The sequence below is a fragment of the Halococcus dombrowskii genome (genome assembly GCF_022870485.1).
GTDB classification, from domain to species: Archaea; Halobacteriota; Halobacteria; order Halobacteriales; family Halococcaceae; genus Halococcus; species Halococcus morrhuae.
On sequence record NZ_CP095005.1, the window covers coordinates 281384 to 335549 of the forward strand.

Sequence of the window (54166 nt, forward strand, 5' to 3'; positions counted from 1 at the left end):
CGACCGCGAGGAATACGCCCGCACCGACCATGTAGAGCGCGGTCCGCCCGCCGAAATACGACGTCACGGACTCGTTCTCGTAGACCGTGAGACCGACCGCCGAGACGAGGAGGATGCCGTTGGCGACCATCGCGACCACGCTCGACGGTGCGTTGTCCATCGCGAGCGACGCCAACGGGGTGAAGATGCTGTAGCCGACGAGCGCGATGAGCGCCCAGCCGAGATAGTGCATGTTCACTCGACTCGTGCGGGCCGTACATACCCTTTAGCTTCGGCGATCGTCAGTAGCGCGCGAACCCACCCGTGTCGAGCCAGTTGTGCGCGACCGTGATCGCGTGGTCGGCGTGGAGCCGTTCGGGACCCAAACGCACTCGTCGGTCGGCTCGCTCGGCCAGCAGCTCCGCCTCGCGCGCGGTGAAATTCCGATGATCCGAGAGCACGAACGCCGGATCTCCTGGTACGTCGCTCTCGACGACCGGTCCACCCGCTTCGTGGAGTTCGAGCAGCGTGCCATCGAGTTCGTCGAGCACGCCCGCGAGCCCGCGCCGCGAGATCGACACGCCGGGTGAGCTCTCGGCTGCCATATGGCCGATCGCGCCATCCTTTTCGTCAAGCGCCCCGCGCACGAGCGCCGCCGTCGAGCGCTCGTCGGGGTTGAGGTTTCTGAGTTCGGAACCCTCGAACCGGATTGTGAACTCGTCCTGGAGGACGAGCCAGACACGGGTGTCCTCGCGGATCGCATGGGAGAGACAGAACGCCGAGGTCACGCAGCGACAGAGCACGTCCAGTCGCCCAGCGCCCGTGAGATCGTCCAACGAGAGATCGGCGGTGAGCGGCACTTCGTGACCGAGAACGACGAACTGGCGCATGGCGCAACTCAGCGCTCGATCGGAATAGCGCCGTCGATCACCAGGTCAGCCCTTCGTAGGTCATCCCGTCCCGAGGGTCGACGATACGCCGGCCGTCGACGACGATCTGCTGCGCCATGTCGTCGAATGCTTCGTCGAGCACCGCGAACTCGTCCCAGTCGGTGACGACGAGCGCGCCGTGGGCATCGGCGAGCGCCGATTGCGCCGACTCGACGTACTCGACGGCGGGGAATTTCTCGGCCATCGCGTCGCTGGCGACCGGATCGTAAGCGGCCACGCTCGCCCCATGATCGAGCAGTTCGTCGATGACGAGCGTCGCGCGCGACCCGCGGATGTCGTCCGTTCCGGGTTTGAAGGCGAGCCCGAGCACGGCGATCCGTCGGTCCTCGACGTCCGTGTGCCGTTCGAGCAGATCGAGCATCCGCCGGGGTTGGCCGTCGTTGATCGCGACCACGCTGTCGAGCAGTTCCGGCTCGTAACCCGCCTCGCGGCCGGCTGCTCTGAGCGCGTCGGTGTCCTTCGGGAAACACGAACCGCCCCAGCCCACACCTGACCGGAGGAACTGCGAACCGATGCGCTCGTCGAGCCCGATGGCCTCCGCCACGTCGTAGGAATCGACGCCGAACTCCTTGCAGAGGTTGCCGAGCTCGTTGATGAGGCTGATCTTCCCCGCGAGGAAGACGTTGTTGGCGTATTTGACCATCATCGCCTCGCGGCGACCGGTCTCGACGATCGGAACCCCGTCGTTGTCGGCGACGAGCGGCTCGTACAGTTCGTCGAGACGATCGAGCGCCCGCTCATCCTCAGCGCCGAACACGAGCTTGTCGGGTCCCATGAAATCGGCGACTGCCGATCCCTGACTCTGGAACTCGGGGTTGACCGCGATGCCGAACTCCTCGCCCGCTTCCTTCCCCGAAACCTCTTCGAGCAGCGGTTCGAGCCGTTCCTCGACGGTGCCGGGGATCACCGTGCTCTTGACGACGACGAGGTGGTAGCCCTCCTTCTCGGCGAGAGCCTCGCCCACGTCGCGCGTGCCGGCTTCGAGCGCTCCGAGGTCGATGCTGCCGTCCTCGCGCGAGGGCGTCTGGAGTGCGAGAAAAGTGATGTCCGTCTCGCGGAGGGTAGCGTGATCGGTCGTCGCATGCAGTCGCTCGCCGGCGTGGGTTTCGACCAGCTCGGCGAGGCCCGGTTCGTGGATCGGCGTCTCGCCGTCATTGATCGTCTCGACGATCGCCGTGTCGATGTCGATGGCGGTCACTCGGTGGCCGAGATCGGCGAGACACGCCGCGACTGTGGTGCCGACGTAGCCGCTGCCGACGACGCTCACGTTCATGCATTGCGTTCCGCGGCGGTCGCTTTGAGGATTTGGATAGCGCCAGCAACAGGGTCGAGATGGACGAACTGCGGCTTTCGGTCCGTCGTGTCGCCCGTATCAGTCCCACACGGTCTCGTAGCCGGCATCGTGGATAACGCCGTCCGTCGTGAGGATCGCGTCCGTGTCCTGTGCTCGGTGGCTACTGACGATCAGGGCGTCGTGGATGCTGAACTCGTCCACCACCTGCGCGTACTCGACCAGTTCCGCGTCGTCGACCGGTGCGACGGCGACAGGGCCGTTCCCAACCAGTGCCCGTCGAGCGTCCTCCGGCGTTCCTGTCAGGGTGATGCCCCGGATGTCTTTGTCGCGGGAGACCGAGTACAACACTTCGGCGAGCGCCGTGCTCGGTGCCTGGATAACGGTTTTCGCGGCTTCGGCTTCGGTGAAAACCCGATCCGCCCCGCTCGGAAGCGCATCGACGAGATAGACGAGGAGGGCGACGGCGTCGGCGGTGTACGTCGGCATCAGACTTCCTCGTAGTTGCGATCCCGGCGGTCGCGGACGCGCTGTGCCAACTCGTCGGCGATCTCCGCACGCTTTCCCTCGGAGATATCGTCGGGCACGAGCATCCCGCGCCCGCTGGTGCGCGTACGCTTCTGCACGACGATGCCCTCATCGGTGTCGACCCAGACGACCTCGTCGCCGGGCTCCAGATCGTATTTTTCACGGAGTTCCTTCGGAATCGTCGCCTGTCCCTTCTCCGTGACGCGTGTGGATTCGCTCATACTCGGTAATACTTGCTGTAATACCTTAGTCCTGTGGGGAAGGAGTGGATGAACGCTGCAGCACACAGGAAGATGCGTCAGCGGAGATATCCACTATTGCCGTCTCGGCATCCGCCAGCAGCGATTGCTATCGTCGTTTGTGGTTTATCGTCGAGTGACGACAGATATTTGCGACGGCCCCCGCGTTGTAGGCCCATGAAAGCCGTCGTGCTGGCCGCCGGCGAGGGCACGCGCCTCCGGCCGCTGACCGAGGACAAGCCGAAGGGGATGGTCGAGATCGACGACAAACCCATCCTCACGCACTGTTTCGAGCAGCTGGCCGAACTCGGTGCGAGCGAGCTGCTCGTCGTCGTCGGCTACCAGAAGGAGGTCATCATCGAACACTACGGCGACGAGTTCGAGGGCATCCCGATCACCTACACTCACCAGCGCGAGCAGGCCGGGCTGGCCCACGCCCTCCTCACCGTCGAGGAGCATATCGACGACGACTTCATGCTCATCCTCGGCGACAACGTCTTCGAGGCGAACCTCACGGACGTCGTCGATCGCCAGCGCGAGGACCGCGCCGACGCCGCCTTCCTCGTCGAGGAGGTCCCGATGGAGGAAGCCGACAGATACGGCGTCTGTGACACCAACGACTACGGCGAAGTCACCGACGTGATCGAAAAGCCCGACGACCCGCCGACGAACCTCGTTCTCACGGGCTTCTACACGTTCACACCCGCGATCTTCCACGCCTGCCACCTCGTCCAGCCCTCCGCGCGCGGCGAGTACGAGCTCTCGGAGGCCGTCGATCTCCTCCTCCGGTCGGGACGGACGATCGACGCCGTACGCATGGATGGCTGGCGCATCGACGTCGGCTATCCCGAGGATCGCGACGAAGCCGAACGACGACTCCAGGACGCACGTGGCGCACTCGACAGCGAAGGAGAAAACGAGGCGAGCGCCGATGTCGCCGTCGATACCGAGTAGCTACTGTCGCAGCCGCTCTCTGACCGTGTCTTCGAGCGAGCGTTCGACGTGCCAGCCGAGCACGTCGTGCGTTCGCGTCGTGTCGACCGGGAACCGATCGACCAGCGTCTCGCTCGTGCGCGGGTTCTCGATCAGTTCGACGTCGGGATCGGCTCCACGCTCCTCGCCGGCGACGCGGGCGACGAGCTCGGCGATCTCCATCACGCTGGGGTCCTCGTCGCTCGCGAGCTCGTACTTTTCTATTCCTGTCTCGCCGGCGGCGAGCTGATCGACCATCCGCTCGGCGCTTCTGACGTAGGCACGGGCGACGTCCTCGACGTGGATGTAGTTTCGCGACTGCGTGCCCGGCTCGTGGACCGTGATCGTCTCGTCGGCGAGCGCACGGTCGAGGAAGAAATTTGTTACTGTACCCTTCGAGACACGCTCGCCGTCGATCTCGTGGTCGCCGTAGAGATTGGACTTCAAGAACAGGTGTGCCGGGAACGCTCCGTCGACGAGTTCCTCGATGGCACGCTCGTTCAGCAGCTTGCTCCGTCCGTACCAGTTGAGCGGGTCACGCGGATGATCGACGGTGATCGGGAACTCGACGGGATCGCCGATCGTCGCCATGCTGAACGGGAAGACCAGCCCCGTCCCCGTCTTTCGGCAGTACCACGCCACGTTCTCGGTGCCCTGCACGTTGACCTCGTAGGCGAGGTCCTTGCGGTTCTCGCAGTCGGGAACCCCCGAAAGGGCGGCGAGATGCATCACGATGTCCGCACCGTCGAGTGCGTGCTCCAGCCGATCACGGTTGCGGACGTCGACGTGTTCGACGGTCACGTCGCCGATCGACCGCACGTCGCCCAGATAGAAGTTGTCGAGCGCCGTCACGTGCCAGTCGGGATGGTCGTTGCGGAGGTGTTTGACGACACAGCTCCCGATGTAGCCCGCCGCGCCGGTCACGGCGATCGTCGGCGTCTCGTGGTCGGGGTTCATCCGCGGAACCTCCGGGCGAGATCGCGGACGCCCTCGCGGAGGCCGATCGCGGGTTCGAAGCCCGTCTCGGCCACGCGATCGAAGTTCACGTGATAGGAGGGGCCGGGATGTTCGTCTTCGAGGTATGTCACGTCCACAGTAGCAAGTTCCTCGCTAATGAGTGTAGCGACGTCGCTGATCCGGTAGTTCGCCTCGTTCGCGCCGACGTTGTAGACGGGCTCCGACCAGTCGTCGGGCGTGAGCGCCGCCTCGCGGTAGGCGCGGGCGGCGTCGCGGGCGTGGATGAACGGCCGCCAGTTCGAGCCGTCGCCGTACACCGTCAGGGGACGGTCCGTGAGCGCGCGGAAGACGAACTGGTTGACGACGAGGTTGAACCGGATGCCCGGTGCGTCGCCGTGGACGGTGCTCAGCCGGAGCGCCGTCCCGTCGAGCCCGTAGTCGTCGGCGTACTCGGCGAGGAGTTGCTCCGCTTCGTATTTGGTCTCGGCGTAGGGGTTGATCGGATCCGGCTCGATCCCCTCGTCGATGTCGGTGCTCGTCGCGCGCCCGTAGATGTTACACGAGGAGGCGAGAACGACGCGCTCGACGCCCATCTTTCGGGCGGCGGTGAGCACGTTGCGCGTCCCCTCCAGATTGGTCGCGTAAGTCTCATCGCGGCGGTCGTGCGTGCTGTCGGCACCGGTGATCGCCGCCAGATGAACGACGGCATCCACCCCGCGCATCGCGCTCTCGACGTCGCCGTACTCGCGGACGTCGCCCTGTCGGAACGCGATCGCTTCGACCGAGCCACGCAGGTTCCGTGGCGAACCCGAGGTGAGCGAGTCGAGCACGACCAGCCGATCCACGCGATCGTCGTCGGCCAACAGGGGCACCAGCGCGCTGCCGATGTAGCCACAGCCGCCCGTGACGAGCAGGTCGGTCACGATTCGAGCATGTCCGGCAGGAAGCGGTCCTCGTGGCTCTCGATCACCGAGCGCCGATCGTTCATCGCGCCGACGACCTCGTCGATGCCCGCCCGGAAATCGACCGACTGCCCGTCGATGAGATTGTCATACTTCTCGTGTCGGATCTCCATCTTGTGAGTCTCGTCCTCGTCGCGTGGGTTTTCGACGTGTTCGACGTCGACGTCGAGACCGTGTTCGTCACCGACCGCCGCGATCGTCTCGGCGATCTCGACGATGCTGATCGCGCGCGTGGTCTGGTTGTAGACGGTGTGGGCGGCGGGGCGCTCGGCGTGATCGACGAGCGCGAGCCGCGCGAGCCCCTCGACGGCGTCGTCCAGGCTCACGAACGGCTTTCGCTGCTCGCCCTTGCCGTACACCGTGAGCGGATAGCCCGCGACCGCCTGCGCCGCGAAACGGTGGGCGACGACGCCGAAGTAGTAGTCGAAGTCGAGGCGCGTCGCGAGACGCTCGTCCACGCGCGTCTCGTCGGTGCCCGCGCCGTAGACGATCGCCGTTCGCACGTCGCTCACAGGAATATCGAACTGGCTGTGGGCCAGCCGGAGGTTGGCCGCGTCGTGGCTCTTGGTGAGGTGATACCAGCTGCCGGCCATCGCGGGGAAGGGCACCTCGTCGCGCGCGCCCTCGTTTTCCATCGTCGCGCCGCCCTCCGGGATCGGGAACTCGGGCGCGCCGTAGACGCCCGTCGTGGTCGTCTCGATGAAGTGGGTGTCGGTGAGTCCGGCCTCCTGGAGCCCCCAGACGAGGTTGCGCGTCGCCTGAAGGTTGTTGTGCTGGGTCTCGTTGGCGCGCTCGCCGTTGATCTGCGAGTAGGGCGCGGAGGGCTGGGCGGCGGTGTGGACGATCGCGCGCGGTTCGTGCACCGCGAGCAGTCGGTCGACGAACGCCCGGTCCGTGAGGTCGCCCTCGATGAAGGAGAGGTTCATGTAACCCTGCTCCTCGGCGGCCGCCAACCGGTCGTCCATCGAGGCGACCGCCGTGGCGCTCGTCGCGCCGACCGAGGCGACCCACTCGCGGCGGGCGAAGTTGTCGACACAGAGCACGCGCTCGTCGGTGCGGTCGGCGATTCGCAGCGCGGTCGGCCAGCCGACGTAGCCGTCGGCCCCGGTGACGATGATCGACATTAGTTACTCGTTGTCCGAGTAACTCCCGAACAGTCAAAACGTTTGCCGTTCTCGACTGCTCGGAACACGATGCACGATAGTGTGCTCCAACGGCCGCTGCGCGCCGATGCAGCCGGTCAGTAAAGCCGGTGGCGCGGCTGATACGGTGGATGGACGAACGACGAAAGGGAGTTTGTGGCGGATCGGACAGTATTATTCGACGGTGACGCTCTTCGCGAGGTTGCGGGGTTTGTCGATCGAGCGGCCGAGCTGGTCGGCTGTGTGGTAGGCGAGCAGCTGGAGCTGGACGTTCGCGAGGACGGCGGCGGTCCGTGGCTGTGTCTCGGGGATGGTGAGGACGTGATCGGCGTAGCGCTCGATGTCCGACTGGCCGTCGGTGACGGCGATGACGGGCGCGTCGCGCGCCTCGACCTCCTTGACGTTGTTCACCGTCTTGCGCGCGAGCTCGCCGTCGCCCGTGGTGATGGCGATCACCGGCGAGTTGTCGGTCACCAGGGCCAACGGCCCGTGTTTGAGCTCGCCGGCGGCGAACCCTTCGGCGTGGCGGTAGGTGATTTCCTTGAGCTTGAGCGCGCCTTCGAGCGCCACCGGGTAGTTCAGCCCGCGACCGATGAAGAAGTAGGCGTCGGCGTCGTGATACGCCTCGGCGACGGATGCGGCCGTCGAGTCGTCGATGACCTCCTGCACAGTGCTGGGAAGGTCGCGCAGCGCGCCGATCGCCTCGCGATCGTGATCGTCGGTGGCCGCGAACGCGAAGAGGTTGAGCGCGGCCAGCTGGCTCGCGAACGTCTTCGAGGCCGCGACACCGATCTCGGGGCCGGCACGGATGTAGAGAGTGTGATCGCACTCGCGGGCGACGGTTGAGCCGACCACGTTGGTGAGCGCGAGCGTGCGCGCGCCGCGCTGGCGTGCCTCCCGGAGCGCACTCAGCGTGTCGGCGGTCTCGCCGCTCTGTGTGACGCCGACGACGAGCGCGTCGCCGATCGGCGGCGGCGAAGTGACGTACTCGCTGGCCAGAAACGCCTGTGCGGGGACGCCCGCCTCGCGGAACAGCTCCGCGCCGTACAGCGCCGCGTGATAGGAGGTGCCGCAGGCGACGAACTGCACGGTTGTGGGTCTGACGCCGGCGAGTTCGTCCAGTTCGACCTGGCCGCCGAGTTCGTCGACACGCCCGCGCAGACACTGCCGGAGCGCGCGCGGCTGCTCGTGGATCTCCTTCAGCATGAAGTGATCGTAGCCGCTCTTGCCCGTCTCCTCGGCGTCCCAGTTCACGGTGTGGATCGTCTTCTCGACCGGCTCGCCGTCGGCCGTCGAGACGTCCCAGCCGTCAGCGTCGATGCGTGCGAACTCACCGTCCTCTAGGTAGACGACGCGGTCGGTGAACTCCCTGAAGGCGGGCACGTCGCTCGCGAGATAGGTCGCGCCGTCGTCGATGCCGAGCACGAGCGGCGAGTCCTGGCGCGTACAGAACACCGAGTCGCCCCCAGCGAAGACGGCAGCGATGGCGTAGCTCCCCTCGACGCGCTCGATCGCCGCGCGGAAGGCCTCCTCGTGGCTCGCGCCGTCGGCGAGCGCCGATTCGATGAGATGGGGGACGACCTCGGTGTCGGTATCGCTCGTGAACTCGTGGCCCGCGGCGGTGAGTTCGTCCTTGACAGTTTGGAAGTTCTCGATGATGCCGTTGTGGATGACCGCGACCTCGCCCTCACAGTCGGCGTGCGGGTGGGAGTTGCGGTCGCTCGGCGGGCCGTGCGTGCTCCAGCGGGTGTGGCCGATGCCGACGGGGCCGGACGGGGCGTCGTCGTCGACCGCGCGTTCGAGGTTCGCGAGTTCGCCCTCGTGTTTTTCGATCTCGACGGCGCTGTTGGCGAGCGCGACGCCTGCCGAGTCGTAGCCCCGGTATTCGAGCTTCGAGAGCCCGTGCATCAGCACGTCGAGGGTCTCGTCCGGCCGGCCGACGCAGCCGACGATCCCACACATCAGTCGAGCACCTCCGCGCCCGCGGGGATCTCACCGCGTGCCCGCACGCCGACGTGCAGCCGTGCGCCCGGCCCGACCAGCGTTCCCGGTTCGAGCGTGACTCCACCGTCGGCGTCGACCCGGTCGGCGACGACCGCCCCGAGCGAGCGGTCCTCGTGAACGTGCGTGCCGATCCGGACGTCGGTCTGCCCGCCGGGCACGAGGGTGCCCGGTCCGAGCGTCACGTCCTGACCGGCAACGCAGTCCAGAATCGTGCTCCCTGGCCCGACGCGTGTGTCGCCGTCGAGCACGCTGCGCGTGACGGTCGCGTTCGCCTCGACGGTGACGTTGCGCCCGATCGCGACGTCCGGCCCGACGACCGCGCCGGGGCCGACCTCGCAGTCCGGCCCCACCACGACGGGTGCCTGGAGCGTCGCCGACTCGTGGACGAGCGACGTGTCGTCGACCCAGACGCCCTGTTCGAGCGCGGGTTCGTCGACGCGACCGCGCGCGAGGATCTCCTGGGTCACGGTCAGGAGATCCCACGGGTAGGTGGCGTGCGGCGAAAGGCCATCGACGCGCACCCCGCGGACGTCCTCACCCTCGTCGATGAGGCGCGCGAGCGTGTCGGGCAGCTGAAGCTCGCCGTCGCGGCGCTCGGTCGCCTCGATCGCGTCGAAGATCCCCGTTCGAAAGGCGTAGACGCCGGCGTTGATCAGGCGGAAGTCGTCGGATTCGGGCTTCTCGACGATCTCGTCGATGCGACCCTCGTGGAGGGCGACAGCGCCGTAGCGGCGCACGTCGCGATGTTCGAGCACGCCGAGCGCGGCGGGCGCGTCGGGATAGGCCTCGAACTCGGCGACGACGTCGGCCACCAGTCCGGAGTCGAACACGCGGTCACCGTTGACGAGCAGGAAGGGTTCGTCGACCGACGAACGTGCAGCGAGCAGTGCGTGCCCGCTGCCGAGCTGTTTGTCCTGTATCACGTAGTCGAGCGGCGTGTCGCGGTAGGTCGGCCCGAAGTGTTCCTGGACGCGGTCGCGCTTGTAGCCGATGACCACGGTGATCCGCTCGATCCCGGCGTCGATCAGCGCGTCGAAGACGTAGCCGAGGATCGGCCGGTTCGCCGCTGGTAGCATCGGTTTGGGGCGGTTGTACGTCAGCGGGCGGAGGCGGTTGCCCTCCCCGGCCGCGAGGACGACGGCGGTACGGACGCTCATTGCACCCTATCCACGGGGCGACGATTTCAACGTTCTGGCTGGCCACGTGGTCGTCGACCGCCCCGAGAGGGGCCGCGGGCGACTCCGACGACGATATGAACCACGGACGGAAATCGGGTGTGTGTCGATCAGCAGCGTCGTCGCCCTGGTCAGACGCGTACTCAGCCCTGGCGGCGACCTCACCGAACGCGCGGTCACCAGCGGCGTCTGGGTCGCGATCACGAACGTCGTCGACAGGGTGCTCCAGCTCGCGATGGTGCTGCTCGTCGCGCGGCTCATCGGCCCCGACTCGTACGGCGTGATGGCGCTCGCGCTCGTCGTGATGAGCGCGCTCACCAAGCTCTCCAGACTCGGCATCGACGCCGCGCTCATCCAGCGCGAGGCCGACGACGTCGACGCCTATCTCGATACGGCCTGGATGATGCAGAACGCGCGCGGGCTCGTCGTCGCCGCCATCCTGTTCGCCAGCGCGCCGATCGTCGCCTCGCCGGTCGTCTTCGACGAGCCGCAGCTCGCGCCCGTCCTCCGTGTGCTCGCGCTCTCGCCGCTGCTCTCGGGGCTGCAGAACCCGGGACTGCTCTATCTCAAGAAGGACCTCCGTTTCGACAAACAGTTCGCCTACACGCTGTCGGGGACGGTCTTCTACGTCGCGGTCGCCGTCGTCGTGGCCTTTCTCACCCGCTCGGTCTGGGCGCTCGTGCTCGGGCTGGTCGCGAGCGACTTCGTCCGGCTGGTGGCCTCCTATTTCGTCGCCGACTACCGACCGCGACCACGCTTCGATCTCGATCACGCACGCGAGCTGTTCGGCTACGGGAAGTGGATCTTCGCCTCCGGCGTAGTGTTGTTCCTGATCATGGAGGGCGACGACGCCTTCGTCGGCTGGTATCTCGGCACCGCCGTCGTCGGGCTCTACCAGCTGGCCTACCGGGTCTCGAACGCGCCCGCGACCGAGGTGACCCAGACCATTTCGAGCGTGATCTTCCCGACCTACTCGAAGATGCAGAGCGACGACCGCCGGCTCCGCGACGGCTTCTTCAAGACCGTTCAGCTCACGACGTTCGTCTCCTTCCCGATCGCGGTCGGCATCGCCGTCGTCGCACCGACGTTCGTCGACACGTTCCTCACCGAACAGTGGGACGCGATGGTGCCGATGATCCAGCTGCTCGCCGCGTGGGGGCTGCTGCGCTCGCTGGGGGCGACGACCGGCCCGCTCTTTCAGGCCATCGGCAAACCCGACATCCCCACGAAGATCCAGTTCGGCAAGCTGGTGATCATCGCGGCGTTCATCTACCCCGCCACGGCACGCTACGGCGCGGTCGGCACGGGGCTGGTGATCGTCGGCAACTCGCTCGTGTTCTCCGAACCGGTCTCGACGTATCTCGCGACGCGGGCGGTCGACGGAAGCTACGCACGCCTGCTTCGCCTCGTCGCCTACCCCGCAGTGCCCAGCGCCCTCATGGGAATCGCCGTCGTCGCCGTCCATCGCATGGGCGTCGCCACCGGTGTCATCGAGTTCACCCTCCTCGTCCTGGTCGGCGTCGTCGTCTACGGCGTGCTCGCGCTCGCGGTCGAACGGTTCTCGGAGTACGACAGCATGGCGCTCTGTCGCCGACTGGCCCGCACCGTCGTCTCGTGAGGGTTCGCGGCAGTGATCCGAGACGGTGACGAACCACAACAGGTGAGTGTCGGGCGCGCGTTCTCGTTTCATGTCCATCCTCGATGACGCGCGGGCCGTTCTCGACGACGGCCCGGTCTGTGATCCCTGTCTCGGCCGCGTCTTCGCCGACCGGAGCTTCGGCCTCACGAACAGGGCGCGCGGGCGCGCGCTCAGAACAACGATCGCGCTCGACGCGGACGAACCGTTCGAGAAAGCCGAGGACTGCTGGGTCTGCGAGGGCGAATGCGAACGATTCGACGAGTGGGCCGAGCGCGCGGTCGACGCGCTCGGAGACGTCGAGTTCGAGACGTACCAGGTCGGCACGCGCGTCCCGCCGCTGATCGAGGAGAACGACCGCCTGCTGCGCGAGGAGAGCGATCTCCCCACCGACGCCGGCGAATCGTTCAAATCCGCGCTCAACCGTGAGGTCGGCAAGCGCCTCGGCGAGCGCACGGGCACGGAGGTGGATTTCGAGCGCCCGGACGTGCTCGCGCTCGTCAATCTCGATCGTGGCGACGTCGACGTCCAGGTGAACCCGGCGTTCGTTTACGGGCGCTACCGGAAGCTCGAACGCGGAATCCCCCAGACCGAGTGGCCCTGCCGGGAGTGTGGCGGCAGCGGCAAGCAGTTCGTCGCGGACGGCGGCGAGGAGCCCTGCGACTACTGCGGCGGCAGCGGCTATCTCTACGACAGGAGCGTCGAGGAGCTGACCGCGCCGGTCGTCGAAGAGGCGATGGATGGTTCAGAGTCGGTCTTCCACGGTGCGGGTCGCGAGGACGTCGACGCGACGATGCAGGGCACCGGCCGGCCGTTCGTCATCGAGGTCAAACAGCCACGGCGGCGCGCGGTCGATGCCGAAGCACTGGAGACGGAGATCAACGGGTTCGCCGACGGGAGCGTCGAGGTCGAGGAGCTCCGGCGTGCGACCCACGAGATGGTCGAGCGCGTGAAGGAGCTCGACGCGCACAAGACCTACTCGATGGCCATCGAGTTCACCGAGCTGATCGAGGAGGCGGCGTTCGCCGACGCGCTCGCCGAGCTCGATGGCGCGACGATCGAACAGGACACGCCCCAGCGGGTCGATCACCGGCGGGCGAGCCGGACCCGCGTGCGCGACGTCTACGAGATCGAAGGCGAACTCGACGACGACCGCCACGCGACCGTGGAGCTCCGCGGCGCTGGCGGCCTCTACGTGAAAGAGCTCGTGAGCAGCGACGAAGGCCGGACGGAGCCGAGCCTTACGGGGCTGCTCGGCGTCGACAGCGAGGTGACGGCGCTCGACGTGATCGCCGTCGAGGGTGAGGACGAGGCGTTCGCCGATCCCGCCTATCTCGTCGAGCCGAGCGGTTAAGTAGTTCCGTGTCATCTTGTAGCATGGAGGTAGCAGCCCATGTGCCACCACCGAACGACCGATTCCACGCGGCTATACGAGGACGACGAGCACGAGGATCTTCCAGAGTGGGCGATCGAAGCGGATGACGACGGCGAGACGGCCGACGAGGAGGACGAGCCGGAGCCGTTCACGCCAGGGACGGCCGACTAACACCGCCGTTTTTGCCAACCGCTTTGTGCCCGCCGCGTGAGCCGTCGGTATGTTCGGCGTCGACGAGGCGGGGCGCGGACCCGTCCTGGGTTCGTTGTTCGTCGCGTGTGTCAGCGCCGACGCCGCCGCGCTGCCCGACGGGATCGACGACTCGAAGCGGCTCACGCCCGCCCGTCGCGAGGCGCTGGCCGCCGAGCTGCGCGCCGACGAGCGAGTCACGATCGCCGTGAGCGAGGTCACGCCCAACGAGATCGACGACGGAAGCCTGAACGCACTCACGGTCGCGGCGATGGCCGATACGATCGATTGCGCGACTGCTGTCGGTGAATCCGGCGTCGTCGACGCCTGCGATACCGACGCGGCACGGTTCGGTCGCCGCGTGAGGGCCGAAACCGCGACCGACGTGGAACTCGCGGCCGAGCACGGTGCCGACGAATCCCACGACCACGTCGGCGCGGCGAGCATCGTCGCCAAGGTCGCTCGGGACGCGCACGTCGCCGATCTCGCGGCCGAACACGGCGCGATCGGCAGCGGCTATCCGGGTGATGGCACTACCCGGGAATTCCTCCGCGAGTACGTCCGCGAGCACGGTGGCCTTCCACCGTTCGCGCGCGCATCCTGGAAGACCAGTCGCGACGTTCTGGAAGCCGCCAATCAGTCGGCACTCGCCGATTTCTGAATCCCGTTACGGCGTCGTTTCATACCACTACACGATTGCTGTGGAGTCGGTCGCGAGTTACGGCCAGTCGGGATCGACGTCGACGAGCGCGGCGCTGACGTTCCAGAGGTGTTCGCGCAGTCGGTCGTCGCCGACGCGCGGGTCGGGATCGGTCGGGTCGTGGCGATCGAAATAGGTGTGATCAGCGTCGGGATCGACGGCGAGATCGACGAGCGGGTCGGCGGCCTCGCTGACCGACGTACTGAGAACCGGGAGGCGTGCGGCGAGCGCCATGAATGCCCGGGTCGGCAGCGAGGCATGACGATAGAGCCCGCTGCCGGGCACGAACCCGGGATGGACGGCGTTCACGGGGATATCGACCCGTACGGCGAGCTCGGTGGTGAAGAGCAGGTTCGCCAGTTTCGAGCGCGCGTAGGCCGCGAACGCCTCGTAGTCGGTCTCGAGCCGGAGGTCGGCGAAGTCGATCTCGCCGGTCGAGTGGACGGTCGAGGAAGTGGCGACGATGCGGGCGTCGGGGGTTTCGACGAGCATGTCGAGCAGGTCGTGTGTGAGCAGATACGGCGCGAGATGGTTGACCGCGAGCGTCAGTTCGTGGCCATCGGCGGTGAGCTGGCGGGCGTCTTGCGAGCAGCCGGCGTTGGTCACGAGCACGTCGAGGCGGTCGTAGCGGCGACGGAACTCCTCGGCGAGCGCGCGGACGGTCGCCATCGCCGCGAGATCGGCGCGGAAGAACTGTGCGCTGCCGCCCGCCCGCTCGACGGCGGCGACGGTTTCCTCCCCGCGCTCGCGCGAGCGCCCGGTCAGGACGACGTGCGCCCCGCGAGCGCCGAGCCGGCGGGCGATTTCGCGCCCGATGCCGCCCGTTGCGCCGGTGACGAGCGCGACCTGTCCGGTCAGATTCCTGGAATCGGTCATGCCGAGCGGTCGAGCGGGAGCATCATAACCGCGCGGGAACCGACAGACCGTAGTTCGACCATCCCGTAAGGAGTCCAATGAGTTCGCTGGCCGAGGACTGGCGGGCCGATCTCGACGCGGTCGACGGCCGTCTGATCGACGACTACCAGAGCGGGTTCCCGGTCGAGGAGCGGCCGTTCCGCGCGATCGGTGCGGAGCTCGACATCGACGAGGACGAGGCGCTCGCCCGCGTCGAGTCGCTGCACGAGCAGGGGATCTTCCGGCGGTTCGGCGCGGTGCTCAACCCGCCCGTCATCGGCTCGTCGACGCTCGCGGCGGTGCAAGCCCCCGAGGACCGGTTCGGGGAGATCGCCGAGATCGTCAACGAGCACCGGCAGGTCAACCACAACTATCGGCGCGATCATCCCTGGAACATGTGGTTCGTCGTCACCGCCGGCTCGCGCGAGACGCGCGACGCGATCCTCGCCGACATCGAGGAGCGAACCGGCTGTTCGGTGTTGAACTTGCCGATGCTGACGGATTTCTACATCAACCTCGAATTCCCGGTCGTGAACGGCGATCGCTTCGCCCGCGAGTCGAGCGGTGGGGGCGAGGACGTCCGCGCGACCGCCATCAGCGAGTCCGCAACGGGAGATCTCTCGACGCTCGACGCGCGACTGCTACTGGCCATCCAGGGTGGTTTTCCACTGACTGCGACGCCCTACCGCGACATCGCCGCGGAGCTCGACGAGTCGGTCGGTGACGTGGTCGACGCCATCCGCCGCCTGCGCGAGACCGGCTGCATCAAGCGCATCGGCTGCATCGTCAACCACGTCGTCACGGGCTTCGACGCCAACTGCATGGTCGTCTGGGACGTGCCCGACGACGAACTCGACGCCCGCGGGACCGAGGTCGGCTCGCTGCCGTACGTCACCCTCTGCTATCACCGCCCGCGCAGACCCGACCAGGGGTGGTCGTACAACCTGTTCACGATGATCCACGGTCGCGACGCCGAGATGGTCGACGAGAAGATCGACGAACTCGCCGACGAACATCTCCCACACACCCACGAGCGGCTCTTCTCGACTGAAACGTTGAAACAGACCGGCGCGCAGTACGAGGAGCTACTCGGAAGCTGAATCGGCCGTTCACCCCGTTCGGTGGTTATCGTTTTTCGTTCGAGTTTTTGCGCGAGCGGTTCGCAATCGGTTGTTCCAACCGTTTCTGCAAGCAACAAATATAACCCGGAAACCGTCCAGATTGGGATGAGAAATGACGGATATCAATCGGAATCGGCGACGATTCCTGCAACTCACCGGCGCGACGGCTCTCGCGGCCGGCGTCGGGGCGGCGGTCTCGGGGACGGCCGGCGCGCAGGCGTCGGCGTGGTCCGCAGCCGACTCGCCGACAGGCAAAACGCTGAACGATGTCGTACAGACCAGCGAAGGACCGTACGCCGTCGGGAGCGGAGGACTGGTGCTCGCCCGCCGCGCCGACGGCTGGGAGGTCGTCCTCTCGAAGGGGCCGATCGTCGAAGGAAATACGCTCACCGGAGCCGGCGTCACCGACGACGGCGAGCACGTCTGGTTCGCCGGCGGAAGTGGCGTGATCGGCCAGTACGACGTGGTCGAAGAGCAGCTCACCGACTACTCCGCGCCGGGAGGGAAGACGAGCACGTGGGAGGACGTCGCCGTCACAGGAAAGGCGGGAGCCGAAACCGTCCACCTCGTCAACGGCTCCGGCGAGGTGCTCAGCGGGACGAAAAACGACGCGGGCGGGATGGACTGGGACGAAGTGCAGAAGCCGCCAGGCGGCCCGAACGCCGACGGCTCCAGCATGAAGGGTATCGACTTCGCCAGCGCCTCGGTCGGGCACGTCTCGAACACGAGCACGAAGGTCTACGAGACGACCGATAGCGGCGGAAGCTATCAGGAGATCGGTATCGACGGCGGCAGCGTCGGACTCCGCGGCGTGGCGAGCGTGAGTAAATCGGACATCAGCGTGGCCGCCGGCAACGGGATAATATACCAGTACGACGGATCGACGTGGACGGAAATAAATGTTGGTCAGAACACCGTTTTCGACATCGATCGTGACGGGAGTTCGGGGCTGGCGGTCGGTTCCAGCGGGCGTGTCTACGTTCGGACGAGTCCAGATGCGTGGACTGAGAATGAGACGCCAACGAGCAAGAAGCTTCAGGGAGTGGCGATCGATACGGCTGGAGGCTACCCCGACGTCGCCGTCGGGGCGAGCGGGACGATCGTCGAGCGCGGCGAGTACACCGCCGATCCGCCGGCCGAGCGGAAGCCACGACCCGATTCGGCCAACTGGACCGAGGCGAACTCGCCGACCGGGAAAGGGCTCAACGACACCATTCTGTCGAGCCAGGGGCCGTACGCCGTCGGCGGTGGCGGGCGAGTTCTCGAACGGGGTTCGACGGGCTGGACGACGGTCATCGAGAAGGGGCCGATGGCACAGGGCAACACCCTCACCGGGGCCGGCGTGACCGACGACGGCAACCACGTCTGGTTCGCCGGCGGCAGCGGCGTCATCGGCCAGTACGACGTCGGGAGCGGGACGAAAACCGATTACTCGCAGCCCGAGGGAAAATCCAGCACCTGGGAGGATGTTGCGGTCGTCGGCGCGGCCGGTTCCGAGACGATCTTCCTGATCAACGGCTCCGGCGAGTTCTTCTCCGGGACGAAAAACGGCTCGGGCGGGATGAACTGGGGCTCGGCGGTCAAGCCCGGCGGCGGTTCCAGCGCGAAGGGAATCGATTTCATCGACGAGAGCACGGGCTACATCTGCGATACGAACTCGAAGGTCTACGAGACGACCGACGGCGGCGATAGCTGGACCGAGATCGGCATCGACGGCGGTAGCGTCGGGCTGTACGACGTCGCCGCGGTGAGTCGCGACGAGATCGAGGTCGCGGGCGGCGACGGCTCGATCTTCCGGTACAACGGTGCGGTCTGGACGAAGCTCTACGCCGGACAGAACGCGCTCAGCGCCATCACCCTCGAAGGGAAGAAGGGGTTGGCCGCCGGCAGCAGCGGGACGGTCTACGAGCGCACCGGCTCGGGCTGGCAGTCCGACGAGACGCCGACGAGCAACGGTCTTCAGGGGATCGTGCTCGACACGACGGGCTCGTATCCGGACGTCGCCGTCGGGGCGAGCGGGACGATCATCGAGCGCGGCGAGTACACTGCCAGTCCGGAGCCGGTCGGTGACTTCGAGAACCCGCCGCAGGATCTCGACGGCGACGGCAAGTACGAGGACGTCGACGGCGACGGCGAGCTGACGAAAGCCGACGCGCAGGCGCTGTACGACAACCTCGACGATCCGGCGGTCACGAACAACACCGCTGCGTTCGACTTCAACGGCAACGGTCGCATCGATTACGACGACATCGTGACGCTCGACAACATGGCCGAGTGAACGCGGACGACAGCTAATACATGGATGAAAACAGGCGGTTCGGCGGGCGGAATCGGGCGCTAACAGTAGTCGTGGTCGGACTCGTGGTGGCATCGCTCGCGGTCGCGGGCGTGGCCGTCAACGGGCAGTTCGTCGGATCGAGCACGGCACAGACACAGGAATCGGCGACGATCACGGCCGGGAGCGCGAACACGTCGCCCAACGGGACGACGAGCGTCGGGCTGACGCTTTCGACAGCCCCCGAGGGCGTGTCGGGCTACGATCTCGTGGTGCGGCTGAGCGATCCGGGCGTCGGGACCATCACGAACGCGTCGGTCGCCGATGCGTTCGGTCTCGACAGAGTTTCAGTCAGCGATAACGGCACGATGGCGACGCTCTCGGGCGTCGACGTCGACGAGAACCTCCAGCCGGGGGCAACGGGAGTCGCGCTCGGTACCGTCGAAATCGCTGGTGAAAGCGCGGGAACGAGCGAGATCGTCGTCGAGCAGGTCAGTCTCGACGACGACAACGGAAGCGCCGTCGAGCCGGCGACGACGCCCGGTACACTGACGGTCACCGGTGCGGGAACGGGCACACCGACCAGCACCGAGCAGCCGACGAAAACGGGGACAGCCACCGAGACGGACACGGCCACCGCAACCGAAACGAGTGCTCCGGAGCCGACGGCGACGACCGGAACCGACACGCCGACAGCGACCACGACTGCGCCGACGGACACGGAAGCGGTGACGACTACCGCGACCGACGGTACCACGGGGCCGACCGTGACGGACACCGAAACGAACGCACCGACGGAAACCGGGACGACCGCAGTCCCGACCGACACGACGGACGAGTCGGCGAAAACGGGGACCGAAACCGGTTCCACCTCGACGGAAACGAGTGGAACCGGAACGGACAGTGACGGCGACGGTGCGCAAGCAGGCGACGATGGCGGTAGTGGGACGCAGGCCGGCAGCGGTGACGACGCACGATCGGGCGGCAACGCCGGCGGTAGCGCGAACAGCGGTAACGGAGCGGACGGCGGTGCGGACGCGAGCGCCATCTCGGCCTCGCTCGCCGGAAGCGGACTCTCGGACGAACAGGTGTCCGGAGTGAGCAGCACGCTCGCCACGAGCGGTCTCACCGACGCGGAAACGTCGACCATCATCGACGCGCTCGCCGGCGACGGGCTGAGCGACGAGCAGCGCACCGCGATCGCCGACGCCATCGCGGGCGGCGATCTCAGCGACGACCAGCTCGTGGCGCTGAGCGAGGCGCTCGACGACGGCAGCCTGACGAATGCCGAACGCGACGCGCTCGGCTTCCTCGGCAGCGACGAAACGACCTATTACCAGGTCGATCTCGTGCGCGGCGAGCCGATCGAACAGCTACAGGGGCCGAACGGCACCTACACGAACGAGGAGCTGCTCCGGTTCGCGCACGGCAGCAGCGAGGAGCCGATCACGCGGCGTTCCGACGGCGAGTTCACTGCCGACGCGGCGCTCGCCGACCGCATCGAAAGTCGGAACGTCACCGTCGAGAACGGCACGGCGACGACGACGTTCACGGTCGCCGACGGTGAGTCGGTCACGCTCTCGCTAGTGAGCTACACGAAACCCGGACCGGTGTGGTCGCCCGCAACCGAACATCTCCAGCAGTACGTCGATAGCGATACCCGGACGTTCGAGTCGGGCACGCACACGCTACGCGTCGATCTCCCGACGAACGCGACCAGCGAATAGGGATCGACGCGGGAGAGCGGATCGGCGAACTGTCGCGGTTCGCCGGTGATTTTCGACGTAATTCTCGATCGTTGTCTCTCGACACGATTCGTCGACGAGAAGGAATTGTGGTCCGTCGCTACCGGATGCGATAGTTGGCTAAAACACCGCGAGAGCGGTCAGCGGTTGGCGGTCGTGAACAGCAGCGGTGCGACCACGAGGAGCCCGAGGCCGAGATAGAGATAGTAGCCGGGGCCGTCGATGCTCGGGACGATCGCGAACAGGAGGCCGAAGGTCATCACCTGGATGGAGAGCACCTTCCTGGACCGCTGGGCGAGCGCGGCGAGCAGCGCGAGCACGAAGACGAGCAACAGCACCTGCCCGAGATTGTACTGGAGCAGGAACCGGTCGAGCGCCTGCAGCGGGAACGGAAACATTCTCGTGGGAGGATGAGTCGGTCCCAGATTTCAAGGTTACGACCCGTCGCCGTGCGCACCGAAATCGAGCGGCCGAACCCAGCGATACCAGACGAACAGCGCCACCCCAAGATAGCCGAACGCCCAGACGGCCGTTCCGGCCGTCTCGAAGCCGAGCGACGAAAGGGCGTAGTTCGCACCGCCAGGGAGCACGACGCCGATGGCGAGCACGATGGCGAACAGCACCCGCTCGTCGATGCTCACGGACAGCTCACCCGACCGTTTCGGCGTCGTGAACGATTCATATCCCCGGTACGGGCTCGAAACGTCTCAATCACACGATTCCGTCACGCCACCGAGCCGGACGATTTCGGTCGCTTCACGCCCGGAACGGTGAGAAACGACCGGCAACGGTGATCGTGATTCAATAGCCGGTCGGTCCTCGGAGCGAACACGGCGGTGTCACAGCGGTCCCCGCTCCCCGCCGACAGCCCCACCATGACAGCCACCGATGCCACGACCGACCGCGCCGACCCCGATGTCGGGGACGTTCTCTACGAGACCGACAGTCACGAGCGCTACGCCGTCGTCGTCGCCACCGACTCGGCTGGCGTGACGCTGTGCCGAAACGACAGCGAGCAGTTCATCCCGCACACGATGTTCGCGCCGTGGAACGACGCGTCGATCACCGTGGAGCCGGCGACCGCCGGGAGTCGTCGAACCGACCCATCGGCCCACCGCACCCGCCCACGCCACGAGCTGGCTGCCGGCCCCGCCGGAACGACGCGCTTCCAGCAGTCCTGACGGCCGGCAGTGCGCCCGACGACAGTCATGTCACCCGCCCCCACATCACACAAAGCTTATGCTGTCCAAGCACAAAGAAAGTGATGGAGCAAGGCGCGCTCCGGGACAGCGGGGCTTCGTTGCGTGGCATCACCTGTAACATCCCCCTGCTGTCTTTTCAGAACGTCACCGGCGAGCGACAGCGGTGTCGCTACTGCGAGGAAAACGGTCGAAGAACAGTGGGCCAACGCGGATTTGAACCGCGGACCTCCCGGTTATCAGCCGAGCGCTCAACCTAACTGAGCTATTGGCCCGACACCAGTAGTTGCTCCCATCGGTTTGTAAGCGTTTCTCTTCGCGCTCTCAGTCCCGACTCGTATCGCCGTCGCGGTCGTGGACCTCGTAACTGCCGGCATCGACGTCGTAGGTGTCCTCTCCGTCGGGGAAGCCACCGCCGTAGGCGACGCCGCTGGCGATACCCCCCATCTTCCGATCGAGATACGGGATGACGAGCCAGCGCTTGAGCGCCTTCCGGATGGGCCAGCGCGTCACCGGCACGACGAGCACCAGCCCGACGAGATCCGTCACGAACCCCGGCGTGAGCAGGAACGCGCCCGCGGCGATGAGCAGCCCGCCATCGAGCAGTTCGTCGCCCGGCAGCGAGCCGTTCCGGATGCGCTCCTGGATCTTCCTGGCGGTGTGGCGGCCCTCGGAACGCACGAGCAACATGCCGATCAGCGCCGTGAGAACGACCAGCGCCACGGCCCCGACGAAACCGAGCGACGTCTGTGTCGCCACGGCGACGAGCACCACCATGTCGAACAGCGGGATCAGAAGGAGCAGTCCGAGTATCCGGAGCAGCATGGCTGCCCTACCGGTCGCGCACGCAAAACCCTTTCCTGACGAGCGTGTGGATCATTAGCCGATCCGCGACGCCGACCGATGAACTGCCGATGAGTTTATTGCTGTGGCCCGAAACGGGAGGACAATGGCTGATCTCAGCGACCTCGGTCTCTCCGAATACGAGGCGCGTGTCTATCGGGCGCTGCTCGACACCGGTCCGACGACCGCAAAGGAGCTCTCACGCGCCAGCGGCGTGCCGATGGGTCGCATCTACGACGTGCTCGCGAGCATCGAGACCCACAGTCTCATCAGGTCACAGAGCGCCTCGCGACCCAAGAAATACGTCGCGGTCGAGCCCGAGACGGCGCTCTCGCGGCTGCTCGAAGACCGCCGGCGCGAGCTCGAAGCCAGGGCTGACCAGTACGAGGAGGTCGTCGACGAGCTTGTCTGCGAACTCGACGCCAGCGAACCCGCCAACGAACGGTTCTGGACGGCGGCGGTCGGTGCCGAGGAGACGATCGACTTGCTCGAAGAGCGCCTCGCGGCCGCCGAGGAGAGCGTGGTGGTCGTCGCGGCGGTGCTGTCGGCCCAGTTCGACACGGCATCGGTCGGCAATCGTGTCACCGAACGACTGGCCGCGGCCGTCGATCGTGGCGTCGACGTCTCGCTGCTGATGCATCCCGACCTCGTCACGGAACTCCCCGATGCCGTCAACGAGCGCTACGTGAACACGCTCTTGCCCCACGATCGCGTCAGCACGCGGACCAGCGACGCCGTCGAGCGGACCTTCACCGTGATCGACGGCGTCGAGACCTGTATCGAGGTGCCACACCCGCTCGACAGCACGCAGCTGTTCGCGATGATCGACATCAAGGACCCCTCCTTCGCCGGCGAGATCACCCGCGAGTTCGAGCCGCGCTGGGAGGGAGCCAAGCGCCTCGATCTCGGCTAGTCGTCGGCCGGCGCTGCTTCGTCGAGTTCGGACCGGAGCTGTCCGACCGTCGCGACCCGCTCGGCGTGAGCGTTGTGCTGGTGGATCGACGTCAGTTGCACCGTTCGCGCAGATCGCGGCGCTTCGCGCCGCGCGCTCGCAAAAATCTGCACGAAAAACTCAGTCGTCGAGTTCGGATCGGAGCTGGCCGACCGTCGCGACCCGTTCGGCGTGGGCGTTGTGCTGGTGGATCGATTCGTCGTTCGACTGTTTCATCGTCACCACCGCGTCGTCGGCGAGATCGGGGAACTCGCTCACGACGCCTTCGGCCTGATCGCGCACGCAGTCCTCGACGAACTTCGCGTTCGCGTGGGCGGCCTCCGTCATGTGGTCCTCGTCGGGGCGTTTGGCGAGGTTGTAGATACGAGCGCTCATCGAATCGCGCGCCACGTCGATGAGATCACGCAGGTCGACCTCGGGCGCGCCATCGCTTTTCACGCGCAGCGTCGCGTGTCCGCGCTGGGAGTGGCCGGCCTGTGGCACCTCCTCCAGGAACTGCTCGGTGGTTTCGTCGTCGACGCCCAGTTCGGCGAGAGTCTCGCGGGCGCGGGAGGCCGACATGCCCTGCGAGCACGGACAGACAGTCATGCCCGTGACTTTGGCACCGATCTCCTCGGTCGTGCCCTCCTCGGTCGCACAGGCGCTGGCGATGATCGTCGCCGTGCCCTGGGTCTCCTTGTCGCTCGCGGGCGTCTGCTCGCGCGTGACGTATTCGGCCTCCATCTCGACGGTCGCCTCGGTCGTGTACTCGTGTTTGTCGAGCAGGCGCTCGGCGGCGTCGCCACAGACGTCCTCGACGCGGTAGGCGGGTTCGGCGACGGCCGTTTCGAGGGTCTCGTCGACGACCTCCATGTTCCGGCTCATGTCCGCGCCCTTGCGCCACGACGGCAGGTCGACGAACACCTCGAAGGTCGCCATCAGCACGATCGGGCGCTTGTTCTCCCGACCGAGTTTGACGAGTTTCTCGACGCCGGTGACGCCGACGTGATTGAGTCCCACGGTTACATCTGGCTGGGCAGCCTGTACGTCCGGCAGCTGCTGGCTCATTCGGCTGTTCGTTGGTGCTCCTCCCCGTTACACCTTGCGAAACGTCCCCAGTCTTGCCCCCACCACTCACCCCGTATTTCCACTCACACTCATCGCCATCCCGTGGTCAGTCGAGTTTGTCGAGCGCGCTGAAGAACTCCAGCGGGGGACCGGCGATGCGCGTCGGCTCGTCGGCGACACCGACCGTGACTGTCGCGGGCGCGACGAGCGGTTCGCGGGTACGGCCGTCGGCGACCACGGCCGTGTCGCCGTCACCGACCGTGATCGCGATCTCGCTGTCCCGACCGACGACCAGCGGCGGCATCGGGTCGCTCGCGGCCATATCTGTGACGACGAGCGCCGGCACGTCGGGATGGACCAGCGGGCCGCCCTCGCTCAGGTTGTAGGCCGTGCTCCCGGTTTGAGTGGCGACGAGCACACCGTCGGCGTGGCTGTCGAGATACTCGCTGCCGTCGATCTCGACGGTGAACTCCGCGCCGCGACCGGGCCCGCGATCACCCATCACGACGATCTCGTTGAGCGCACGCGGGAGCGATATATCCTCGCCGGTGACGCGTAGTCGGGGCACGGTCCGGGTCCGTGGCTCGCCCTCACGCTCGATGTGGTCGAGTTCGTGCGTGAGTTCGGCGAGCGCGTCGTCGGGCGAGGTCGCGTTGAGGAAGCCCACCTCGCCGAGATTGACGCCCATGATCGGCGTCGTGCCGACCTCGCGGGCGGTAAAGAGAAAGGTGCCGTCGCCGCCGATAGAGACGACGAGCGTGCAGTCGCTCATCCGCGCGACGGGGTAGCCATCGACCGCGAGCGCGTCGGCGGTCGCCTCGTCGATCCACACTTCGGCACCCGACTCGCGGAGGTGCTCGCGGACCTCGGCGGCGAGCGCGGCCGCTCGATCGTTGCCACGACGAGCGACGATACCGACCCTCATCGCCCCTCGTTTCACCTCCGCGAGCAAAAAGCGCGTGGTCCGCCCGCGCCGCGGGCGGCGGTGGCGGCGCGGTGGTGGCGGTGCGGTCCTGGCGTCTGTGGTCGCTCTGCGACCGCAGGCTCAGGAGAGCAAGCTTTCCTGGCGGATGAAGGGCGAGGGGCGCGAGCGACCGCAGGGAGCGAGTAGCGAACGAAGTGAGCACGCCCCGAGGGCTTCGGCAGTCGCTGTGTGGTCTGCTGAGTGATTGCGGTGCTGTGGAATGTCCGCGCGAGTGGAACGAGCGCGGTTCGCCGTGAGCGACCGCAGGGAGCGAGCGGGAGTTTTTAGCGTAGCTTTTTGCGAGGAGTGGTTCGCGCTCCGCGCGAACCCGACGAAGTAAAAAGGTACTACGGGCACGGTGGGATTCGAACCACGGTCGTTCCGCTCGCTACGCTCGCTCCACTCCCTGCTTCGAATCCCCTGCGTGCCGGTTCGCTCCCTGCGGTCGCTGCACGGGCACGGTGGGATTCGAACCCACGGCCGTCGGATTAGAAGTCCGACGCTCTATCCGGGCTGAGCTACGTGCCCACAGGAGAGGGTGAGAGCGAGCGGTTCAAAAGCGATTGGGTCCGGTGCGGAGCGTTTAACAGCGATTCTCCACAAGAGGGCGCAATGAGCGTCATCGGTATCGTCGGCCTGCCGGGCAGCGGCAAGAGCGAGGCCGCCGCCGTCGCCCGCGAGATGGGGATCCCGGTCGTGACGATGGGCGACGTCATCAGGGAGGCCTGCCGCGATCGGGGGCTCGATCCCGCCGAACACCACGGTCGCGTGGCGCAGGCGCTCCGCGAGGAGAGCGGTCAGGGAGCCATCGCCGAGCGGTCGCTGCCGATCATCGAGCGCGAACGCGGTGAGTCCTCGACGGTGCTCGTCGACGGCATCCGCTCGGGCGTCGAGGTCGAACGGTTCGAGGAGCGGTTCGGCGAGGAGTTCGCGTTGATCGCCATCGAGGCCCCCTTCGATGTGCGCGCCGAGCGTGTCGATGCACGGGGTCGCGACGTCGCGAGCGCCGACGGCGGCGAGAGCCTCGAAGCGCGCGACGAGCGTGAACTCGGTTTCGGGATGGACGACGCCATCGAGCGCGCCGACAGGCGGATCGAAAACACCGACTCGCTCGCGGCGTTTCAGGATCGCATCCGAACGCTGCTCGCGGAGGAAGGGCAGTGATGTACCGCATCGATGTCGAACTCGCCGCGCCGGTCAACGACACCGAAGTCACCGAACGGGTCGTCACGGCCGTCGAGAACCTGGTTCCCGGTGCGGAGATCGAGCGCGCGCCCGGCGAGGTGCGCGCCGAAACCCATAGTTTGGATTACTTTTCGGAACTGCTGCACGACCAGGAGATCCTCGACAGCGCCCGCAACGAATTCTTCGCCGACCGTCAGGACGATGTCGTGCGCGTCGTGCTGAAGAAACAGGCCGCCTTCGAGGGCGTGGTCAACTTCGCGGTCGGCGAGCCGGACGAGCTCGGTGACATCGAGCTACGGATCCGGGTCCACGAGCCAAGCGTCGAGGAGTATATCGATCACATCGCGCCGGCGACCGAAGACGGAGCGCCGGTCAGCGATCGCTCGTAGAGGTCTCGTCGAACCCGCTGACGAAGATCGCCAGCCACTCGCTCATGTCGCGCTGTCGGCTGACCTCGATCCCGTCGATCCACTTCACCCACTGGAAGCCGCGCCGCCCGGGTGCGACCAGCCTGAGCGGGAAGCCGTGGCCGTGGCTGAGCCGCTCGCCGTCGGTGTGGGTCGCCAGCAGCGCGTCGCGGGCCTCCTCGATCGGGAGGCTCCAGCGATAGCCCGTCACCGAGCGGAAGGAGACCCACCGTGCCGCGGGATCGGGCTCGATCGTATCGAGGAGATCGCCAACCCGTAGGCCGCGCCAGTCGTGAGTCGAGTACCAGCCGCTCGTGCAGTCGAGAGTGGTGCGCTCCGTGCTCTCGGGGTCGAGATCGTCGATCGAGAGCGTCCGCTCGCGTGTGACTGCGCCCCCGACCCGGAGTTCCCAGTCGGCGGGGTCGATCGGGTCGGGATCGTCGGCGACCCAGCTCGTCACCGGGAAGGCGTTGGCCGCGTCCGTTCCTTCCTCGGTCGAACCGGTGAAGCGCTGGTCGGTGGCGAGCCCGAGCAGGCGGTTCGCCCCGCGCTGGAAGCGCCACGCGAGCGCGCCGAAGCCAACGACCGCGAGCGAGGAGAGTGCTGTCCGCCGGCCCTCGAAATCGTCCGTGCTCGGGAGATGGATCCGTCCACGAAGATGGACGAGCAGGACGGGAACGACGAGAACGCCGAGCGCCATGTGGACGAACAGGAGCAGCCACGGGCCGACCATCGGCGTCGCGCCCGAGGTCCAGACGAACCCGGTGGCGAGCGCCACGAGCGCGAGCGCGGTCAGGAGAATCGAGACGACCGTCCCCCGATTCCACGCCGCCCGGTTGGTCAGTCGCGGGCGCACGCGGCGGAGTTTCCAGAAGAGGAGGAGAACGAGCGCCAGCCCACCCATCCCGTGGAGAACGAACACGATCGCGTCGCCGGGCCGTCCGGAGACGAGGCTCAGCAGGCCGGTGGCGACCGCGAAACCCACAGTTACGAGGATCGATAAGTCGACCAGCCGCGGCGGGAGTTCGAGGCGCGATGCCACAGCTCGACTACGGCTGCCAGCCGGTTGAGTGCTGCGCTCAGCCGTACGAACGCCGCGCGACGACCGCACCGCTCGCGTTCGCGACGATCACGGTGTCGCCGTCGTTGTTCCAGACGGCGCTCGTCGCTCCCCAGTAGCGGTCGGTTTCCGTGTCGGTTCCGCGCCCGGTGTGCAGCGTGAGTCTCGCACCGGCGGCGAGGGTGGCGTCGCTCGGGAACGAGTAGGTGTGGTCCGCTTCGTCGCGAACCGTCCAGCCGTCGAGAGCGATCGGGGTCGACCCGCTGTTTTCGAGGGTGACGGTCTCCTCGTCGAGGTTCGCGTTGTCGTTGCCCGGTGCGTCGGCGGCGATCGCGGCGATCGTGAGCGGCCTGTCGTCGGACCTAGTCGGTGTCGTCGACGGCTCGTTTGCACACAACCAGAGAGCCGTCCCGTTCCGTCGGGCGCGCGCCTCGGCCCGGGAGAACCGCTCGCGGCCCTCGAACTGGTCGTCGTAGACTCGCGCGTGGCCCGTCGCGACGAGCCGATAGTTGAGACGATGGCCATCGTGGCGGACGAACGCCAGCAGACGATCGTAGCGTCCGCGGCCGTCGATTTCCACGAGTCGCACCGTCTCACCGGCGACCGCCCGTGTCGTGAAGGCGCTCGCCTCGTCGCCCGCGTCGCCGAGACACGCCGCGCCAGCATCGCTATCGGGTACACCTTCGTACTCGCTCGGATTCGTGGGGACGTGGACCTCGGGCGTGTCGACGCCGCGCAGCCGGACCGTGTCCGTGGTTCCGTTGGGATATCTGACGTCGAGTGTATCGCCGTCGACGACGTGCGTGACGGTCGCTCGAAGCCCGGAGTTCGCCGTCTTCGCCGAGGACCCCATATCGACACCCGCGCTCGCGGTGGGGGTATCGACCATCGTGGTCGCCGCGGTGGCGTTCGGCGATCCGTCAGCGCCCGGCCCGGTGGCCATGCAGCCGGCGAGGACGAGACAGCCGACGAGCAGCCACACGCCACGATCCATGCGTCACCGAGCGTGGCCAGGTTCCTAAATCCGCCGTCCTGCTTATACTGTCGGACAGAAGTACGCAAAGATTCGATTCCAGGAACCCACTGCAACGAGCTGAGTTTCGCGTCACAGGTTCTCGATCGGATCTGTTCGACAGTATCAGACGACGATCTGAACGACGGCGAACAGAACGACGACTCCGAGCACGTCCGAAACGTTCGTCACGACCGGAATCACCACGTCGTCGGGATCGAGACCGAACCGGTAGGCAGCGTAGGTCGCCACGATAGTGACGAGAACGGCGAGCACGGCCAGGATCGCGCCGCTGGCCGTCGCGACCAGCAGAACCGTCGCGAGCGCGAGTCGTGTCTCGGCGACCAGCGCCGACAGCGCCCAGGCACCGCCGCCCACGATCGGGAAGACGGTGAGCGAGAGGGCGACGGTCGCGACGGCGTTGCCCGCGAGCACCTCGTCGTCGGGTTCGAAAGAGAGTCGTCCCAGGTGGAGGGCCGTCGAGAACCGCGCGGCGAGCACGCTCCCGAGGTTGCCGGCGGTGCCGATGGTGACGGGCACGAGCACGAGCAGCGAGGGGTACTGGAGAAGGGTCGCCTCGAACGACTGGAGAACGAGCCCGCTGCCGAGTTCGACGAGCATCAGTGCGACCAGCACCGGCAGCATCGCGCGCGTGATCGCCCGGACCGTCCAGTCGGTCGTCACTCAGCCGCCACCTCCGAGAAGGGCGAGGACGAGCCGCACCGAGAGCAAGAGAAAGAGGAGCCCGAAGACGTCGCCGGTGGTCGTCACGACCGGTCCGACGATGGTGTCGGGGTTGTAGCCGCGGCGATAGCCGGCGAAGACCACCAGCACGACCGCCGTCGCCAAGACGATCCCGGTGAGTACGCCCGCAACGGACGCGATGGCGACGAGCGTCAGCAGCGGAGCGCTCGGCAGGCCGAGCGCTCCCAGCACGCCGTAGGCGGCGACGGCGGCCAGCGCACTCACGAGCAGGCCGTCGATGAGTGCCGCCGCGACCGCCGCTCGGAGGCGCTCGTCGCCGCCGCGCACCCGCGGTTCGATGAGCCCCTGGTGGAGCGCGGTCGCGAGCCGCGCGCCGAGGGAGCCGTAGACGTTGCCCCGCGTGGCCAGCAGCGCCGGGACGAGCACGAACAACCCCTCGACCGCACGGAGCTCGCTCCGCATCCCGCCCAGGACGACCCCCGCGAGCAGCCCACCGACGAGGCTCGCCGACAGCGCCGGCAGTGCCTCGCGGTAGGCTTCACGCGCGACCTCGACGACGCTCATTGACGTGTCGAGCAGCGCCACCGATAAAAACACGTCCGCTTCCCGCTTTCAGAACGGGCCGCCACCGCCGCCCATCCCACCCATGCCGCCCATCCCGCCGCCGCCCTCGCCCTCCATGCGCTTCATCATCCGCTGCATGTCGGCATCGCCCATCCCCTGGAACTGCTTGAGGGTGCGCTCCATCATCCGGTGCTGTTCGAGCAGCTCCTGGACGCGCTCTTCGGGCTGGCCGGAGCCGCGCGCAACGCGGCGGACCTGGTTCGCGCCCACGGAACGGGGGTTTTCGAGCTCCTTCTCGGTCATCGAGTCCATGACGACCTCGAAACTCCGCATCCGATCCTGCGTGACGTCCATCGCGTCGTCGGGCAGCTGGTCCTTGAGCCCGCCGCCGAGTCCGGGGATCATGTCGAGCACCTGATCGAGCGGCCCCATCTTGTTCATCGCGTTCATCTGGTGGCGCATGTCCTTCAGGGTGAACTGGCCGGACATGATGTCCTCGGGGTCCCAGTCCTCGTCCTCGTCGCCGGTCTCCATCGCGCGCTCGACGCGCTCGGCGAGCTGCTTGAGATCGCCCATCCCGAGCAGCCGGGAGATGAAGCCGTTCGGCTCGAAGCGCTCGACGTCCTGAACCGTCTCGCCGGTCCCGAGAAACGCGATCGACGAGTCGGTCTCGTTGACGGCCGTGAGCGCCCCGCCACCCTTCGCCGTCCCGTCGAGTTTCGTGATCACGACGCCGTCGACGCCGATGGCCTCTTCGAAGCGCTGAGCCTGATCCTTCGCACCCTGCCCGATCGCCGCGTCCATCACGAGCAGTCTGCGATCCGGATCGACGGTCGCGTCGATCGTCTCGATCTCGTCGATGAGCCCCTCCTCCAGTGCGTGGCGACCCGCCGTATCGACGATATGGACGTCGGCCTCCTCGGTGGCGGCGAGTCCCTCACGGGCGATCTCGACGGGATCGTCGTTGTCCGGATCGCCGTAGAACGTGACCTCGGCACGGCTGGCCATCTCCTCGGCCTGATCGTACGCACCCGGACGGAAGGTATCGGTCTGGATGATCGCGGGGCGGAGCCCCTTCTTCGAGAACCACCAGGCCATCTTCGCCGCCGTGGTCGTCTTCCCCGAGCCCTGGAGCCCGGCGAGGAGGATCGTCTGTGATTCCAGCGGGAGCTCGGTGCTGTCGCCGACGAGATCGACCATCTCCTCGTAGACGATCCGGAGGACGAAATCTCGGGCGGTCGTCCCGCCCGGCGGCTCCTCTTCGAGCGCGCGCCGCTCGATCTCGTCCGAGAGCTCCATCACGAGGTCGATCTCGACGTCGGCCTGGATCAGCGAGCGCTGGATCTCACGGACGACCTCCTCGACGTCCTCCTCGTCGAGGCGCGTCTTTCCCTGCAGTCGATCGAGAGTACCCCGCAGGGAACTCCCGAGATCGTCGAGTACCATTTGCGGCAGGCTAACCGTGCAGTATGTAAAGGCCTTTCTCGCTCAACGGGCACCCCATCGACCTACGGATCGTTCTTTTCGATGTACCGTTGAAAGTACGCTTTCTCGACCGTCCGTAATGGAATCGAGTCCGGTGCGATCTCTCGAATTGTCTTCAACAGTTTGGGATAGCTTGTAGCCGTGATCTGTTTGTCCTTCCCGAGGAGTTCGTCGTTCATGTATCGGTCACCGATTGCGTAATTCTCCGGGTCGTTGAAGGCGAGCAATACCGTCGAGGTTGCTGCTCCGACGCCGGGCAACGTGCTGAGGATTTCGACCTGCTGCTTTGGGTTTTCAGCGAGGAACGCCGCCTTGGTGATGTATTCGGCCACCTCTTCGGAAATATCGTCGAGACGTTCCACGTTGAGCCGTGCTCGTCCACCCTGGTTCAGTAGCTTCCATTCGATACAATCCGCGATTTCCGACTTCCCCAACCAGTTTTGTGAGCACAGCAATGTACTGATTCGCGATTCGATTTCCGTGTCCGTATATGACAGTTCCTCATCATACTTTCGCGCGCGGTGAGTGATCTCTTCCGTCGAAAGAACGTTCACATGCTCCGTTGCGATCCGAAACGGGAAGTATACTTCTTTGATATCGACCGATCAATTTCAGAACTCGTAGCAAGGATATTGGTACGGCGGCACAAACGGGTGCACCGTACGGCTTTATTCCTCGCTGCCGAGCAGCCGATCGACGAGCACGTCGGGCTCGAACCGTTCGAGATCGTCGTAGCCCTGGCCGGTGCCAAGGAAGAGAATGGGTTTGCCGGTGACGTGTGCGATCGAGATGGCCGCACCACCCTGCGAGTCGGCGTCAGCCTTCGCGAGGATCGCGCCGTCGATCGTCGCAGCGTCGTCGAACTCGCTGGCGCGGTTCGTGGCGTCTTGGCCCGCGACCGCCTCGTCGACGAACAGCGTCATGTCGGGATCGACGACGCGGTCGATCTTCTCCAACTGGGCCATCAGGTCGTTCGAGGTGTGGAGCCGGCCCGCAGTATCCCCCAAGACCACGTCGATGTCGTGGGCCTCGGCGTACTCGACGGCGTCGTAGAGCACGGCCGCCGGGTCCGATCCCTGCTCGTGGGCGATATACTCCTTGTCGAGATTGTCGGCGTGTTCGCCGAGCTGCTGGTTCGCACCCGCACGATAGGTGTCGCCGTTCGCGAGCACGGTCGAGAGGCCGCGTTCCTCGAAGTAGCGCGCGAGCTTGGCGATCGTCGTCGTCTTGCCGACGCCGTTGACGCCAGTGAAGACGATCGTCACGGGTTTGTCCGCCTCGGTGATCCGCTGCTCGAAATCGAACTGGCCGACCGAGATGACCTCGCGGAGCGCCTCGGCGAGCGCCTCTTCGACGACCAGGCCCGTGCCCTTCACCTGCGCGCGCGTCGCGCCGGTGAGCTCCTCGCGCAGTCGGTCGAGGATCGCCTCGGTGACGCTCATCTCGACGTCGCTTTCGAGCAGCGCCATCTCCAGCTCGAACAGCGGCTCCTCCAGCTCGGCGGCCTCGATGAGCGACTGGCCGGTGGCGAACAGCTTCGCGCGCGTCCCGATCCCGAGCGAGTCGTCACCCTCGTCTTCGGTCTCGTCGGCCGCTGACGGCGACGGGCGACGAAGCCTGGTTGGTTCGCGTTCGTCCGCAGCCTCGGACTCCGCTTCCATTTCGCCAGCCTCGTCCGCTTCGGCCGTTTCTACTGTCTCGGTCTCGTCATCGTCGACCGACGGTTCGACCGTCCCGGGTTCGACCGCCGTCTCGGACTCGACTGATTCGCTACCGTCCGGTTCACTACTAACCGGTTCGCCACCGACCGACGCGTCGACCGGCGTGTCGGGTTCCGTCGGTGTGTCGGGTTCGTCCGATACGTCGGATTCGGCCGGTGTGTCGGGTTCTACCGACGTTTCGGGCTCCGCTGGCGAAGGATCGGGTGTATCGGGTTCGGCTACCGGATCGGTAGCGTCGCCGGGTTCGGACGTCGCTGCGGTCGATTCGTCGGTCCCGGCGTCAGTATCGGCTGTGGGTTCGGTGTCCCCAACCGTGTCGGCGTCGCTCTCGGGAACGGGTTCGTCGGTTTCGGCCGCTGCTTCCGACTCCTCGACGCCCTCTTCGTCCTCGATATCGGCGGCCGCTTCGTCGATCTCCTCCTCGGCGTCGCGGCGAAAACTGCTGAGTCGGTCTTTGAGTCCGTCGAACATCGCCTACTCGTCGTCCGATTCCTCTCCCAGCCCTCCCATCTGGCCCTGGAGCTGCTGCATCTGCTGCTGTTGGAGCTGCTGGGCCTGCTGTTCGAGCTGGTCGCGCTCGCTCTCGATCTCCGTGATCTCCTCGTCGACCTCGTCGATGCGGTCGTCGAGCGCGTCGCGCTTGCGTTCGAGCGTCTCGATCGCCCCCTCCTCGTCGCGTTCGGCCGCGTAGCCACCGCCGAGGCTCACGACTGTCTCGTCGACGTCCTGAACTTCTGCACGGACGTAGGCATCGCCGCCGAGGGGCACCTGCACCGTCGCGCCGCTGTCGAGGTTTTCGAGTGCCTCAGTCGCCTCGTCGATCTCCCGCTGTTCCTCGCGGAACCCCTCGATCTCGTCCTCCATCGCCTCCTTCTGGCGTTCGAGAGCATCGAGCTCCTGCGAGAGCTGTTCGAGCTGACCGCCACCACCGCCGCCGCCACCCAGACTCATCGGCCTGCCTCCGTGCGGTACACTCGACTATGCGTCTCGCTGTCAGTGACGAACGTATCCATATCCCCGCTTGGGTGAGCGCGCCGGAAGTATGTTGTCCTCTGTCGGCGCGTCTCAGTCGATGTAGCCGAGCGCGTCCTCGATGCGACCGAGCTCCGGCCCCGTGCACTCCTCGCCGGCGACGTAGCCCGCCGCGTTCGCGAGCAGTCCCGAGCCGACGAGCGGCGCACCGTAGTTCACGGTCCCGATGTCCGCCGGTACGCCGAGCAGCTCCTCCAGGAAGTCGAGCTCCTCGTCGGTCGCCTGCGGGTGACAGAGCACGCCTCGATCGGTGGCGACCGCCGCCGTTCCCACGGTACGGACGCCCGCGAGCATCCCCTGCTCGACCGGCACGTCGAGATGGTCGCCGACCGCCTCGACGGCCTCGTCGGGGAGGTCGGGATGGACGTAGGCACCCTCGTCGTTTGCCAGCACGACGTTGCCGGCGGCGTTGATCCGGCCGGGCAGCGTCGCGACCGGCAGGTCGACGACGTCGGCGATGCGCTCGCGCTCGGTCGACGTGATGCGATCGGTCGCGAGCAGCCCGTTCGCGTTGCCGGCGACGAGCGCGCCAACGGTGCCGGAGCCGGCGATAGTCGTCTTCACGGCAGGCACGTCGAGCTCGTCGGTGAGTTCGTCGAGGAACGATTCCTCGATGTCGGGTCTGACGAGCAAGCAGTGGTCGGTCGCACGGGCGAAGACGCCGACGTACGAAGAACCTGAAAAGGCCGCGCGGAGCACGTTATTCGGCGTGCTCGGCTTCGACGACGCGCTCGCCCTCCTCCTCGAAGCGGGCGGCGCGTACGCGAAGCTTGCTCGGCGGGTTCGAGCGCCCGCGTGCCCAGACCGCCTCGTTAATCGAGGGGTCAAGGCGCACGGTGTCGGGGTCGGCCTTGAAGTGCTGAGCGAGATGATCGCGGATGAGCGTCATCGCTCTGTCGGCACTTTCGTGATTCGCGCCCGCCTTCACCTTGCGGAGCGGCACAGTGACAACGCGCTCCTCGAAGTCCTCGGCGCTCATTCGTCCGTGTCGCTCCGCCGCCAGTTGCGCCGTTTGGGGTTGCGCATCGTGTCGCGGTCGGTTTTCATGATGACCCACGCCGGCACGCGGGAGTTCTGTCGCTCGAGTTTCCCGAGGCGTTTCTTCTTCGCCTTCGAGTTCTTGCTCATGATGGACTCGTTTCCGCCGCGGCGCTTAAATCCTTGTCCTTCTGTCCGCCCATCGGTCACAACGCGAACCGCTCGACGGTGGTGTAGTCGGCTCCATCGTCCGTGAGAACGCTCTCTGTCAGTTCGACCGCTGCGATCTCACGAGTCCCGACCGTGGGATCGTCCTCGCGGAGCACGCGCTGGACGTGCTCTTTCCCGCCGGCGTGATCCATCCGCGCGATCGTCGCGTGCGGCGTGAACGCGTGGGCTTCCGGGTCGAAGCCCATCTCGGTGGTTCGCCCCTCGATCGCCTCGTGCAGCCGGGTCAGTTCGTCGCCACCCTCCCGGACGCCGATCCAGAGCACGCGGATGTACTCATCACTCGGGAACGCGCCGAGTCCGCCGAACTCCGCAGTGAAGGGATCGATGCCCGCCTCGTCGATCGCCGTTTCGAGCGCGTCGGTGAGGGCCGGGACGCGCTCGTCGTCCACGTCGCCGAGAAATTTCAGCGTGACGTGGACGTTTGCCGGATCGGTACGTCTGACCCCGCTCGCGTCGGCGAATCGGTCCTGAATGCGCTCGATTTCGGTGTCGAACCCCGCGAGATCGACGCTGACGAACAGGCGCATGATGGGACGAGGAGGCCACAGGCCTTAATCACGGTCGTCACATAGGGTGGCCATGACCGACGACGACCCGCGCGATCCCGACGGGGGCCGCGACCGGGACCATCCCTTCTCCGAGGGTGAGGGGTTCGACGATCCCGAGGGGTTCGACCTCGATCCGCCCGAACTCTCCGTCGACCCGAGCGAGGTCGACCCGATCGACTCGCGCGTCCTGACCGATCTGCTCGACGAGCGCCAGCTCGGCACCGAGAGCGTCGACGTCGAGGAGCTCGTCGACGTGGGGCTGAGCTACATCGAGATCAACCGGTACGAACAGGCCACCGAGACGTTCGAGCGCGCCGCCCAGTTCGCCGAAGACGAACGTGTCGAACAGGAGGCCCGGGTGAACAAGGGCGCGGCCCACGCCGAACTGGAGGAGTACGACGCCGCCATCGGGGCCTACCGCGAGGCGCTCGACATCGACGCCGATGCCGACCACACCGCCAGCGCCGAGACGAACCTGGCGTACGCGCTCTGGGAAAGCGGGCGCAGCGAGCAGGCGCTCGAACACGCCGAACGCGCCGTCGAACGGGACCAGCGCTTCGGACAGGGCTGGTACAACCGTGGCTTCTTCCTGCTCGAACGCGGGCTCGCCGAGGACGCGCTCGACAGCTTCGACAACGCGCTCCGGCTTGGCTTCCGCAACGCCGAGGTGCTGGAGGAGAAAGCCCGCGCGCTCGAAGAGGTCGGTGAGGACGAGCGCGCCGAAGAGGTCGCCGAGGAGGCCAGAGAGCTGCGCGAAGAGGCCGAGGAGGAACTCGTCCGTGATCGTCAACGAGCGCGAAACAGCTGAAGGGCGGCTCGTCGCCGTCTGTGACGACGACGTGCTCGGTGAGAGCTTCGAGAACGACGGCGTGACCTTCGAGGTCACCGAGGAGTTCTACGACGGCGAACCCGCCGACGAGGAGCGCGTCGTGGCGAGTCTCGCGCGTGCTCGCGTTGCGAACATCGTCGGCTCTCGGTCCGTGGATCTCGCGGTCGAACACGGCTTCGTCGAGGAGACGAACGTCCTCGACGTGGGCGGGACGACCCACGCCCAGCTCGTACGGCTCGGCTGAGCTACTCGTCGATCAGGTGGCCGAAATGTTCGATCGGCACGCCCTCCATCGTCGTCATGTCGAGTCCGTGGCGCTCGGCGGCCAGCGAGAGCTCGAACACCGTATCGCGGTCGGGAGCCTCGAAGACCAGCAGGAAGTCGAACCGGCCGAGCAGCGCGTAGGTGTCGATCATCTCGGCGTCGAGCTGCTCGACTTCGAGGTTGATGTCGCCCCACAGCGAAGCGAGCTCCTGAAGGTCCTGAAACTCCGCTCCGTCGGCTTCGACCAGCGATAGCCACGTCTGCATGAGAGCGTTCGGCGGGCGCGCAGTAAAGGGATTTCGGCCGTCGATCCGAGCCCGGCCCGCTTGCTTGTGCCGGCCGTGCTCGTATCCGCGTCGCGCCGCAGGAGTTCGCATGAGCTACTCGTCGACCATCGGCTGGTCGCTGTTCACCTCCGGCGTGGTCACGCTGCTGTTGAAGCTCGCGCCGTACGACTCGCTCTACTGGGGGATCGGACTGCTCGTCGTGGGGTTGCTCGTGATGTCGCGGCGACTCTGACGAACGAACCCCGGGCTTTCAGACGAGCCGTTCGTCCTCCCAGCCGCAGCTACACTTGGTTCGTGCGACGAGCACGCGACGACCGTCGGTACAGTTCGTATCGGTCGCCGTCGAGAGGTCGTGACGTTCCCCGTCGTCGGCCTCCGGACACCGCCGCACGAGCGGATCGAGCGACGGCGTCTGCTCGAAGCGAAGCTCCCCAGCCCCGTATGGCTCCCTGGCATCACGCACCATACAAACGGTAGATGGGGCCGCGCCCACTACACTCTTTCCGTTCGCCAGTGACACGATCGCCACGTCTGACCGGGCCACCGAGCCGATCGATCACGACGACGAGCGTGTGAGTACGCGCCCACCGGCAGGACTCGGCGATGATTGGGAGATCGTCGAGCGGTCGACTGACCGAAGGAGTGTTGGCCGTTCAGTTCCTACACGTCGCCAATGAGCACTCGATCCGAGGAGCCGCTCGATATCGGGCGCATCAGGGACGAGTTCCCGATCCTCGAACGCGACGTCGGCGACGGTCAGCGCGTCGTCTATCTCGACAACGCCGCCACGAGCCAGACACCCGACCGCGTCGTCGACGCGATGAGCGACTACTACCGGGGGACGAACGCGAACGTCCACCGGGGCATCCACCACCTGAGCCAGGAGGCCTCGCTGGCCTACGAGAACGCCCACGACCGGCTCGCCGAGTTCGTCGGGGCTTCGGGCGGTCGCGAGGAGATGGTCTTCACGAAGAACACGACCGAGGGGCTGAACCTCGTGGCCTACGGCTGGGGACTGCGCGAGCTCAAACCCGGCGACGAGGTCGTGCTCACGGAGATGGAACACCACTCCTCGCTGGTCACGTGGCAGCAGATCGCCAAACGGACAGGGGCCGACGTGAAATTTATCGAGGTCGACGAGGCGGGCCGCCTCGACATGGAGCACGCACGCGAGATCATCGGTCCGAACACCGAGATGGTCTCCGTGGCACACGTCTCGAACACGCTTGGAACCGTCAACCCCATCGCCGATCTCGCCGATCTCGCCCACGAGCACGACAGCTTCATCTTCGCCGACGGCGCACAGGCCGTCCCCCACCACTCCGTCGACGTCGAGGAGCTGGGCGTGGATTTCTACGCCTTCTCGGGCCACAAGATGTGCGGACCGACGGGCATCGGCGGGCTCTACGGCAAGAAGGAGCTGCTGGCGGCGATGGAGCCGTTCATGTACGGCGGCGGGATGGTCCGCAAGGTCGAGTTCGACCGCACGACGTGGGCGGACGTGCCCGAGAAGTTCGAGGCCGGCACGCCGCCGATCGCCGAGGGGATCGCGCTCGCCGAAGCCGCCGACTACCTCGACGACGTCGGTCTCGACCGTATCGAACACCACGAGCGCGAACTCGTCGAATACGCGATGGATCGGTTGGAGTCGTTCGACGACATCGAGATCTACGGGCCGCCGGCCGACGAGCGCGCGGGGCTCGTCTCGTTCAATCTCGACGGCGTCCACGCCCACGACCTCGCGAGCATCATGAACGACCACGCCGTGGCGATCCGGCCGGGCGATCACTGTACGCAGCCGCTGCACGACGTCCTGGGCACGGCAGCCTCGGCACGCGCGTCGTTCTATCTCTACAACACGAAAGACGAGGTCGACGAGCTGATCGCCGCCATCGACGAGGCGCGCGAGCTGTTCGCCTGAGTTGCCGAGTTCGTTGCGTTTGGCAAGGGCTATGTGAGTGCCGCACCGAACGACTGTATCGTGATATCGACCACTGCGTTCGCGGCTCGATACGGCGAACAGTCACGGGAGGCGACCCGCTGATGGGACGACTCGAAACACTCGGGCGTGCGCTGTTCGGCGGCGTACTCGCCTACACGGCGATCGACAACCTGCGCGACATCGAGGGGATGAGCGCCTACGCCGATTCGAAAGGCGTGCCGGCGGCCGATCGCCTCGTGCCGCTGTCGAGCGTCATGCTCCTGTTCGGCGGCATCGCCACCGTTCTCGGGCGCGCGCCGCGTCTCGCGGGCGGTGCGATCGCGGCGTTTCTCGTCGGCGTGACGCCGACGATGCACGATTTCTGGAACAAGGACGAGGAAGAGCGCGATAGCCAGCTGATCCACTTCCTGAAGAACACCGCGATGCTCGGCGGCGCGCTCTTCTTCCTCGGGAGCGGCCCCGAGGAGAACTGAGTCGTTTTTAGTCGGAATATTTCGGTTCGCGGCGCTCGGCGCGTTCGAGCGCTCGCTCGATCACTGCGCGCACGTCGCCGTGGAACTCGTCGCCGTGACCGGCGTACATCCGTTCGACGCCCTCGGGCAGTCGGTCGAGGATCCGTTCGATGCTCTCGATGAGCACGTCTCTGGACTGGCCAGCCATGTCCGTGCGGCCGAAGCTACCGTCGTCGAACGCACCGTCGTCGTGAACCACGGCGTCTCCGGAGAAGATCGTGTGCTCGGAGACCAGCGAGACGTGGTCGTCGGCATGGCCCGGCGTGTGGATTACCTCAAACCGTTCGTCACCGATGGCGACGGTATCGCCGTCGGCGATCTCTTCGGTGCGCCGCGGATGATCACCGTAGGCGAGCAGATCGGCGTCGAAGCGGTCGAGCACGGCATCGAGTTCGCCGACGTGATCGCCGTGCTGGTGCGTGAGGACGACCGCATCGATCTCGTCGGTGTGCTCGGCGACGACGTCCTCGACGCCGGCCATCGTTCCGGCGTCGACCAACACTGTTCGCTCGCCCGTGACGAGATAGACGTTCGCCGTGAACGTCTCTGCGCCCTTCGTGACGGTGTGGACGGCCATGCCGATCGTGGGGGAGCGAGCGTTTTGAGGCTGCCGAAAAACGACTGAAAGCTGACAAACGATTTTTCCGTTGCCTTCCCGTAGTCCACGTATGGGCTTTGGGAGCTACGATGAATCCGAACAGGGGAATCAGGAGTACGACACCGACTTCGAGGACGACGAAGACGGGCTCAAAACCGAGGAGGAGGCGCACGCGGGCGAGGTGAACTTCGAGTTCAGCGCCTCGAACGACGAGCTACTCGACAAACTCGAGGACATCAAAGAGGAGTGAAGGCCGGGACGCGCGCGCTCGGGATCGCCGAATCCTACCGGGGCGAGCGCGGCCGGAGCACGCTCGCTGGCGCGGTCGTCCGGGCCAGCCGCGTCGTCGACGGGTTCGTCGTCGGCTCCTGTACCATCGGCGGCACCGACGCCACCGAGACCATCGTCGATCTCCACGACCGCCTCGACCGTGCGGACGTGAATTATCTCTTCGTCTCGGGCATCGCGCCCGCGTGGTACAACGTTCTCGACCTCCAGCGTCTCCACGACGCGACCGGGATACCCGTGCTCTCGATCTCCTTCGAGGAGAGTCCGGGTCTGGAGCCGGCGCTGCGGGAGGAATTTTCCGGCGACGCGCTCGCGACCCGGCTCGACACGTATCGTGCACAGCCGCCGCGTCGTCGATACTCGGTCAACGACGAGACGCTGTTCGTCAGAAGCATCGGTATCGACGACGAGGAGGCCGCCAGAGTGGTCCGCGAGTTCACGCCCGAAGGTGGACGGCCCGAGCCGCTACGGGTCGCCCGGCTGGCCGCCCGTGCCGCCGATTCCTGGACGACTGACGAATCGAAGACGGGTAGCGACGGCTGATTCGGACTGATTCTCGTCCCTATCTCTCTCTCTCTCTCTCTCGAAACCGCGCGAAAACCGCGAATGCTGACGACAATGAGAGACCGCAACCGCCCCGCACCGCCCACATACCTCCCCAACCGATTCGCTCGTTCGTTTCACTCACTCGCTCATCCCTCGCACGCCGATCCGGTTCGGTGCTCGCTGGCGAGCACCGAACGCGAGCGCGCGCCGACCGCAGTCGAAACGGAGGGGATGCCAAAGCCGGACGGTTAAGACCTGTCGTGCCCCACGTCGCGTGTGAGCAAAACGGGCCATATGGACGGGCTGGAGGTCGATTCTTGCGAGCGCTGTCCCGCACTCTGCGAGTCGCGGAGCCGCATCGTCAACGGCGACGGACCGGACGACGCCGAACTGCTGTTCGTCGGCGAGGGGCCGGGTGAGAACGAGGACGAGACCGGCGAGCCGTTCATCGGTCGGAGCGGGACCGTCCTCGACGACGCGCTGCGCGACGCCGGGCTCGGCCGCGAGGACATCCGCATCACCAACTGCGTGCGTTGTCATCCGCCGGACAACCGCGATCCCCACACCGACGAACTCGCGAACTGTCGGGAGTTCTTGGAACAGGAGATCGCGACCGTCGGTCCCGAACTCGTCGTCACGCTCGGGAAGGTGCCAACCGAACACCTCCTCGGACGCGACGCGCGCGTGACGGAAGAGGCGGGCTCCATCGAGGAGGCCCGTATCGACGGAACACCACAGCGAGTGCTCGTCTGCGTCCACCCGGCGGCGACGCTCTACGACGCCTCGCAGAAGGAAACCTTCACCGAGACGATCGCCACGGCCGCCGGTGTCATCGGCGCGGGCGAGGGCGATGGCCAGTCGCGTCTCGGCGGGTTCTGATCGCGACTATCGCACACCACCGATCACGAGCTGAGACACCGAAACGGATGAATTCGGGGCCGCTGCGCGACAGTGGATCGGTGCGATTGTCGCGATACCAAACCGCTTTGCCAGCGCGGTGCGTGCGGCTCGTATGAGCACGGGACACGCCCAGCAGACGACGGCGTCGGTGGCCGTCGTCGATTACGGGCTCGGCAACCTCCGGAGCGTGACGCGGGGCCTCGAACGCGCCGGGGCCAGTGTGGACGTTTCCGACGATCCGGCGGAGTTCACCACCGCCGACGGCATCGTTCTCCCGGGGGTCGGCGCGTTCCGCGAGGGCGTCGAGAACGCCGGCCCATATCGTGAGGCACTGCTGGAGGCGGCGGCCGACGGCACGCCGGTGTTCGGCATCTGTCTCGGCATGCAGATGCTGCTGACCACGAGCGAGGAGGCCGACCGCGCCGGCGAGGGCGAGGTCGAGGGGCTCGATCTGATCCCCGGTCGCAACCGGCGGTTCACCGGCGATATGAAAGTCCCCCACATGGGCTGGAACGAACTCGCTGTCGAACGCGACCACCCGCTCGTCGACGGTGTAAATGGAGAGTACGCCTACTTCGTCCACTCCTACTACGCGGCACCCGACGACGAGGGCGCGACCGTCGCCAGCACCGAGTACGGGACGCGGTTCCCGAGCATCGTCGCCGACGAGTCGGGCACCGTCTTCGGCACGCAGTTCCACCCCGAGAAGAGCGGCGAGACCGGCCTGCGAATCCTGCGGAACTTCGTGACGCTCTGTGACGAGTAGCCGGCCAGTCGCGTAGAAAGTCCTTTGCGAACGGCGCGAGCAGGGCTGACATGGCAGAAAGCAGATCCGTCGTCATCGCCGCCCTCGTCGCCAACGGGGCCATCGCCGTGCTGAAGTTCCTCGGCTTTCTCCTCACCGGCAGCGCCGCGATGCTGTCCGAGACCTACCACTCGATCTCCGATACGGGCAACCAGATCTTCCTGCTCATCGGGATCCGGTACGGGAAGAAGGAGGCCAACCGCGAACACCCGTTCGGCTACGGGAAGGCACAGTTCTTCTATAGCTTCCTCGTCTCGGTGCTCCTCTTCGGCATCGCGGGCTGGGAGAGCGCGAAACACGGCTACGACGCGATCGTCCATCCCCACCCGCCGGGCACGGGTGCGGTCAGCCTGCTGGGAGTGACCTTTCCCGGCGTCTGGATCAACTACGCGGTGCTCATCGGTGCGATCGCCTTCGAGAGCTACGCGCTGAAGAAAGCCTACACGGCGATGCGCCGCCAGATCGACGACCACGGCTGGAGCGGCTTTCGCGAGGCGTTCCGGAAGACGAGCGACGTGACCACGCTGACGGCGCTGACCGAGGACACCATCGCGATATGCGGTGCGGGACTGGCGCTGTTCGGGGTGTTCCTCAGTCGGGTCACGGGCAACCCGCTCTACGACGCGGTCGCCGCCCTGCTCATCGGTCTGCTCCTGATGGGCTTCGCGGTCGCGCTCGCGTGGGAGAACAAGCGCCTCCTACTCGGTGAGAGCCTGCCGGCTACCGAGGAGCGCGAACTGCGCGAACTCGTCGCCAATTGGAGCGGCGTCGATACCGTCGTCGATTTCCGGACCGTCTACTTCGGCCCCGAGGAGGTCATCGTGACCGGCGACGTCGAGTTCGATCCGCGCTTCGAAACCACGTCGATCGACGAGCGGATCACCGAGATCGAGGACGCGCTCGTGGAAACCAACCCACAGGTGCAGAAGGTCTATATCGAGCCCGAGGTGTAGGCACACCGCGCGAGATCACTTCCGCCCCGGTACGCAAATCCTTATGCCCGAAGGCGCGCCAGTTTTCACTACTGTGGCCGCCGACGCGTCCCCCCTCCGGTTCTTTCCCTACGAGTCGCCGTACGAGAACCAGCGCGAGGCGATCGAACGCATCCACGACGCGCTCGGGGAGAGGACGGACGTCCTCTTCGAGGGTGCCTGCGGCACGGGCAAGACGCTCTCGGCGCTCGTGCCCGCCCTGGAGTTCGCCCGCGAGGAGGACAAAACCGTCGTGATCACGACGAACGTCCACCAGCAGATGCGCCAGTTCATCGAGGACGCCCGCGCCATCAACGACCGCGAACCGCTCCGCGCGACGGTGTTCAAGGGGAAATCCTCGATGTGTCATATCGACGTCGACTACGAGGAGTGTCAGGTGCTGCGCGACAGCACGAAGGACCTCGTGGATGCTGAGGAGGATCTCGACGATCTCGAAGCGCGCGAGGAGGATCTCCTCGACGCGAGTCAGTCGGGCGACGCCGACGCGACCGAAGCGCGCAGCGCGGTGATGGACGAACTCGAAAACGTCGAGAGCGAGGTCGAGGAGCTGCGCGAGGAGTCGATCTGCGAGCACTACTACAACAACCTCACCGTCGACACCGAGGCGTTCTACGCGTGGCTCGCCAGCGACGTGCGCACGCCGGAGGAGATCTACGAGTACGCAGAACAGGAGAACCTCTGTGGCTACGAGCTCCTCAAGGACGGAATGGAGGAGATGGATCTCGTGGTCTGCAACTACCACCATCTGCTCGATCCCGTGATCCGCGAGCAGTTCTTCCGGTGGCTCGGGCGCGACCCCGAGGACGTCATCGCCGTGTTCGACGAGGCCCACAACGTCGAGAGCGCGGCGCGCGAACACGCCACCCGGACCCTGACCGAGACGACTCTCGATAGCGCGCTCGCCGAGTGCGACGACAGCGACGATCCGCGGGCTCCGCAGGCGAGAAACGTCGTGAGCGCCTTCCGGAAGGCGCTCGTTTCGACCTACGACGAGGAACTGGGCTTCGGCGAGCGCGAACACGTCGGCGAGGACTGGGAGGATCTGGAGATCGCCAATAGCGAGGGGCGCGACGATCTCACGCTCGCCTTTCTCGATGCCTACACCGGCCAGGGTATCGAGGGTGACGTCGAGGCGGCGCTCGCGCTCGGAGCAGCCCTCGATCGGGAGTACGACCGGAAATACCGCAACGGCGAGACGCAGGTCCGCAAGGAGTGCCAGACCCTTCAAACAGCTCGGTTCGTCGAATCGTGGCTCGAAGACGGGGCATCCGGTGGTCGTCATCCCGTGATCTCGGTGCGCGAGGGGCCGGATGGAGTATACGGTCGTGCGGAATCCTTTGCCTCGATCCCGCGCGACGTGACCGAGCCGCTCTTCGAGAACCTCCACGCGAGCGTGCTGATGAGCGCGACGCTGCGGCCGTTCGACGTCGTGACCGACGTGCTCGGGCTGGAAGAACCGGAGACGATGGCCTACGGGCTGACGTTTCCTGAGGAGCGCCGCCGGACCTTCGCCGTGGACACGCCGGCGCTGTTCGCCAGCGAGCGCGACAGCAGGGACGTCCAGCGAACGATCACCGACACGCTCGACGACGCGATCCGGTTCACGCCGGGCAACACGCTCCTCTTCTTCCCGAGCTATAGCGAGGCCGAGCGCTATCACGACCGCGTCGCCGCCGCGACGAACGCGACGACGTATCTCGACGAACCGGGCGAGGCCGTCGAGTCGCTGCGCGAGCACTTCGCCGCCGGCGAGCACGGCGCGCTCTTCACATCGCTGTGGGGTACGCTCGCCGAGGGCGTGAGTTTCGACGGCGACGACGCCCACACCGTCGTCGTGGTTGGCGTTCCCTATCCGCATCTCGACGACCGGCTCGAAGCCGTCGAGGACGCCTACGACGCCGCCTACGGCGCTGGCTGGCAGTACGCCGTCGAGATCCCCACCATCCGCAAGACGCGGCAGGCGCTCGGGCGCGTGCTGCGCTCGCCCGAGGAGATCGGCGTGCGTGCGCTGCTCGACGCGCGCTACACCGAACGCGGCCGGCAGGAGATGGGCAAATACGGCGTCCGCGAGACGTTCCCCGAGGAGGAGCGCGCCGAACTGCTCGACGTCGCGCCGGAGAAGCTCAAGTTCGCCATGCTCAACTTCTACTCCGATCACGCGGCCTACGACGGCGATTCGCCGACGCCCTGAGCGAATCGACGAGATTGGCCTCTGGTTTTCGAGTACGATCGTCCTGAGCGACGGATCGATCAGCAACAGATTTATTATGGTGTGTAAAATACGCTTTACTGTAAAGCGAGCTTTACGGAACGTTCGCTTTACACACGAACCATGACACAAACCGAAACAACCGGACGGAGGCGCTTCACGAAGAGACGCCGCTATCGCCGCGTGATGTGGGGTTTCGTTTTTGGCGGCGTCGCCATCGCTCTCGCACTCAGATCGCTCGGCTACCCGTTCATCGGCGAAGCGGTGTACTGGATCGGAGCTATCGGGTTTCTCGCCGTCTGGCGCGGTACATCGCTCACGCTGTTCGATGAGCGCGATAAGTCACTCGAACAGCGCGCAGCGGCAACGACACTGGCCCTGTCCGCGCCAATATTGGTCGTCGGCGCATCCGCTGCCAGAATACTCACGTGGGCCGACATCTACACCGTGCCGACAGTGGTGTGGGGTGCGCTGTACGGCTACGTCGCGCTGTTCGTGACGTTTGGAGTCGTCATCACGTGGCTTCGGTATCGCAGATGAAAAACAACGTTCGGCGGCATCGGGATGGTGCAGGCATGAGCCAAGCCGACCTCGCGGCGGCCGTCGACGTCACTCGCCAGACGATCAACGCGGTCGAGCGCGAACGCTACGAGCCATCGATCGAACTGGCGTTCAAACTGGCCGCCTATTTCGATTGCCGGATCGAGGACCTGTTCGATCCCGAGCTGAACGGAGTCGGGACGGACCGCGACGACTGAAGTCCCGTCTCGGTGGGTCGATCACTCGACAGGGGGCCGACCCGATCGATGCCGTGGCGAACTGAAGGTTTTTGCCGCCGCCGCGCGAGTGGATGGATATGAACTACCGGGAACTCGACGGGGGGCGCGAGTTCGTCGCCGGGCTGGACCACGGCGCGGACTGGCGCGCGGAGATCGAAGCGCTCGCGACCGACGCGGGCGTCGACGCGGGTTTTTTCGTCGCACTCGGCGCGGTGCAGGACGTCGAACTGTTCTTCTACGATCAGGGTAGGCAGGAGTACGATTCGATCGCGTTCGACGAACCGCTCGAAGTCGCCGCCTGCGTCGGTAACGTCTCGTGGCTCGACGGCGATCGGTTCGCCCACACCCACGCGGTCTGCTCGCGCGCGGACGGCTCGACCGTGGCGGGCCATCTGGATTCGGGCACAGTGTTCGCCGGCGAGGTGTATCTCCGGGAGTTCGACGCCCATCTCGAACGCGAGCACGACGAGACGACCGATCTCGATCTCTGGCCGCTCTGATGAGAGCGGACGACGAACGCTACTTCGAGGGGATCGAGGGCCAGCTCGACGAGGCCATCGCGATCGCCGAGGAAGCACGCGGGAAGGGTGGCGACCCGACCCCCGAAATCGAGATTCCAGTCGCCAAGGACATGGCCGACCGCGTGGAGAACATTTTGGGGATCGAGGGCGTCGCCGAGCGCGTACGCGAGTTGGAGGGCGAGATGAGCCGGGAGGAGGCTGCCCTCGAACTCGCGGCGGATTTCGCCGAGGGTCGGGTCGGCGACTACGAGACACAGGCCGGCACGATCGAGGGCGCGGTCCGGACGGCGGTCGCACTGCTCACCGAGGGTGTCGTCGCCGCGCCGATCGAGGGGATCGACCGGGTCGAGCTCGCGGACAACCCCGATGGAACACAGTTCGTCCGCGTCTTTTATGCGGGACCGATCCGCTCGGCCGGCGGCACCGCTCAAGCCCTCTCGGTGCTCGTCGCCGACTACACGCGCTCGTTACTCGGACTCGGTGGCTATCAGCCCCGCGACGAGGAGGTCGAGCGCTACGCCGAGGAGGTCGATCTCTACGATTCGGAGACCGGGCTCCAGTATTCGCCAAAGGACGCCGAGACGAAGTTCATCGCCCGCCACTCGCCCGTGATGCTCGACGGTGAGGCCACCGGTCAGGAGGAGGTTTCTGGCTTTCGCGATCTCGAACGGGTGGGGACGAACAGCGCGAGAGGGGGGATGTGTCTCGTGCTCGGCGAGGGGATCGCCCAGAAGGCACCGAAAATCGAGCGCTACACCAGCGAGCTGGACGAGGTCGACTGGCCGTGGCTCGACGACCTGATCGCGGGGACGATCGGCGGTGCCGATGACGAGGAGGCCGACGAATTGGACGGCGAGGACGAATCGGACGAATCGGCCGAGGAAGCGATCGAGGAGACAGACGACGAGCCGGCGGGACCGCTCCGGCCCGACCCCTCCGAGAAGTTCCTCCGGGACCTCATCGCCGGCCGGCCGGTCTTCGGTCATCCGAGCGAGGCCGGCGGATTTCGCCTGCGTTACGGCCGTGCGCGGAATCACGGCTTCGCGACTGCGGGCGTCCATCCGGCGACGATGCATCTCGTCGACGACTTCCTCGCGACCGGCACCCAGCTCAAGACCGAACGACCGGGGAAAGCCGCCGGCGTCGTCCCCGTCGATTCGATCGAGGGGCCCACGGTCAGGCTGGCGAACGGCGACGTCCGGCGCATCGACGACCCGGCGGAGGCGCTCGAACTCCGCAACGGGGTGGAGGCGATCATCGATCTCGGCGAATATCTCGTCAACTACGGTGAGTTCGTCGAGAACAACCACCCTCTGGCACCGGCCTCCTACACCTACGACTGGTGGATCCAAGAGTTCGAGGCCACCACCGCGGACGTGCGCGCGCTCGCCGACTCGACGCGCGTCGATCTCGAACAGCCCACATCCGCGGAGGCGATCGAGTGGGCCATCGAGTACGACGCGCCGTTGCATCCCGACTACACCTACTGCTGGCACGATATCTCCGTCGACGAGTTCACGACGCTCCGCGAGGCGGTCGCGGCCGGCGAGTTCGTCGACGGCAGACTGGCGCTCGAACCCCGTCCTGCGGTCCGCGAGGCACTCGAAGCACTCCTCATTCCCCACACACAGGCCGGCGATGCGCTCAGGATCCCCGACCCGATGCCGTTCGTTCGCTCGCTCGGGTTCGACGAGTCGCTCGACGGTACGGCGGACGAGCCCTCGGAGGCGGCACGCGAGTGGCCCAACGCGATGGAGGCAGTTCGTGAGGCCGCGCCCTTCGCCCTTCGCGAGCGCGCGCCGACGCGCATCGGCGGGCGGATGGGCAGACCGGAGAAATCGGAGACGCGTGAGCTCTCGCCGGCGGTCCACACGCTCTTTCCGATCGGCGAGGCCGGCGGCAACCAGCGCGACATGAGCAAGGCGACCGAGTACGTCCACGACGACGGCGGCGAGCGCGGCGTCGTCCCCGTCGAGATCGGCCGTCGGGAGTGCGTCGACTGCGGCGAGCGGAGCTACGAAACGCGCTGTCCGGACTGTGGTGCGCCGACCGAACCGCGCTATGAGTGTCCCGACTGCGAGATCGCGGTCGAACCCGACGAATCCGGACAGGTGGAGTGTCCCCGGTGTGGCGGCGAGGCGTGGCCGACCGAGTGGCAAGCAGTGAACCTCCGCGAGGAGTACCAGGACGCGCTGGACGCGGTCGGCGAGCGCGAGAGCGCCTTCGACATCATGAAGGGCGTGAAGGGGCTGACCTCGGAGCTGAAAACCCCCGAACCGATGGAGAAAGGCGTTCTCCGGGCGAAACACGGCGTCTCGACGTTCAAGGACGGCACAGTCAGGTACGACATGACCGACCTGCCCGTGACGAGCGTGAGACCGGCGGAACTCGACGTCTCGGTCGAGCAGTTCCGCGAGCTCGGCTACCACGAGGACATGAACGGCGACCCGCTGCGCCACGACGACCAGCTCGTCGAGCTCAAGGTCCAGGACGTCGTGCTCTCGAACGGCGCGGCCGAGCATATGCTCAAGACGGCCGACTTCGTCGACGACCTGCTCGAAAGCTACTACGGACTGGAGTCGTTCTACGAACTCGACGATCGGGACGACCTCGTCGGCGAACTCGTCTTCGGGATGGCCCCGCACACCTCGGCGGCGGTCGTCGGTCGCGTGATCGGCTTCACGAGCGCCGCCGTCGGCTACGCACACCCGTATTTCCATGCGTCGAAAAGACGCAATTGTGACGGAGATGAAGATTGTGTGATGCTTTTGCTGGACGGGCTACTCAACTTCTCGAAGGCCTACCTGCCCGACAAGCGCGGCGGGCGGATGGACGCGCCGCTGGTGATGTCCTCGCGGATCGACCCGGCCGAGATCGACGACGAGGCCCACAACATGGACGTCGTCGAGTCCTACCCGAAGGAGTTCTACGAGGCGACCCTGGAGATGGCCGATCCCGGGGGCGTCGACATCGAGATCGCCGAGGAGAGCGTCGGCACCGAGGGCGAGTATTCGGGCTTTCGCCACACCCACGATACATCCAATCTCGCGCTCGGGCCGTCGCTGTCGGCGTACAAGACATTGGGGTCGATGACCGAGAAGATGGACGCCCAGCTCGAACTCGCCAGAAAGCTCCGTGCGGTCGACGAAACAGACGTCGCCGAGCGCATCATCGAATACCACTTCCTGCCCGATCTCATCGGCAACCTTCGGGCCTTCTCCCGGCAGGAAACCCGATGTCTCGACTGCGGCACCAAGTACCGCCGGATGCCGCTCACCGGCGAGTGCCGAGAGTGTGGCGGGGACGTGAACCTGACTGTGCACGAGGGCTCGGTGAAGAAGTACATCGGCACCGCCACTCGCGTCGCCGAGGAGTACGGCACTCGTGACTACACGAAACAGCGCCTCGAAGTGCTGGAGCGTACGCTCGAAAGCGTGTTCGAGAACGACAAGAACAAACAGAGTGGGATCGCCGATTTCATGTGAAAACGGTGGTGGCGGAGGAGTGCGTACGGACGTGCGTCGTGAGTTCCGCAGCGTTAACCGGCCGGCGGCGGTAGAGACGGCGAAACGATGAGCGACGAACGCACACCCTCGACGATCGAACCGGACCCCGACGAGGAAACGGCGGCAGTCCTTCGGGAGACGGTCGAGGCGTTCGACTGCACGTCGGGGACGCTCCATCGGCGGGACGGCGACGAACTGACGCTCGTCGCGTCGGTCGACATTCCGGAATCCGTGCTCTCACGAATCGAGAGGATCCCGATCGGCAAGGGGATGGCCGGGTTGGCCGCCGAGCGCGCCGAACCGGTCGACGTCTGCAACCTCCAGACCGACGACTCGGGCGTCGCCGAGGAGGGCGCGCGGGCGACCGGGATGGAGGGATCGCTGGCCGCCCCGATCTTCGGGGCCGACGACAGGGTCGAGGGGACGATCGGGATCGCCAAACCCGAACGGTACGAGTTCCGGGCCGACGAACGCGAGGAGTTGATGACCGTCGGGCGGCGAGTCCTCGATCATGACGACGCATAACCCGCCGCTCGGCGCAGAACTCCGTGATCGCCGACGAGCGCACGGCCTCAACCCGACGGAGCTGGCGAGCCACCTCGATACGACGGCGACCGCGATCAGAGCGTGGGAGGAGGGCAACCAGGAGCCGAGCGACGAGCAGGCAGCCGCGCTCGTGGAGCTGTTCGGCGAGAGCGAGCGCTCCGGGTAGTCGAGCGAAGGTGAGTCGGGCGGTGGAATTTATACCGATCGACGACGAACGACTGCCATGAGCCGCGAGTCCACGACGGTCACGGTCGGCACGACCGTCTACACCGAGGAGGGCGAGGAGATCGGTACCGTTCGTGGGTTCGACACGGACGGCTTCTTCGTCACGACCCGCGAGGGCGTCGAATCGCTCTCGGTCGAACACGAGCGGGCGGGCCACGCGCTCGGCGAGGCCGAGCTGATGTGGCGCTGTGGCGAGTGCGGCGAGATGGGGGATCTCAAGGGCGGCATCCCCGACAGCTGTCCCTCGTGCGACGCACCGAAGGAGGAGCTGTACTACTGGACCGAAGACTGACGTGGAGATCCTGATTTTCGGTGCGGGGAGTCTCGGCAGCCTCGTCGGCGGGCTCTGTGCACGCGAGCACAGCGTGACGCTGGTCGGGCGCGACCCGCACATTGCGGCGGTCCGTGAATCGGGGCTCGCCGTCGAGGGGGCCGTTGATTTCGCAACCCATACCGAGGCCAGAACGACGGTCCCCGAGCGGGCCGATCTCGCATTTGTCACCGTGAAATCGTTCGACACGCCCGCTGCCGGGCGCGCGCTCGCCGACTGCGATCCAGAGATAACCTGCTCACTCCAGAACGGTCTCGGCAACGAGGAGTTGCTCGCCGCGCAGCTCGACACCGTGCTCGCCGGCATCTGTACCTACGGTGCGCGATTGGCTTCACCCGGTCGGGTCGAGTGTACCGGCATCGGCGAGATCGCGCTCGGCGCACCCGACGGCGGTTCCTCGGCGGCCGCGGAGCGCGCGGTCGAGGCGCTCCAGTCGGCGGACATCGACGCCGTACACGACGACGGGATGCCGAAGCGACTCTGGCGAAAGCTCGCCGTCAACGCTGGGATCAATCCGACGACCGCGCTCGCTGGGGTGGAAAACGGTGCGCTCGCCGATGGCCCGCTCCACGATGTCGCCAGCGAGGCCGCCCGCGAAGTCGCCCGCGTCGCCAGGGAACAGGGCATCGAACTCGCCGAGGGCGAGGCGGTCGCAGCGCTCGAATCGGTGGTCGAGGCGACCGCGAGGAACACCTCGTCGATGGCGCAGGACGTCGAAGCGGGGACGAAAACCGAGATCGACGCGATCAACGGTGCCGTCGTCGATCGTGCCGAGAGTCGAGTACCAGTGAACCGGACGCTCGCCGCGCTCGTTCGTGCGCGTGAGCGTGGATATCCCGACTGAACGGGCAATACTGGTTCTCAGTCGATGTAGCCCAGATCTTCGAGGCGCTGTTTGGCGTCGTCGCCCATCTCCGAGAGCACTTCTTCACCCTCGACGCTCCCCCAGTCGTCGCGATTTTGCTCGAACTCGGAGAGGGCGCTTTCGAGGTCGGCGATGACCGGGTCCTCGTCGCCGGTGCGATCCGCGAGTTCCTCGGGATCGCTGTCGAGCCGGTAGGCCTCGTCGGCGATGCGCTCGTTGTGGATGTATTTGCCGTCGGGCCGACGGGCGGCACGCATCCGCGAGTAGAACCGCGAGTTCTCGTCGAGCTCGATACCAGCGGCGCTGGCCTTGTTCTCCAATTGGTTGAGCTCCACGACCGGCCGGTGATACTCGACGAAGGCGTTCTCGCCGCCGGCGAACTCGCGGTAGCTCTCGGAGAGCAACGATCGGTCGCGGTCGAGCGGGAGGCCCTTGCCGCGCGCGTCGGCGTGATCGAGCACCGTGTGGTAGAGATCGACGAGTTCGACCTGTTCGTCGCGCCGGCCCGGCTCGAGGTCGGGGTGTTTGACCATGAGCGGGACGTTGACGATCGGGTCGTAGACCCCGAACTCGTGGCCGTAGAGGCCGTGTTCGCCGTGGAGCTCGCCGTGGTCGGCACAGACGATCACGAGCGTATCGTCCCACTCGTCGTTCGCGCGCATCCACTCGAACAGCCGGTGGAGCTGGGCGTCGACGTGGTGGATCTCGGCGTCGTAGAGCCCGCGGATCGAGTTCCACTCGGCCTCGCTAATCGTCCGCGCGCCGCTGTTGTACTCCTTCGAATTCTGACAGACCTGTGTGGAGTCCACACCGGGTGCGAACAGCTCCTTGTGCTCCTCGGGTGGGTGGTAGGGGAGATGGGCGTCCATCAGGTTGATAAAGGAGAAGTAGGGTTCGTCGGTGTCGTCGATGAACTCGATCGTCCGGTCGATGACGGCGGGCGTCTTCGAGTCCGCTCCCTCGCCGCTCGCGAGGAACTCGTGGATCTCGTTGCCGAGGTTGACGAGCCAGTCGGCGGCCTGCCGGAGGCGCTCGTTGTCGTTCATCGTCTTCCAGACGCGCGCGAGCGGCCCCGAGAGCAGGTCGCCGGGCATCACCTCGAAGAAGTTGTCCTGGCTGTCGAACCCGTCGGTGAGATGCGTGTAGGGCGTGAT

The 54166-nt window shown here is 66.4% G+C and carries 64 protein-coding genes and 2 tRNA genes (2 of these 66 cut by a window edge); 32 read left to right on the top strand and 34 right to left on the bottom strand.

Translation table 11 applies throughout. From position 1 onward, the window contains the following. The 5 genes from MUK72_RS01500 to MUK72_RS01520 all read right to left on the bottom strand — a co-directional run. Window positions 1–232: the 5' portion of an EamA family transporter gene (locus MUK72_RS01500; protein ID WP_244703116.1), read on the bottom strand. The gene continues 185 nt to the left of window position 1, outside the view; the window shows 232 of its 417 coding nt (coding positions 1–232); its start codon is at window positions 230–232; its stop codon lies beyond the left edge, outside the window. A 49-nt stretch (window positions 233–281) separates the two neighbouring features. After that, complete coding sequence (gene trmY / locus MUK72_RS01505) at window positions 282–869, bottom strand: tRNA (pseudouridine(54)-N(1))-methyltransferase TrmY (protein WP_244703118.1); 588 nt, start codon at window positions 867–869, stop codon at window positions 282–284. Between the two features lie 37 nt (window positions 870–906). Further along, a complete protein-coding gene (aglM, locus tag MUK72_RS01510) occupies window positions 907–2202 on the bottom strand; it encodes a UDP-glucose 6-dehydrogenase AglM (protein ID WP_244703120.1) in 1296 nt (431 codons plus the stop codon). Window positions 2203–2301: 99 nt separating this feature from the next. Next, window positions 2302–2709 carry a hypothetical protein gene (locus MUK72_RS01515; RefSeq protein ID WP_244703122.1) on the bottom strand — a complete coding sequence of 136 codons (408 nt, stop codon included), beginning with the start codon at window positions 2707–2709 and terminating at the stop codon, window positions 2302–2304. Continuing rightward, window positions 2709–2969, bottom strand: a complete 261-nt coding sequence (locus MUK72_RS01520; protein WP_244703124.1) for an AbrB/MazE/SpoVT family DNA-binding domain-containing protein — start codon at window positions 2967–2969, stop codon at window positions 2709–2711. Before MUK72_RS01520 ends, MUK72_RS01515 begins: the two co-directional genes overlap by 1 nt. A 195-nt stretch (window positions 2970–3164) precedes the next feature. Between MUK72_RS01520 and aglF the strand changes: the two genes are divergently transcribed. After that, a complete protein-coding gene (gene aglF / locus MUK72_RS01525; RefSeq protein ID WP_244703126.1) occupies window positions 3165–3941 on the top strand; it encodes a UTP--glucose-1-phosphate uridylyltransferase AglF in 777 nt (258 codons plus the stop codon). Here aglF and MUK72_RS01530 read toward each other — a convergent pair whose 3' ends face one another. From MUK72_RS01530 to MUK72_RS01550, 5 genes are all read right to left on the bottom strand, one after another. After that, window positions 3942–4916, bottom strand: a complete 975-nt coding sequence (locus tag MUK72_RS01530; RefSeq protein ID WP_244703128.1) for an NAD-dependent epimerase/dehydratase family protein — start codon at window positions 4914–4916, stop codon at window positions 3942–3944. It abuts the gene before it with no gap. Next, window positions 4913–5839 carry an NAD-dependent epimerase/dehydratase family protein gene (locus MUK72_RS01535; RefSeq protein WP_244703130.1) on the bottom strand — a complete coding sequence of 309 codons (927 nt, stop codon included), beginning with the start codon at window positions 5837–5839 and terminating at the stop codon, window positions 4913–4915. Before MUK72_RS01535 ends, MUK72_RS01530 begins: the two co-directional genes overlap by 4 nt. Then, window positions 5836–7002, bottom strand: coding sequence for an NAD-dependent epimerase/dehydratase family protein (locus MUK72_RS01540; protein WP_244703132.1), 1167 nt, complete (start codon window positions 7000–7002; stop codon window positions 5836–5838). Before MUK72_RS01540 ends, MUK72_RS01535 begins: the two co-directional genes overlap by 4 nt. A gap of 192 nt (window positions 7003–7194) precedes the next feature. Continuing rightward, window positions 7195–8982: a glutamine--fructose-6-phosphate transaminase (isomerizing) gene (glmS, locus tag MUK72_RS01545; RefSeq protein WP_244703134.1), complete on the bottom strand. Its 1788-nt coding sequence runs from the start codon at window positions 8980–8982 to the stop codon at window positions 7195–7197. Further along, a complete protein-coding gene (locus MUK72_RS01550; RefSeq protein WP_244703144.1) occupies window positions 8982–10181 on the bottom strand; it encodes a sugar phosphate nucleotidyltransferase in 1200 nt (399 codons plus the stop codon). The genes glmS and MUK72_RS01550 overlap by 1 nt, the downstream gene beginning before the upstream one ends. Window positions 10182–10302: 121 nt before the next feature. Here MUK72_RS01550 and MUK72_RS01555 point away from each other — a divergent pair, with 121 nt between their 5' ends. The 4 genes from MUK72_RS01555 (at window position 10303) to rnhB (ending at window position 14060) form a co-directional block, all read left to right on the top strand. After that, the gene (locus tag MUK72_RS01555) at window positions 10303–11817 is read left to right on the top strand and encodes a lipopolysaccharide biosynthesis protein (RefSeq protein ID WP_244703146.1); all 1515 of its coding nucleotides are present in this window, start codon (window positions 10303–10305) and stop codon (window positions 11815–11817) included. Between the two features lie 70 nt (window positions 11818–11887). Beyond that, window positions 11888–13189, top strand: coding sequence for a tRNA pseudouridine(54/55) synthase Pus10 (locus MUK72_RS01560; protein ID WP_244703148.1), 1302 nt, complete (start codon window positions 11888–11890; stop codon window positions 13187–13189). Window positions 13190–13228: 39 nt separating this feature from the next. Next, window positions 13229–13381, top strand: a complete 153-nt coding sequence (locus tag MUK72_RS01565) for a hypothetical protein (RefSeq protein WP_244703150.1) — start codon at window positions 13229–13231, stop codon at window positions 13379–13381. A 49-nt stretch (window positions 13382–13430) separates the two neighbouring features. Further along, the gene (gene rnhB / locus MUK72_RS01570) at window positions 13431–14060 is read left to right on the top strand and encodes a ribonuclease HII (protein WP_244703152.1); all 630 of its coding nucleotides are present in this window, start codon (window positions 13431–13433) and stop codon (window positions 14058–14060) included. Between the two features lie 57 nt (window positions 14061–14117). On the opposite strand, the gene MUK72_RS01575 is transcribed toward rnhB, so the two are convergent. Continuing rightward, window positions 14118–14975, bottom strand: a complete 858-nt coding sequence (locus MUK72_RS01575) for an SDR family NAD(P)-dependent oxidoreductase (protein WP_244703154.1) — start codon at window positions 14973–14975, stop codon at window positions 14118–14120. 77 nt (window positions 14976–15052) lie between these two features. On the opposite strand from MUK72_RS01575, the gene ahbB reads away from it, so the two are divergent. From ahbB to MUK72_RS01590, 3 genes are all read left to right on the top strand, one after another. Further along, entirely contained in the window at window positions 15053–16093 is a 1041-nt protein-coding gene (ahbB, locus tag MUK72_RS01580) for a siroheme decarboxylase subunit beta (RefSeq protein ID WP_244703156.1), read from the top strand. 133 nt (window positions 16094–16226) lie between these two features. Beyond that, complete coding sequence (locus tag MUK72_RS01585) at window positions 16227–18392, top strand: dockerin type I domain-containing protein (protein ID WP_244703158.1); 2166 nt, start codon at window positions 16227–16229, stop codon at window positions 18390–18392. 20 nt (window positions 18393–18412) lie between these two features. Continuing rightward, window positions 18413–20116, top strand: a complete 1704-nt coding sequence (locus MUK72_RS01590; protein ID WP_244703159.1) for a hypothetical protein — start codon at window positions 18413–18415, stop codon at window positions 20114–20116. 158 nt (window positions 20117–20274) lie between these two features. Here MUK72_RS01590 and MUK72_RS01595 read toward each other — a convergent pair whose 3' ends face one another. Together MUK72_RS01595 and MUK72_RS01600 are read right to left on the bottom strand one after the other, a co-directional pair. After that, complete coding sequence (locus MUK72_RS01595) at window positions 20275–20532, bottom strand: DUF8006 family protein (RefSeq protein WP_007740453.1); 258 nt, start codon at window positions 20530–20532, stop codon at window positions 20275–20277. A 36-nt stretch (window positions 20533–20568) separates the two neighbouring features. Beyond that, on the bottom strand, window positions 20569–20775 hold the full coding sequence (locus MUK72_RS01600; RefSeq protein WP_244703161.1) for a DUF7996 family protein: 207 nt from the start codon (window positions 20773–20775) through the stop codon (window positions 20569–20571). A 234-nt stretch (window positions 20776–21009) separates the two neighbouring features. Here MUK72_RS01600 and MUK72_RS01605 point away from each other — a divergent pair, with 234 nt between their 5' ends. Next, entirely contained in the window at window positions 21010–21315 is a 306-nt protein-coding gene (locus MUK72_RS01605) for a hypothetical protein (RefSeq protein WP_244703163.1), read from the top strand. A 219-nt stretch (window positions 21316–21534) separates the two neighbouring features. Here MUK72_RS01605 and MUK72_RS01610 read toward each other — a convergent pair. Continuing rightward, a tRNA-Ile gene (locus MUK72_RS01610) sits at window positions 21535–21608 on the bottom strand. A 49-nt stretch (window positions 21609–21657) separates the two neighbouring features. Next, complete coding sequence (locus MUK72_RS01615) at window positions 21658–22158, bottom strand: FxsA family protein (RefSeq protein ID WP_004051855.1); 501 nt, start codon at window positions 22156–22158, stop codon at window positions 21658–21660. 124 nt (window positions 22159–22282) lie between these two features. On the opposite strand from MUK72_RS01615, the gene MUK72_RS01620 reads away from it, so the two are divergent. Then, on the top strand, window positions 22283–23089 hold the full coding sequence (locus tag MUK72_RS01620; RefSeq protein ID WP_244703165.1) for a TrmB family transcriptional regulator: 807 nt from the start codon (window positions 22283–22285) through the stop codon (window positions 23087–23089). Window positions 23090–23248: 159 nt separating this feature from the next. Here the strand turns inward: MUK72_RS01620 and mptA are convergent, their stop codons facing one another. The 3 genes from mptA to MUK72_RS01635 form a co-directional block, all read right to left on the bottom strand. Continuing rightward, window positions 23249–24175: a GTP cyclohydrolase MptA gene (mptA, locus tag MUK72_RS01625; protein ID WP_244703167.1), complete on the bottom strand. Its 927-nt coding sequence runs from the start codon at window positions 24173–24175 to the stop codon at window positions 23249–23251. 106 nt (window positions 24176–24281) lie between these two features. Beyond that, window positions 24282–25100 carry an NAD(+)/NADH kinase gene (locus tag MUK72_RS01630; protein ID WP_244703169.1) on the bottom strand — a complete coding sequence of 273 codons (819 nt, stop codon included), beginning with the start codon at window positions 25098–25100 and terminating at the stop codon, window positions 24282–24284. Between the two features lie 492 nt (window positions 25101–25592). Beyond that, window positions 25593–25667: transfer RNA gene (locus MUK72_RS01635), tRNA-Arg, on the bottom strand. Between the two features lie 84 nt (window positions 25668–25751). On the opposite strand from MUK72_RS01635, the gene MUK72_RS01640 reads away from it, so the two are divergent. Together MUK72_RS01640 and MUK72_RS01645 are read left to right on the top strand one after the other, a co-directional pair. Beyond that, window positions 25752–26303 carry an AAA family ATPase gene (locus MUK72_RS01640; RefSeq protein WP_244703171.1) on the top strand — a complete coding sequence of 184 codons (552 nt, stop codon included), beginning with the start codon at window positions 25752–25754 and terminating at the stop codon, window positions 26301–26303. Continuing rightward, entirely contained in the window at window positions 26303–26713 is a 411-nt protein-coding gene (locus tag MUK72_RS01645; RefSeq protein ID WP_244703173.1) for an RNA-binding domain-containing protein, read from the top strand. Before MUK72_RS01640 ends, MUK72_RS01645 begins: the two co-directional genes overlap by 1 nt. Here the strand turns inward: MUK72_RS01645 and MUK72_RS01650 are convergent. The 12 genes from MUK72_RS01650 to thpR form a co-directional block, all read right to left on the bottom strand. Then, window positions 26697–27773, bottom strand: a complete 1077-nt coding sequence (locus MUK72_RS01650) for a molybdopterin-dependent oxidoreductase (protein ID WP_244703175.1) — start codon at window positions 27771–27773, stop codon at window positions 26697–26699. The two genes, MUK72_RS01645 and MUK72_RS01650, sit on opposite strands and share 17 nt — an antisense overlap. A 37-nt stretch (window positions 27774–27810) precedes the next feature. After that, window positions 27811–28785 (bottom strand): lamin tail domain-containing protein, encoded by a 975-nt coding sequence (locus MUK72_RS01655; protein ID WP_244703177.1) that lies wholly within the window; start codon window positions 28783–28785, stop codon window positions 27811–27813. A gap of 144 nt (window positions 28786–28929) precedes the next feature. Then, a complete protein-coding gene (locus MUK72_RS01660; RefSeq protein WP_244703179.1) occupies window positions 28930–29487 on the bottom strand; it encodes a magnesium transporter in 558 nt (185 codons plus the stop codon). Beyond that, on the bottom strand, window positions 29488–30072 hold the full coding sequence (locus MUK72_RS01665) for a magnesium transporter (protein ID WP_244703181.1): 585 nt from the start codon (window positions 30070–30072) through the stop codon (window positions 29488–29490). A 48-nt stretch (window positions 30073–30120) separates the two neighbouring features. Next, window positions 30121–31518 (bottom strand): signal recognition particle protein Srp54, encoded by a 1398-nt coding sequence (locus tag MUK72_RS01670; protein ID WP_244703183.1) that lies wholly within the window; start codon window positions 31516–31518, stop codon window positions 30121–30123. A 62-nt stretch (window positions 31519–31580) separates the two neighbouring features. Beyond that, window positions 31581–31919: a hypothetical protein gene (locus MUK72_RS01675; protein ID WP_244703184.1), complete on the bottom strand. Its 339-nt coding sequence runs from the start codon at window positions 31917–31919 to the stop codon at window positions 31581–31583. Between the two features lie 306 nt (window positions 31920–32225). Further along, complete coding sequence (ftsY, locus tag MUK72_RS01680; protein WP_244703186.1) at window positions 32226–33749, bottom strand: signal recognition particle-docking protein FtsY; 1524 nt, start codon at window positions 33747–33749, stop codon at window positions 32226–32228. Window positions 33750–33752: 3 nt separating this feature from the next. Then, entirely contained in the window at window positions 33753–34229 is a 477-nt protein-coding gene (gene pfdA, locus MUK72_RS01685) for a prefoldin subunit alpha (RefSeq protein ID WP_004051842.1), read from the bottom strand. A 114-nt stretch (window positions 34230–34343) separates the two neighbouring features. Further along, entirely contained in the window at window positions 34344–35009 is a 666-nt protein-coding gene (locus MUK72_RS01690; RefSeq protein WP_244703188.1) for a translation initiation factor IF-6, read from the bottom strand. Between the two features lies 1 nt (window position 35010). Further along, on the bottom strand, window positions 35011–35289 hold the full coding sequence (locus MUK72_RS01695; protein WP_244703190.1) for a 50S ribosomal protein L31e: 279 nt from the start codon (window positions 35287–35289) through the stop codon (window positions 35011–35013). Next, complete coding sequence (locus MUK72_RS01700) at window positions 35286–35438, bottom strand: 50S ribosomal protein L39e (protein ID WP_004051839.1); 153 nt, start codon at window positions 35436–35438, stop codon at window positions 35286–35288. The genes MUK72_RS01695 and MUK72_RS01700 overlap by 4 nt, the downstream gene beginning before the upstream one ends. 56 nt (window positions 35439–35494) lie before the next feature. Further along, on the bottom strand, window positions 35495–36046 hold the full coding sequence (gene thpR, locus MUK72_RS01705) for an RNA 2',3'-cyclic phosphodiesterase (protein ID WP_244703192.1): 552 nt from the start codon (window positions 36044–36046) through the stop codon (window positions 35495–35497). A gap of 52 nt (window positions 36047–36098) precedes the next feature. Here thpR and MUK72_RS01710 point away from each other — a divergent pair, with 52 nt between their 5' ends. Both MUK72_RS01710 and MUK72_RS01715 read left to right on the top strand, forming a co-directional pair. Next, on the top strand, window positions 36099–36875 hold the full coding sequence (locus MUK72_RS01710; protein WP_244703201.1) for a tetratricopeptide repeat protein: 777 nt from the start codon (window positions 36099–36101) through the stop codon (window positions 36873–36875). After that, window positions 36847–37140, top strand: coding sequence for a DUF424 domain-containing protein (locus MUK72_RS01715; protein ID WP_004051836.1), 294 nt, complete (start codon window positions 36847–36849; stop codon window positions 37138–37140). The genes MUK72_RS01710 and MUK72_RS01715 overlap by 29 nt, the downstream gene beginning before the upstream one ends. A 1-nt stretch (window position 37141) precedes the next feature. On the opposite strand, the gene MUK72_RS01720 is transcribed toward MUK72_RS01715, so the two are convergent. Continuing rightward, window positions 37142–37426 carry a GYD domain-containing protein gene (locus tag MUK72_RS01720; protein ID WP_244703203.1) on the bottom strand — a complete coding sequence of 95 codons (285 nt, stop codon included), beginning with the start codon at window positions 37424–37426 and terminating at the stop codon, window positions 37142–37144. A 109-nt stretch (window positions 37427–37535) separates the two neighbouring features. Here MUK72_RS01720 and MUK72_RS01725 point away from each other — a divergent pair, with 109 nt between their 5' ends. Beyond that, window positions 37536–37679, top strand: coding sequence for a hypothetical protein (locus tag MUK72_RS01725; RefSeq protein WP_004051834.1), 144 nt, complete (start codon window positions 37536–37538; stop codon window positions 37677–37679). Between the two features lie 18 nt (window positions 37680–37697). Here MUK72_RS01725 and MUK72_RS01730 read toward each other — a convergent pair whose 3' ends face one another. Beyond that, window positions 37698–37913, bottom strand: a complete 216-nt coding sequence (locus tag MUK72_RS01730) for a hypothetical protein (RefSeq protein WP_004051833.1) — start codon at window positions 37911–37913, stop codon at window positions 37698–37700. Between the two features lie 207 nt (window positions 37914–38120). On the opposite strand from MUK72_RS01730, the gene MUK72_RS01735 reads away from it, so the two are divergent. Further along, a complete protein-coding gene (locus tag MUK72_RS01735; protein ID WP_244703211.1) occupies window positions 38121–39368 on the top strand; it encodes an aminotransferase class V-fold PLP-dependent enzyme in 1248 nt (415 codons plus the stop codon). A gap of 122 nt (window positions 39369–39490) precedes the next feature. After that, window positions 39491–39862, top strand: a complete 372-nt coding sequence (locus MUK72_RS01740) for a DoxX family protein (RefSeq protein WP_244703213.1) — start codon at window positions 39491–39493, stop codon at window positions 39860–39862. Between the two features lie 7 nt (window positions 39863–39869). Here the strand turns inward: MUK72_RS01740 and MUK72_RS01745 are convergent, their stop codons facing one another. Continuing rightward, the gene (locus MUK72_RS01745; protein ID WP_244703215.1) at window positions 39870–40478 is read right to left on the bottom strand and encodes an MBL fold metallo-hydrolase; all 609 of its coding nucleotides are present in this window, start codon (window positions 40476–40478) and stop codon (window positions 39870–39872) included. Window positions 40479–40569: 91 nt separating this feature from the next. Between MUK72_RS01745 and MUK72_RS01750 the strand changes: the two genes are divergently transcribed. The 15 genes from MUK72_RS01750 (at window position 40570) to MUK72_RS01820 (ending at window position 52991) form a co-directional block, all read left to right on the top strand. Next, window positions 40570–40749 (top strand): DUF5786 family protein, encoded by a 180-nt coding sequence (locus MUK72_RS01750; RefSeq protein WP_004051829.1) that lies wholly within the window; start codon window positions 40570–40572, stop codon window positions 40747–40749. Next, window positions 40746–41330 (top strand): endonuclease dU, encoded by a 585-nt coding sequence (locus tag MUK72_RS01755; protein ID WP_244703217.1) that lies wholly within the window; start codon window positions 40746–40748, stop codon window positions 41328–41330. Before MUK72_RS01750 ends, MUK72_RS01755 begins: the two co-directional genes overlap by 4 nt. A gap of 75 nt (window positions 41331–41405) precedes the next feature. Beyond that, window positions 41406–41585, top strand: coding sequence for a hypothetical protein (locus MUK72_RS01760; RefSeq protein ID WP_244703219.1), 180 nt, complete (start codon window positions 41406–41408; stop codon window positions 41583–41585). A gap of 42 nt (window positions 41586–41627) precedes the next feature. Beyond that, entirely contained in the window at window positions 41628–42212 is a 585-nt protein-coding gene (locus MUK72_RS01765; protein WP_244705258.1) for a uracil-DNA glycosylase, read from the top strand. A gap of 133 nt (window positions 42213–42345) precedes the next feature. Beyond that, window positions 42346–42999, top strand: coding sequence for an imidazole glycerol phosphate synthase subunit HisH (gene hisH / locus MUK72_RS01770; RefSeq protein ID WP_244703220.1), 654 nt, complete (start codon window positions 42346–42348; stop codon window positions 42997–42999). 50 nt (window positions 43000–43049) lie between these two features. Beyond that, window positions 43050–43991 carry a cation diffusion facilitator family transporter gene (locus tag MUK72_RS01775; RefSeq protein WP_244703222.1) on the top strand — a complete coding sequence of 314 codons (942 nt, stop codon included), beginning with the start codon at window positions 43050–43052 and terminating at the stop codon, window positions 43989–43991. A 73-nt stretch (window positions 43992–44064) separates the two neighbouring features. Beyond that, window positions 44065–46221 carry an ATP-dependent DNA helicase gene (locus tag MUK72_RS01780; protein WP_244703224.1) on the top strand — a complete coding sequence of 719 codons (2157 nt, stop codon included), beginning with the start codon at window positions 44065–44067 and terminating at the stop codon, window positions 46219–46221. Between the two features lie 141 nt (window positions 46222–46362). Beyond that, window positions 46363–46779, top strand: coding sequence for a DUF2178 domain-containing protein (locus MUK72_RS01785; RefSeq protein WP_244703226.1), 417 nt, complete (start codon window positions 46363–46365; stop codon window positions 46777–46779). After that, on the top strand, window positions 46776–46997 hold the full coding sequence (locus MUK72_RS01790; RefSeq protein WP_244703228.1) for a helix-turn-helix transcriptional regulator: 222 nt from the start codon (window positions 46776–46778) through the stop codon (window positions 46995–46997). Before MUK72_RS01785 ends, MUK72_RS01790 begins: the two co-directional genes overlap by 4 nt. A gap of 98 nt (window positions 46998–47095) precedes the next feature. After that, window positions 47096–47518 (top strand): PPC domain-containing DNA-binding protein, encoded by a 423-nt coding sequence (locus MUK72_RS01795; RefSeq protein ID WP_244703230.1) that lies wholly within the window; start codon window positions 47096–47098, stop codon window positions 47516–47518. Next, window positions 47518–51024, top strand: a complete 3507-nt coding sequence (locus MUK72_RS01800) for a DNA polymerase II large subunit (RefSeq protein WP_244703240.1) — start codon at window positions 47518–47520, stop codon at window positions 51022–51024. Before MUK72_RS01795 ends, MUK72_RS01800 begins: the two co-directional genes overlap by 1 nt. 87 nt (window positions 51025–51111) lie before the next feature. After that, entirely contained in the window at window positions 51112–51570 is a 459-nt protein-coding gene (locus tag MUK72_RS01805) for a GAF domain-containing protein (RefSeq protein WP_244703242.1), read from the top strand. Further along, window positions 51557–51757, top strand: coding sequence for a helix-turn-helix transcriptional regulator (locus MUK72_RS01810; protein ID WP_244703244.1), 201 nt, complete (start codon window positions 51557–51559; stop codon window positions 51755–51757). The genes MUK72_RS01805 and MUK72_RS01810 overlap by 14 nt, the downstream gene beginning before the upstream one ends. A 57-nt stretch (window positions 51758–51814) precedes the next feature. Next, window positions 51815–52108 (top strand): DUF7130 family rubredoxin-like protein, encoded by a 294-nt coding sequence (locus MUK72_RS01815; RefSeq protein ID WP_004051806.1) that lies wholly within the window; start codon window positions 51815–51817, stop codon window positions 52106–52108. A gap of 1 nt (window position 52109) precedes the next feature. Beyond that, complete coding sequence (locus MUK72_RS01820; RefSeq protein WP_244703246.1) at window positions 52110–52991, top strand: ketopantoate reductase family protein; 882 nt, start codon at window positions 52110–52112, stop codon at window positions 52989–52991. 17 nt (window positions 52992–53008) lie between these two features. Here the strand turns inward: MUK72_RS01820 and MUK72_RS01825 are convergent, their stop codons facing one another. Further along, window positions 53009–54166 carry the 3' portion of a sulfatase family protein gene (locus MUK72_RS01825; RefSeq protein ID WP_244703248.1) on the bottom strand. Its footprint extends 309 nt past the window's final position, so the window shows 1158 of its 1467 coding nt (coding positions 310–1467); its start codon lies off the right edge, out of view; the stop codon is at window positions 53009–53011.

Excerpts from the sequence above, each read along its gene's own strand:
- trmY (WP_244703118.1), bottom strand. The coding sequence starts at position 869 with ATGCGCCAGTTCGTCGTTCTCGGTCACGAAGTGCCGCTCACCGCCGAT.
- aglM (WP_244703120.1), bottom strand. The coding sequence starts at position 2,202 with ATGAACGTGAGCGTCGTCGGCAGCGGCTACGTCGGCACCACAGTCGCG.
- MUK72_RS01515 (WP_244703122.1), bottom strand. The coding sequence starts at position 2,709 with ATGCCGACGTACACCGCCGACGCCGTCGCCCTCCTCGTCTATCTCGTC.
- MUK72_RS01520 (WP_244703124.1), bottom strand. The coding sequence starts at position 2,969 with ATGAGCGAATCCACACGCGTCACGGAGAAGGGACAGGCGACGATTCCG.
- aglF (WP_244703126.1), top strand. The coding sequence starts at position 3,165 with ATGAAAGCCGTCGTGCTGGCCGCCGGCGAGGGCACGCGCCTCCGGCCG.
- MUK72_RS01530 (WP_244703128.1), bottom strand. The coding sequence starts at position 4,916 with ATGAACCCCGACCACGAGACGCCGACGATCGCCGTGACCGGCGCGGCG.
- MUK72_RS01540 (WP_244703132.1), bottom strand. The coding sequence starts at position 7,002 with ATGTCGATCATCGTCACCGGGGCCGACGGCTACGTCGGCTGGCCGACC.
- glmS (WP_244703134.1), bottom strand. The coding sequence starts at position 8,982 with ATGTGTGGGATCGTCGGCTGCGTCGGCCGGCCGGACGAGACCCTCGAC.
- MUK72_RS01550 (WP_244703144.1), bottom strand. The coding sequence starts at position 10,181 with ATGAGCGTCCGTACCGCCGTCGTCCTCGCGGCCGGGGAGGGCAACCGC.
- MUK72_RS01560 (WP_244703148.1), top strand. The coding sequence starts at position 11,888 with ATGTCCATCCTCGATGACGCGCGGGCCGTTCTCGACGACGGCCCGGTC.
- MUK72_RS01565 (WP_244703150.1), top strand. The coding sequence starts at position 13,229 with ATGTGCCACCACCGAACGACCGATTCCACGCGGCTATACGAGGACGAC.
- rnhB (WP_244703152.1), top strand. The coding sequence starts at position 13,431 with ATGTTCGGCGTCGACGAGGCGGGGCGCGGACCCGTCCTGGGTTCGTTG.
- MUK72_RS01575 (WP_244703154.1), bottom strand. The coding sequence starts at position 14,975 with ATGACCGATTCCAGGAATCTGACCGGACAGGTCGCGCTCGTCACCGGC.
- ahbB (WP_244703156.1), top strand. The coding sequence starts at position 15,053 with ATGAGTTCGCTGGCCGAGGACTGGCGGGCCGATCTCGACGCGGTCGAC.
- MUK72_RS01585 (WP_244703158.1), top strand. The coding sequence starts at position 16,227 with ATGACGGATATCAATCGGAATCGGCGACGATTCCTGCAACTCACCGGC.
- MUK72_RS01590 (WP_244703159.1), top strand. The coding sequence starts at position 18,413 with ATGGATGAAAACAGGCGGTTCGGCGGGCGGAATCGGGCGCTAACAGTA.
- MUK72_RS01595 (WP_007740453.1), bottom strand. The coding sequence starts at position 20,532 with ATGTTTCCGTTCCCGCTGCAGGCGCTCGACCGGTTCCTGCTCCAGTAC.
- MUK72_RS01605 (WP_244703163.1), top strand. The coding sequence starts at position 21,010 with ATGACAGCCACCGATGCCACGACCGACCGCGCCGACCCCGATGTCGGG.
- MUK72_RS01615 (WP_004051855.1), bottom strand. The coding sequence starts at position 22,158 with ATGCTGCTCCGGATACTCGGACTGCTCCTTCTGATCCCGCTGTTCGAC.
- MUK72_RS01620 (WP_244703165.1), top strand. The coding sequence starts at position 22,283 with ATGGCTGATCTCAGCGACCTCGGTCTCTCCGAATACGAGGCGCGTGTC.
- mptA (WP_244703167.1), bottom strand. The coding sequence starts at position 24,175 with ATGAGCCAGCAGCTGCCGGACGTACAGGCTGCCCAGCCAGATGTAACC.
- MUK72_RS01630 (WP_244703169.1), bottom strand. The coding sequence starts at position 25,100 with ATGAGGGTCGGTATCGTCGCTCGTCGTGGCAACGATCGAGCGGCCGCG.
- MUK72_RS01640 (WP_244703171.1), top strand. The coding sequence starts at position 25,752 with ATGAGCGTCATCGGTATCGTCGGCCTGCCGGGCAGCGGCAAGAGCGAG.
- MUK72_RS01645 (WP_244703173.1), top strand. The coding sequence starts at position 26,303 with ATGTACCGCATCGATGTCGAACTCGCCGCGCCGGTCAACGACACCGAA.
- MUK72_RS01655 (WP_244703177.1), bottom strand. The coding sequence starts at position 28,785 with ATGGATCGTGGCGTGTGGCTGCTCGTCGGCTGTCTCGTCCTCGCCGGC.
- MUK72_RS01665 (WP_244703181.1), bottom strand. The coding sequence starts at position 30,072 with ATGAGCGTCGTCGAGGTCGCGCGTGAAGCCTACCGCGAGGCACTGCCG.
- MUK72_RS01670 (WP_244703183.1), bottom strand. The coding sequence starts at position 31,518 with ATGGTACTCGACGATCTCGGGAGTTCCCTGCGGGGTACTCTCGATCGA.
- ftsY (WP_244703186.1), bottom strand. The coding sequence starts at position 33,749 with ATGTTCGACGGACTCAAAGACCGACTCAGCAGTTTTCGCCGCGACGCC.
- pfdA (WP_004051842.1), bottom strand. The coding sequence starts at position 34,229 with ATGAGTCTGGGTGGCGGCGGCGGTGGTGGCGGTCAGCTCGAACAGCTC.
- MUK72_RS01695 (WP_244703190.1), bottom strand. The coding sequence starts at position 35,289 with ATGAGCGCCGAGGACTTCGAGGAGCGCGTTGTCACTGTGCCGCTCCGC.
- MUK72_RS01700 (WP_004051839.1), bottom strand. The coding sequence starts at position 35,438 with ATGAGCAAGAACTCGAAGGCGAAGAAGAAACGCCTCGGGAAACTCGAG.
- thpR (WP_244703192.1), bottom strand. The coding sequence starts at position 36,046 with ATGCGCCTGTTCGTCAGCGTCGATCTCGCGGGGTTCGACACCGAAATC.
- MUK72_RS01710 (WP_244703201.1), top strand. The coding sequence starts at position 36,099 with ATGACCGACGACGACCCGCGCGATCCCGACGGGGGCCGCGACCGGGAC.
- MUK72_RS01720 (WP_244703203.1), bottom strand. The coding sequence starts at position 37,426 with ATGCAGACGTGGCTATCGCTGGTCGAAGCCGACGGAGCGGAGTTTCAG.
- MUK72_RS01725 (WP_004051834.1), top strand. The coding sequence starts at position 37,536 with ATGAGCTACTCGTCGACCATCGGCTGGTCGCTGTTCACCTCCGGCGTG.
- MUK72_RS01730 (WP_004051833.1), bottom strand. The coding sequence starts at position 37,913 with ATGGTGCGTGATGCCAGGGAGCCATACGGGGCTGGGGAGCTTCGCTTC.
- MUK72_RS01735 (WP_244703211.1), top strand. The coding sequence starts at position 38,121 with ATGAGCACTCGATCCGAGGAGCCGCTCGATATCGGGCGCATCAGGGAC.
- MUK72_RS01740 (WP_244703213.1), top strand. The coding sequence starts at position 39,491 with ATGGGACGACTCGAAACACTCGGGCGTGCGCTGTTCGGCGGCGTACTC.
- MUK72_RS01745 (WP_244703215.1), bottom strand. The coding sequence starts at position 40,478 with ATGGCCGTCCACACCGTCACGAAGGGCGCAGAGACGTTCACGGCGAAC.
- MUK72_RS01750 (WP_004051829.1), top strand. The coding sequence starts at position 40,570 with ATGGGCTTTGGGAGCTACGATGAATCCGAACAGGGGAATCAGGAGTAC.
- MUK72_RS01760 (WP_244703219.1), top strand. The coding sequence starts at position 41,406 with ATGAGAGACCGCAACCGCCCCGCACCGCCCACATACCTCCCCAACCGA.
- MUK72_RS01765 (WP_244705258.1), top strand. The coding sequence starts at position 41,628 with ATGGACGGGCTGGAGGTCGATTCTTGCGAGCGCTGTCCCGCACTCTGC.
- hisH (WP_244703220.1), top strand. The coding sequence starts at position 42,346 with ATGAGCACGGGACACGCCCAGCAGACGACGGCGTCGGTGGCCGTCGTC.
- MUK72_RS01775 (WP_244703222.1), top strand. The coding sequence starts at position 43,050 with ATGGCAGAAAGCAGATCCGTCGTCATCGCCGCCCTCGTCGCCAACGGG.
- MUK72_RS01785 (WP_244703226.1), top strand. The coding sequence starts at position 46,363 with ATGACACAAACCGAAACAACCGGACGGAGGCGCTTCACGAAGAGACGC.
- MUK72_RS01790 (WP_244703228.1), top strand. The coding sequence starts at position 46,776 with ATGAAAAACAACGTTCGGCGGCATCGGGATGGTGCAGGCATGAGCCAA.
- MUK72_RS01795 (WP_244703230.1), top strand. The coding sequence starts at position 47,096 with ATGAACTACCGGGAACTCGACGGGGGGCGCGAGTTCGTCGCCGGGCTG.
- MUK72_RS01800 (WP_244703240.1), top strand. The coding sequence starts at position 47,518 with ATGAGAGCGGACGACGAACGCTACTTCGAGGGGATCGAGGGCCAGCTC.
- MUK72_RS01805 (WP_244703242.1), top strand. The coding sequence starts at position 51,112 with ATGAGCGACGAACGCACACCCTCGACGATCGAACCGGACCCCGACGAG.
- MUK72_RS01810 (WP_244703244.1), top strand. The coding sequence starts at position 51,557 with ATGACGACGCATAACCCGCCGCTCGGCGCAGAACTCCGTGATCGCCGA.
- MUK72_RS01815 (WP_004051806.1), top strand. The coding sequence starts at position 51,815 with ATGAGCCGCGAGTCCACGACGGTCACGGTCGGCACGACCGTCTACACC.